Below are 45,690 nucleotides of genomic sequence, written 5' to 3'. Positions count from 1 at the left end.
TGCCTTACCAGCAGGTCGGACAGCCGGATCATCTGGTCGTTGTAGAAGGCGGGACTGCAATTGATCAAACGCCTGGCCTGCCACGCCAATGCGTCGCTGATCTGCCGCGGCGAATGGCGCGAGGATTTCATCGGCGCGTGCCGGGAGCTCGGCATGCTGGTTGCCGCGGGTCTGGACGCTGGGGTCTTTTAAGCATTCCGGTTTTGCTCGCGTGAATCCGCGTCTCGACCGCACGGAGAATTCCCGAGAAAATGCTCGATTCGTCTCGTTTCTTCGGCCACCCGCGCGGGCTTGCCTATCTTTTCGCGTCGGAAATGTGGGAGCGCTTTTCTTATTACGGGATGCGCGCGCTTCTCGTTCTCTACATGGTGGGTTATCTTCTCGAGCCCGCGCGCATGGAAAAAGCGCTGGGGCTGGTCGAGTTGAAGCGCGGCCTGGAGTTTTTTGCCGGCCCGCTCGCCCCGCAGCCTTTCGCCTCGCAAATCTACGGGCTTTATACGGGGCTCGTCTATCTGACGCCGATCCTCGGCGGGTTTATCGCCGATCGGCTGCTCGGGCGCGCGAGAACGATCGCGCTCGGCGCGGGGCTGATGGCGACAGGCCATTTCATGATGGCGTCGGAGCCGCTTTTTCTCGTCGCGCTGGCGCTCATCGCTTTGGGCTGCGGCGCCTTCAAGCCCAATATTTCCACGCAGGTCGGTGAGCTTTATGCGGAAGGCGACGCGCGCCGCGACCGCGCCTATTCAATTTTCTACGTCGGCATCAACGTCGGCGCTTTCTTCGCGCCGCTCGTTTGCGGGACGATCGGAGAGAAAATCGGCTGGCATTACGGCTTCGCATGCGCGGGGGTCGGGATGGCTATCGGACTAGCCACTTATCTCCTCGGCCGCCCCCATCTCCCGCCCGATCCGCCGACGCTGAGCGCGCGCGACGCTGCGAGCGACGAAGAGGGACCGCCGCTTAGCCGGGCGCTTCTACCTATCCTGCTGCTCTTCCTTCCCTCCGCCTTGTTCTGGGCGGCCTTCGAGCAGCAGGGAAATACGATCGCGCTTTGGGCGGACCATTTCACCGATCGCGGCGTTGGCTTCCTGAGCTGGCGCGCGGAAATTCCCGTCACCTGGTTTCAGGCCTTCAATCCGCTGATGATCTTTCTCTTCACCCCGCCACTCGTCGCTTTCTGGGGGCAGCTGGCGCGGCGCGGCCGAGAGCCTTCGACCATGCGCAAGCTGTCTATTGGCTGTCTGGGCGCCGCTGCGAGCTATGTAATCATGGCCCTCGCCGCCTGGAGCGGCGAGGGCGAAAAGACAAGCTGGCTTTGGCTTTTGGCTTATTTCGTCGTCATCACTCTTGCGGAGCTGCATTTCTCGCCGATCACACTGTCGCTCGTTTCCCGCCTGGCTCCGAAAGGCGCGCGCTCGGCGCTGATGGGCCTTTGGTTCACGTCGATGTTTCTCGGCAATTTCCTGGCGGGATGGCTCGGCGGGCTCTGGTCGAGCCTCGCGAGCGTGGATTTCTTCCTGCTGATCGCTTCTCTCGGCGTCGCCGGCGCAATCATCGTGGAGGCGGCAGGGCGGTCGCTCCTCAATCATTTAGACTGAAAAGCGTCCCCGTTCGCCGCTATTTCTTCGGCAACAGGATGACATGCTCCTGTTCGTCGCCGTCGTTGCGGGCGACGATGCCAATGGCCGGCTCAGTCTTGCTAAGATTGGTCGGCTGATGCGGCACGTCGGCGGGGATGTAGATGAAATCGCCGGCGACATTGACGACGCTCTTTTCCAAATGCTCGCCGTAGCGCGTCTCGACCGTGCCCTGAAGCAGATAGATCGCCGACTCATGGCCCTTGTGGACGTGGGCCTGCGCGGAAGCGCCAGGCGGGATGACGACCTTCAAGAGCGACAGCCCCTTGGCGCCGGCGTTCTTGTTGGAGACGCCCGGAAAGAAGGGCAGCGCCTGTTTCGAGGTCGAGGCCTCCGGCGCGCGGATCGTGACGACGTCCTTACCGTCCTTGGCGCCGATGATATGGGGTTCGGCGGCGAGAGTCGGAGAGGTGAGGAGGATGGCGGCGGCGAAAAGCGGTGCGCGCATGAGCGATAATCTCCGCGAAGCTACTCTCGATTTTGGGTCAGCATATGTCGAAGCAAATAGCCAACGGAACAGGAAAACGCTGCGCCGACGTTCCCGAGAACGATCGAGTTGACGTGTTTCGCCTCGAGGCCCTCGCGACAAAAAAAGCCGGGCGCATGGCCCGGCTCGATGTCGAATCCAGAAGAGCGCGCCCGTATCAGCGCTTCGAGAACTGGAAGCTGCGGCGGGCTTTCCGCTTGCCGTATTTCTTGCGCTCGACCACGCGCGAATCGCGGGTGAGGAAGCCTTCCTTCTTCAAGGGCGAGCGCAACTCCGGCTCGTAATTGGTCAGCGCCTTGGCGAGGCCGTGGCGCACCGCGCCCGCCTGGCCCGAGAGGCCGCCGCCGGCCACCGACACCATGATGTCATACTGGCCCGTGCGCTTGGCGACAGCGAGCGGCTGTTGCAGGATCATGCGCAGGACGGGGCGTGCGAAGTAAACGTCGAGATCACGGCCGTTGACGGTGATCTTGCCGGAACCCGGCTTCACCCAAACGCGGGCGACGGCGTTCTTGCGCTTGCCCGTGGCGTAGGCGCGGCCGTATTTGTCGAGCTTCTGCTCGTATTTGGGCGCTTCGGCCGCGGCGGCGACAGCCGCCTGATTGAGGTCGGCGAGCGAGGAGAGGGTGGTCTCGGCCATGATCAGGCGCTCCGGCTATTCTTGGCGTTCAGGGCGGCGACGTCGAGCGTCTGCGGGTTCTGCGCCTCGTGCGGATGCGTGGCGCCCTTGTAGACGCGCAGATTGCCGAGCTGCTGACGGCCGAGCGGGCCACGCGGCAGCATGCGCTGAACGGCCTTCTCGAGCACGCGCTCGGGGAAGCGGCCTTCCAGAATGAACTTGGCCGAGCGCTCCTTGATGCCGCCCGGGAAGCCGGTGTGGTGGTGATAGACCTTCTGGTCGCGCTTGCGGCCGGTCAGGACGACCTTGTCGGCGTTGACGACGATGATGTTGTCGCCGTCGTCCATATGGGGAGTGAAGGTGGCCTTGTGCTTGCCGCGCAGACGCAGCGCGATCAGCGAGGCGAGGCGGCCGACGACGAGCCCGGAGGCGTCGATCAGCACCCATTTCTTTTCGATGTCGGCGGGTTTCGCCGAATAGGTCTTGCCGTACATGGGATCTCGAATTCCGTCTGAACGAACTGTTCGGATGGACGGTAAATAGGGGGTGCGCGAGCGCGGGTCAAGCGGTTTTCCGCGCTGTGAGCGCCCGGAGCGCCGCAGATTTTCTGGTAAAGACAGTATAGGGTAATTTAATACCGCATTGGGCAGGGCGGATTCGCCGACGCCCTCCACTTGCCCAGAGGGGCGCAGCGTGGGCTTCGTGACGTTCGACCGGCGGCTGGCGAAGGCGGCGGGCGGCGCCGATACAACGGACGTCGTCTGCCCTTAAAAGCAGAAAACCCTCCCTCCGGTCGCCCCTTTACTGATGCAGCGCTTCACCGTGCAGCGCGATGTCCAGACCCTCGCGCTCGTCGTCGCTGGTGACGCGCAGCTTGGTGAACAGCGACACGATCCTCAGCGTGATCAGCGTGCCGATGACGCACCAGACGACGGTCACCGCAACGCCGACGGCCTGCACGACGAGTTGATGCGGGTCGCCCTCCAGCAGGCCCGCCACGCCGGGGCTCGACTCGGAGGCCGTCACCGCGCGGGTCGCGAAGACGCCCGCCAGCAGCGTGCCCATGATTCCGCCGACGCCATGGACGCCGAAGACGTCCAGCGTGTCGTCGTAATGGAACCTGTGCTTGGCGACCGTGCAGAACCAGTAGCAGACGCCGCCCGCGATCAGGCCGATCACCACGCCGTGCCACGGCAGGACGTAGCCCGAGGCGGGTGTGATCGTGCCGAGCCCGGCCACCGCGCCGGAGACGACGCCGAGCACCGAAGGCTTGCCGCGCTCCAGCCACTCCAGCCCGCTCCACACCAGCGCGCCCGAACAGGCGGCGAGATGTGTCGCGACAATCGCGAAGACGGCCCGTGAATTGGCGCCGAGCGCGGAGCCGCCGTTGAATCCGAACCAGCCGACCCACAGCAGTCCGGTGCCGATCACCGCCAGCGAGAGATCGAAGGGCGAGAGGTTTTCACGGCCGAAGCCGACGCGATTGCCCATGACCAGCGCGCAGACGAGACCCGCGACGCCGGCGTTGATATGCACGACCGTGCCGCCCGCGAAATCGAGAACGCCAATCTTCTGAAGAAAGCCGCCGCCCCACACCCAGTGCGCCGAGGGCACATAGACGATGAAGAGCCAGACGACGCAGAAGAGGATGAAGGCCGAGAATTTCATGCGCTCGGCCACGGATCCGCCGACCAGCGCGCAGGTGATGACCGCGAAGGTCATCTGATAGGCCATGAACAGAATTTCGGGGATGGTGTTGGCGAGCGGGCTCACCGTCTCCAGGCCGACGCCCCTGAGCATCACGCGCGCCATATCGCCGAGATAGGCGCCGTCGCCCGAGAAGGTCAGGCTGTAGGCGACGCCGATCCACAGCAGCGAGACAACCGCCGTGGCGATGAGGCTCTGCGCCATGGTGGCGAGGACGTTCTTCTTGCGCACCATGCCGCTGTAGAACAGCGCGAGACCCGGCAGGGTCATCATGAGCACGAGCGCGGTCGCGACGATCATGAAGGCGGTGTCGGCCCCGTCGATCTTCGGCGCGTCCTGCGCGAAGGCGGGGGTCGCCAGCAGGGCCGCGCCGACGGCCGAGGACAGTCCGGCCCGCGCGCGGGACGTCATCCGTCCCGCAAAATGGGAATGGCGCATGGTTCTCTTCTCTCGATTGGCGGTCTTAGAGCGCGTCGTTGTCGGCTTCGCCGGTGCGGATGCGCAGGGCGCGCTCCAGCGGGGTGACGAAGATTTTCCCGTCGCCGATCTGGCCGGTATGGGCGGCCTTGCGGATCGCCTCGACGACGCGATCGGCCAGATCGTCGGTGACCGCCACCTCGATTTTGACCTTCGGCAGGAAGGAAATCATGTATTCCGCGCCGCGGTAGATCTCGGTATGGCCCTTCTGCCGCCCGTAGCCTTTGACCTCCGTCGCCGTCATGCCATGGGCGCCGACGCCCATGAGCGCGTCACGCACTTCGTCCAGCTTGAAGGGTTTGATAATCGCTGTGATGGTTTTCATTCGGGCATGACTGCTGTTGTGGAATGCAGGATGGGCGTTCTGTCAGCAATCTCCGTGCCAGACTGCGCAACGAATGAACGAAGCGGCGTGAGAACGGGCGCCTTGCCGGGCATGGGCGCCGCGCGGGCGCCCATCGCTCAAAAAATCCACAAAATGTTCAAAGAATTGGCGTGAAGTCTCCGCTGGGCCGCCGTTCGCGGGCTCCCATAGTTCAGCATCCGTTCAGCCACGAAGCTGCTGAATGGACAGTGAATGCGAGGCTGACGCGCCCGGGGAGGCCAGTGATGCAGTTGTTTCGGACAGTGGCGGTAGCGATCGTCGCGCTGCTCGCCCTCGCGGCGGGACGGGGCGCGGATGCGGCGGAGCGCCGCCTCGCGCTGGTCATCGGCGAGGCGGCCTATCCCGCCAGGCCCATCGCCACGGCGGCCAATGACGCGGGCCTCGTCGCGCAGACGCTCCAGGCCGCGGGTTTCGACGTCACCGGCGCGCGCGACCTCGAAGAGGCGGCGCTGAAACAGGCGTTCCGGGACTTTCTCGACAAGGTCAACGAGGCGGGGCGGGACGCCGTCGCTTTCGTCTATGTCTCTGGTTACGGCCTCCAGCTCGAAGGCGAAAACTACATTCTGTCCGTCGACGCGAAGATTGCTCGCGACGCCGACATACCGCTGCGGGGCCTGCGCGTGTCGGATTATCTGAAGCCGCTGGCGACCTCGGCCGCGAAGCTGAGCGTCGTGACGCTGGATGCGGCGCGCGCCTCTCCCTTCAAGCTGGCGGGGCAGCCCCTCGCCGGCGGCCTTGCGCTGTACGAGCCCGGCGGTCAGACGCTTCTGGCCTTCAACGCCGCGCCGGGGACGATCGCGCCGGAAGCGAGCGGCGATTACGGCCCCTACGCCCATGCGCTCGCGGAAATGATGCGCGACGGCGGGCGGCCGCTGATGGAGGTCTTCGAGAACGCGCGTCTGCGCGTTTCGGAGAAGACCAAGGGCGCCCAAATTCCGTGGAATTCTCAGCGCGTCGAGACCGATTTCGTGTTCTTCCAGCGCGAGGCCGGCGCCCCGCCGCGCAAGGAGGATCTGGCCCGGATGTCGCAGCCGATCAGCGCGCTCGGACCGGACGACGGCTTTTCCGCCGCGCTGCGCCGAGACACGCTGCAAGGCTATCAGGATTATGTCGCGACCTATCCGGCGTCGCCCTATGTGAAGCGCGCGCGGGCCATGGCCGCCGCGCGCCGCGAGGCGCTGACCTGGCGGCGCTCCCGCGTCATGGATACGCCAGAAGCCTATTGGTCCTATCTGCGCCGTTATCCGAAAGGCCCGCACGCCTGGGACGCGCGCCGCCGTCTCGCGGAGCTTCGCTACGAGTTCGAGCCGCCGCCGGATTTCGCGATGGTCGATTACGGCTATCCGCCGCCGCCGCCGGATGAACTCGTCTTCATCGACCAGCCGGTGATGTATTTCGCCGACCCGATCTGGGACTTTCCGCCGCCCCCGCCGCCGCCGGTCTATTTTCTGCCGCCGCCGCCGCCGGACTTCATCATCCTGCCGCCGCCGATCGTGGTGACGGAGGCCTATGTGCTGCCGGCGCCGCCTTATGTCCCGATCCCCGTCTGGGAGCGCCCGCCGCCCTATATCGCGCCGCCGCCCGCCAATTTCATCTTCAACAATGTGCACAACGCCGTCGTGGTGAATCCGGAGGAAAACCGGGTCGTGGTGCGCAACCCGACCGGCGCCGTGATCTCCACGGAGGCGCTGACGGCGGCCGGCGCGGGCGCCGCTGCCGTCGCCGTCGGCGCGACGCTGCCCAATTTTATCGCCCGGCGAAACCCGGCGGCGGCGCCCGCCGGCATGGGGCAGGGGGCCGTTCCGCCCCCCGGCGGGCCGGTTCCCGCCATGGCGCCCGACGCCCGGCCGCAACCCGGCGGGCCTGCGGGTCCCGGTGGCGAGCATCCGCCCGCGCCACTTCCGCCGGGCGCGCCCGCGAAGGATCAGGCGCTTCCCGCGCCGGGCGCCGGCGTGGCGACGCAGCGTCCGATGGGACCGCATCCGGGCGCCCGCGACGGCGCGCCCGGCGGGATCGGCGCGGGGGAGCCGCCAGCCGGCGTCTCCGGCGCGCGGCTTCCCGCCGGATTGTCGAAAGAGCACGTGCTGCCGCAAGGTCCGGCGGACGGGCAGGCCATGCCGAGCCAGCGATCCGCGCCGCCGCCCGGCGCGCCGGGCCGCGAGGCGGTTGGCCATGACAAACGGGGGCTCCCGGCGGGTCTCCCGGCCGGCGATCCTGCACTGACCGCGCCGGCGACGGGCGCGGCGCGACCGGGTCGGCCCGAGCGCGTGTCGCCGGGCGCCGCGAGTCATCCACAGACCCACGAGAAGATTCAGGGCGTCGATCCCCTCGGCGGGGGAATGCCCCCGCCGCGCGACGGGGGCGAGCCCGGCCGTCTTGAGCGGATGCAGCCGCCGTCCCCGGCGCGCGCAGACAGGCCCGCGCGCCTGCCGCCGGCCGGCATGGAGCCGGGCCGGGGTCCGTCCAACCCCTTCGCCGGGGAGGGCCGGGCGCCGGGGGCGAGAGCTGTTCATCCCCCGCGCCAGCCGCAGGACATCGACGGCGGCTTCGGCGGGCCTCCTGGCCGGCCGCGCGGCGACATGTTCGGCGAGCCGATGGGCGGCGAGACGCGCGCGCCGGCGCGCATGCGTCCCCCGCCGATGGACATGCCCGACATGCGCGAGAGCGCGCCAATGCGCGAAATGGGCGCGCCAATGCGCGGCATGCGGCGCGACGCCGCGCCGCCACGCCCCGAGCCCGTGCCGGGTCCGGACGCCCAGCCATTCCCGCGCCATCAGGGCGCCGGCTACCCCGGCGGCGTCCCGCCGCAGATGCGCGAGGCCCCTCCGCCCGCCATGCGCGAGCCAGTCATGCGCGAACCAGCCATGCGCGAACCCGCGATGGACCGCCCGCCGCCGCCCTCCGGCATGGCGCCGATGCGGCCGTCCGGCTGGCCGCAGCCGGGGGCGCAACCGCGTCCGCGTGAAGAGCCCCGTCGCCATGACGGCGACGGCGGCGGGCCGCCCGGTTTCGGGGGCATGCGCTGACGTCTCCGTTCACGCGACCGTTACCCGCCCGTCGTCAAAGCGTTCACGAGGGCGGGTAAACAGAAGGCGCTTCACGCAAGCAACTGGAGGCCCTTATGAACGGCTTTATCATTCCCGCGGTCATGCTCGCCATGGTGGTGGGAGCGGCGATCTACATCGCCCGCACGAGTCGCAATGTGAACTCCTGAGTCCGCTTTACGCCTTCCTCTGTCACTTGCCCTCCGACGCCGACTCGGAGGGCATTTTCATCGGGCGGCGCTTCGCTTCCTGGTCGCGCCCGCCTGAATCTCCCGCCACGTGTCCGACTGGGAGATCATCTGGCGGATGGCGGCGACGTTCTGCGCGGCGTCCTCGGGCGAGAGGTCGCGGCGGGACAAATCCTCTGCTTCCTGAAATTTGCCCTGCAAGGCGAGCACCAGCGCCAGATTCTGCCGCACGCGCCGGTCGGCCGTCGGCTGGGCGGCGGCGAGGCGCAGCGTTTCTTCGGCGCGCGGAAGGTTTTTCGCCAGCGCATAGGACAGGCCGACATTCGAGAGAACCGTCGGCTCATTGGGGCGGATTTTCAGCGCGGCCTCGTAATAGCCGCGGGCGCCTTCGTGGTCGCCGAGCTGATCGGCGATGGACCCCTGCGTGGACAGCACCGACCAGTCGGGGCGCTCCGGCGTATGGGCCTTTTCGAGAATTTCCGCAGCCTGCTGAAGCTTGCCTGCGTCAGCGAGCGCCTTGCCATAAGCGGCGAGCACCTTCATATCCTCGGGATAGGTGATCGCCAGCCCTTGCATCACGGCGACGGCCTGCGCGTTCTGGTCCAGCGCATGCAGGGCCTTCGCATAGGTCATCGCGGTGGCCTTGTCCTTCGGGTTGCGGTCATAGCGCTGGCTCCAGTCTTCGGCGTAGCGGCGCAACGCCGCTTCGTCGGTGGGCAGGGCCGTTGCGGAGCCGCCGATGGACCCCGTAACGTCGCCAAGCGACTCCCTGTTGCAGGCGGGAAGGCTCAGGAGCGCAAGGAGCGTCAGCAACGCGCAAAGCCGGGACGGGGGATGGGGCGACTTTGTCACGGCGGAGATGGTTCCGTATGTCTTGATGCAACACCTCGCCTGGCAATAAACCGTTAACCCTAACGGAAGCTTAACAGGAAGAAGCCATGAAGCTCGAAGACTGGTCCGCCGAGGCGACGGCCGTCGATTTTGTTGACAGGACGGGCTGGCCGCAGATGAGGGAGACCCTGCCGGCGGCCGTCTCCGCGCTGGCCGCCGCGACGGGTTTCGAGGCGAAGCCCGGAAGCCTGCTGGTTTCGCCGGCGCTCGAAGGCGCCGCGCCGCGCGTCTTCTTCGGCGTCGAGGAGCCGGGGGCGAAGAAGCGCGACCCGTTCCTCGCCGGCAAGCTCGCCGCCGCCTTGCCGCCGGGGCTGTATCGGCTCGGCGCGAACGTCTCCGATCCGCAGCAGGCGGCGCTCGCCTTTCTGTTGTCCAGCTATTCCTTCACCCGTTACGTCGCGTCGAAAGGCGAGAAGCCTCGCCTGTGCGCGCCCGAGGGCGTCGACCGCGCCCGCGTCGAGCGCATCGCCGCCGCCGTGGCGCTCGGCCGCGATCTCGTGAACACGCCCGCAAATGACATGGGACCGGAGGCGCTGGCCGAAGCCGCTCTGGCGCTCGCGGCCAGACATGGCGCGAGCGCGCGGGTGATCGTCGGCGAGGCTCTGCTTGCCGAGAACTTCCCGCTCATCCACGCCGTTGGCCGGGCGGCGGCGCAGGCCCCGCGCCTCGTGGACTTCACCCATGGACCCGAGGACGGGCTGAAAGTCACGCTCGTCGGCAAGGGCGTGTGCTTCGACAGCGGCGGTCTCGACATCAAGCCGTCGTCCGCCATGGCGCTGATGAAAAAGGACATGGGCGGCGCGGCCGTGACTCTCGCGCTCGCCGCCATGCTCATGGACGGCGCGGTTCCCGTGCGGCTGCGCGTGCTGTTGCCCATCGTGGAGAATTCCATTTCGGCGAACGCCTTCCGCACCAGCGACATTTATCGCAGCCGCAAGGGGCTGACCGTCGAGATCGGCAACACCGACGCCGAGGGGCGGCTCATTCTCGCCGATGCGCTCGCCTGCGCCAGCGAAGACAACCCCGATCTTCTCTTCAATTTCGCGACGCTGACGGGCGCCGCGCGCGTGGCGCTCGGGCCGGAGCTGCCGCCCTTCTACACGGGCGACGACGCGCTCGCCGAGGAGATCGCCGCCTGCGGCCGCGCGGCCAATGATCCTGTCTGGCGTCTGCCGCTGTGGGACAATTACGACAGCGGGCTCGACGGCAAGATTTCCGACGTGGTGAGCGTGACGAGCGGCGGCTTCTCGGGCTCCATTGTCGCGGGGCTGTTCCTGCGGCGTTTCGTGAGCGAGCCGGCGCGCTGGGCGCATTTCGACGTCTATTGCTGGAATCCGTCAACCAGGCCCGGCCGCCCGGAAGGCGGCGAAGTGCAGGGCGCGCGGCTGCTCTACGATCTCATCGAAAAGCGCGCGGCGAAGGGGGCCACGAAGTGAGCGCGACACCGGACCGGCGGCTGACGCCCGCCCGCCCCGACCTTGCGGCGGCCTATCTGAGAGGCCGTGTCACCGCCGAACGCTATGTGGAAGGCGCGGTGATGGAGGTGAAGGAAGGCGTCGTGGACATGCGTCGCGAACCGCGCCCCGACGCCGCCGTCGATACGCAGGCTCTCTATGGCGAGCGCGTGACCGTCTATGACGAGGAGGAAGGCTGGGCATGGGCGCAGCTCGCGCGCGACGGCTATGTCGGCTGGATCGGCGCCAACACCCTATGGAGCGAATTGAGCGCGCCCACGCACCGCGTCTGTGTGCCGCGCACCTTCGTCTATCCTGCCGCGAGCATCAAGCAGCCGCCGCTGCTCGCCCTGCCGCTCAGCGCGGATGTCTGCATCGTCGAGGAACGCGACAATTTTCTCGTGACGCGCGACAGGGGCTTCGTCTGGCGCACGCATCTCGCGCCGCTGGACGCGCCCGCGCAGGATTTCGTCGCGGTGGCCGAAACGCTGATCGGCGCGCCCTATCTATGGGGCGGCAAGTCGGTCAGCGGCGTCGACTGCTCCGGCCTCGTGCAGATTGCGCTCGCCGCCTCCGGGCGCAAGGCGCCGCGCGACAGCGACATGCAGGAGGCGGAGCTCGGCGCGCCTGTCGAGCCGGGCGCGCCGCTGGCGCGCGGGGACCTCGTTTTCTGGAAAGGCCATGTCGGACTGATGCGCGACCCGGAAACGCTCCTGCACGCAAACGGGACGCATATGCTGGTGTCGAGCGAGCCGCTGGCGCTGGTGCGCGCCCGCAATCTCGAAGCGGGCGCGGGGGAGGTCACCGGCGTGAGGCGCCTGAGCTGGTAGTGCAATGACGAAGAGTCTCTACTTCGAGGATCTCCATGTCGGACAGCGCTTCGTCTCCGAGCCCGAGGAGGTGACGGAGGAGGCGATCATCCGCTTCGCCCGCGACAATGATCCGCAGTATTTCCACGTCGATCCCTTCACGGCGCGGGAGAGCATGTTCGGCGGGCTGGTCGCCAGCGGCTGGCAGACTGCGGCCGCGACGGTGCGCCATCTGCTCGAACGCTCCGGCGCGACCTTCCCCGGCGGCGTCGTGGGCGTGGAGACGACGATCGCTTGGAAACGTCCCGTGCGCCCCGGCGACCGCCTGCATATCGAGGGCGAGATCACCGGCCTGCGTCTCTCGCGATCGAGCCCCGAGCGCGGCTTCGCGACCTTCGACAGCAAGACGCTCGATCGCGCGGGCAGGGTGGTGCAGACGCTGCGCGCGACCATGCTGATCAACCGCGATCCGCGCCGGCGGGAGACCAGCGGCGCGGACGACGTTCGCATGAAGACAGTCTAGCGCGCCTTCGAGAAGCCGCGGATCAGCCGCTTCGCCGCGACGACGCCGGCGGCCGCCGGACCGCGTGTGAAATCCGGATTCGGATTGCCTGACGAGAATCCGGCAGCGAAATCAGTCACGACAGCAAGGCCCGCGAAAGGCAATCCGTAACGACGCGCCAGGATGCACTCCGGCACGATCGTCCAGCCGAGAATCTCGGCGCCGAGCAGGCGCGCCATCTTCGCCTCCGCGGGCGTCTCGAAACTCGGGCCGGAGAACCAGATCATGACGCCCTCGTGCATGGACACGCCGCTTGCCGCGGCGGCGGTCTTCATGCGCCGGATGAGGCGTCTCTCGTAGGCCTCGTTCATGTTGACGATCGACTTGCCGCCCGAGGGCGCGCCGATCAGCGGGTTCAGCCCGGTGAAATTGATATGGTCCGTGACCGCGACGAGGTTGCCCGGCAACAGATCAGCCTGCACGGAAAGCGCCAGCCCCGTACACAGGAGACTGCGGGCGCCGAGGAGGGTCAGCGTCTCGATCGGCCCCGCCATCAGGCTCGGATCGCCAGTGTCGTAAAACGTCGAGCGGCCTTTGAGGACCGCCGTCAGCGCACCCTCGATGCTGGTGACGATCAACTCTCCGTCCTCCAGGCCTGCGCCAGTCGGAAAGCCGGGAAGCTCGGCGTAGGGGATGGCCGCCACCCGTTCGCCGAGATCCGCGGCGCCGTAGAAGATCGGCCCGAGGATGATGGCGCTTTCAACGGAGTCTATCTGGCAACGGGCCCGAATAATCGCAGCGGCGTCCCCGGCGGGCGTTGTCATATCTTGCCTCTCAATCACAATGCTAAAAATGAATGTCGCAGGCAAAGCCTGCGCGAACTTGAATAAATTACGTCGACTTTAACAATTCGCTTAAGCGTCGCTGTTAATTGGCGCGGCCTGATTGCGGAAGGCCGCCGCGAAGAGGGCGCGCGTGTAGTCATTCGTGGGATTGTCGAAAACGGCGGCGGCGGGTCCGGATTCGACGACTTTCCCGTGTCGCATGACGATAAGATGGCCAGCCAGCGCCTTCACGACACGCAAATCATGGCTAATGAACAGATAAGCCAGAGAGCGGCGGCGCTGAAGATCGCGCAGCAGGTCGATGATCTGCGCCTGCACGGACATGTCCAGAGCCGATGTCGGCTCGTCGAGCACGATGAATTTCGGCTCCAGCACAATGGCGCGGGCGATGGCGATGCGCTGACGCTGGCCGCCGGAGAATTCGTGCGGATAGCGGTCCATGGTCGCCGGATCGAGGCCGGTCTCCATCAACGCGCGCGCGACAATCTCCCGGCGTTCGTCGAGAGTCAGTTCCGGCCGTTGCACCGTGAGGCCCTCCGCCACGATCTCGGCGACGGACATGCGCGGCGACAGCGAGCCGTACGGATCCTGGAAAACAATCTGCATGTCCCGCCGCAGCGGACGCATCTGAGCCACGCTGTCGCCGTCAATGCGCGATCCGAGGAAGACGATCGGCCCCTCCGAGCGGATCAAACGCAACATGGCGAGCGCCAGCGTCGTTTTCCCCGAGCCGGATTCGCCGACGACGCCCACTGTTCCGCCCGCGCGCACATTCAGCGTCACGCCATCGACGGCCTTGATGTAATCGACGGTGCGGCGCATGAAGCCGTGCTTGATGGGGAACCAGACGCGCAGATCGTCGGCGGAGATGACGACGGGCGCCGTCTCGTCTTCGACGATCGGGTCGCCCTTGGGCTCGGCGGTCAGCAGCGCCTTTGTGTACGGATGGCGTGGGGAGGCGAAGACGCTGGCGACATCGCCGCTCTCGACGATGCGTCCCTTCTGCATCACGCAGACGGAGTCGGCAAAACGGCGGACCAGATTGAGGTCGTGGGTGATGAACAGGATCGCCATGCCATAGGTCTTTTGCAGGCGTTCCAGGAGGGCGATGATCTGCGCCTGCACGGTGACGTCGAGCGCGGTGGTCGGCTCGTCGGCAATGAGCAGGTCCGGCTTGTTGGCGAGCGCCATCGCGATCATGACGCGCTGCCGCTGCCCCCCCGAAAGCTGGTGCGGATAGGCGCCCAGTCGCGCTTCCGGGTTCGGGATGCCGACCTCCGTGAGCAGTTCGATCACCCGCGAACGCATGGCCTCGCGACCTTGCATGCCGTGAAGCTCGAGAATCTCGGCGATCTGCTGCTCGATGGTCTGAAGTGGATTGAGCGAGGTCATGGGCTCCTGAAAGACCATGGTAATGCGCGCGCCGCGAATGGACCGCAACTCCCTCTCGCTGACCGTCAGCATGTCGCGCCCGCCGAAGAGCGCCTCGCCCGTCGCCATGGCGCCGGGCGGCAGCAGGCGGACGATGGACAGCGCGCTGATCGATTTGCCGGAACCGGACTCGCCCACGAGCGCGAGCGTCTTGCCGCGCTCCAGCGAAAACGAGACGCCGTCAACGGCCTTCGTCTCGCGTCCGCCCTGAAGGAAGGAGACGGAGAGGTTGCGAATGTCGAGGAGGGGGGCGGAGGTCACCGGAAATTCTTTCTCGGGTCGAAGGCGTCGCGCACGGCTTCTCCGATGAAGACGAGCAGCGACAGCATCAGAGCGATGATGGCGAAGCCGGTCAGGCCGAGCCATGGCGCCTGGAGGTTGGATTTGCCTTGCAGCAGCAGCTCGCCGAGCGAGGGCGAGCCGGGCGGCAGGCCGAAGCCCAGAAAATCCAGCGCCGTCAGCGTGGTGATCGACGAGTTGAGGATGAAGGGCAGGAAGGTCAGCGTCGCCACGGTGGCGTTGGGCAGAAGATGGCGCCAGATGATTGTGAAATTGGTCAGCCCCAGCGCCCGTGCGGCGTTCACATATTCGAAATTGCGGGCGCGCAGAAATTCGGCGCGCACGACATGCACCAGCGACACCCATGAAAACAGTAGCAGAATGGCGAGCAGGACGAAGAAGCCCGGCGTCAGGAACGATGAGATGATGATCAGCAGGTAAAGCTGCGGCAGCGAGGACCAGACTTCGATGAAGCGCTGAAACACGAGGTCGACCCGACCGCCAAAAAAGCCCTGCACCGCTCCGGCCGCGACGCCGACGATCGAGGAGATCGTCGCGAGGATGAGGCCGAACAGCACCGAGATACGGAAGCCGTACAGCAAGCGCGCGACGACGTCGCGGCCCTGATCGTCGGTGCCGAGCCAGTTCCATTCGATGGCGGAGCAGCCCCGGTTCGGCTCGCCGGGCTTCAGCAGCTTGGCGGCGGCGGCCTCGCATTGCGCCTTGCTCAGCATCCAGGTCGGCGGCGACGGCGCGGGGGTGGGCAGGTCGAGATTATGCGTGTCGTAGGAGTAGCGGACCGGCGGCCAGAGCATCCAGCCATGCGCCTTGATCTCGCTTTCGATCGTCGGATCGCGATAATCGGTCCGCGCGAGAAAGCCGCCGAATTTCTCTTCCGGATAGGTCACGAAAACCGGAAAGAGCAGCTCCCCCTTGTACCAGGCCAGGATCGGCCGGTCATTGGCGAGGATATTGGAGAGCAGCGACATGACGAAGAGCGCCATGAAGAGCCAGAAGGACCAATAGCCGCGCTTGTTCGCCCTGAAATTGGCCAGCCGCCGCTGGTCCAGCGGCGAGAGCCGAAGCAGACCTTCGCGGGCGATGGGCGGCGCGAGGCGGACGCCAGTCTCGGTTGCTACGCTCATGATCAGACCTCGCGCGTCTCGAAATCGATCCGCGGATCGATCCAGGTATAGGTGAGGTCGGAGAGAAGATTCACGACGAGGCCGACCAGCGCGAAGATGTAGAGATTGGCGAAAACCACCGGATAATCACGGTTCACGATGCTCTCGAAGGAGAGATAGCCGAGGCCGTCGAGGGAGAAGATCGTCTCGATCAGCACCGAGCCGGTGAGAAAGGCGTGCACGAAGGCGCCCGGAAAACCGGCGATGACGATGAGCATGGCGTTGCGGAACACGTGGCCGTACAGCACGCGGTTCTCCGTCAGCCCCTTCATGCGCGCCGTCTGCACATATTGCTTGCGGATCTCGTCCAGGAACGAGTTCTTGGTCAGGAACGTCTGGGTGGCGAAGGCGCCGAGCGTCATGGCGCTCACCGGCAGCACGATGTGCCAGAGATAATCCTTCACCTTGCCGAGCAGCGTGAGCTGGTCGAAATCATCCGACGTCAGTCCGCGCAGCGGGAATATCTGCCAGAAGGAGCCGCCCGCGAAGAGCACGATGAGCAGCATGGCGAAGAGAAAGCTCGGGATCGCATATCCGACGATGACGAGATTGGAGGTCCACATGTCGAATCTGCTGCCATCCCGCACGGCCTTTGCGATGCCGAGGGGAATGGAGATCGAATAGGACAGGAGCGTCATCCAGATCCCGAGCGACATGGAGACGGGCAGCTTCTGGCCGATCAACTTGATGACGCTCTCGTCGCGGAAGTAGCTCCGCCCGAAATCGAACATCGCGTAATTCTTGACCATCAGCAGGAAACGCTCCCAGGCCGGCTTGTCGAAGCCGAACTGCTTTTCCAGTTCCGCGATGAATTTCGGGTCCAACCCCTGCGCGCCGCGATATTTGGAGGCGCTTTCAGCGGCCATCGGCCCGGCCTGCGTCGCCGCGCCCTGGCCCACGTCGCCGCCGCCGCCCGAGAAGCGGCCGGTCGCGCCGACGTCGAAGCCCTGAAGCTGGGCGATGATGCGCTCGACAGGTCCGCCCGGCGCGAACTGCACGATCACGAAGGAAATGAGCATGATGCCGAGGATCGTCGGGATCATCAGCAGCACCCGGCGGGCGATATAGGCTCCCATGTGCGTCAGCGTCCCGTGAAGTTGATCTTTTTCGCCTTGTCGTCGTCGTACCACCAGGTCCAGAGGACGCCGGTGTCGAATTTCGGCTGACGCTCGGGCTGGCCGAAGAGATCCCAATAGGCGTAGCGGTGCACGGGATTGTACCAGTGCGGAATCCAGTACCGCTGCGAGCGCAGCGCCCGGTCGAGAGCGCGGCAGCAGGTGACGAGCTCCTCGCGCGTGGCGGCCTGCTGCGCCTTGTCAACTAAAGCGTCGATCGCCGGATTGGAAATCCCAGCAAGATTGCGCGCGCCGTTCACATTCGCGGTCTTGGAGCTGAAATAGGCGCGCAACTCCTCGCCGGGGTTCCACGCCATCATCATCACGTCGTGAACGACGTCGAAATCGAAGTCCTCCAGCCGCTTCTTGTACTGGGCGGCGTCGACGATGCGGATGCGCGCCGTCACGCCGAGAAGCTTCAAATTCTTGATGAAGGGCTGGGTGTGGCGTTCGAAGACGTTCGAATTGTCGAGAAATTCGAATTCGAGCGGCGTCCCGTCGGGCAGGCGCAGAACGCCGTCCTTGCGGGTGCAGCCGGCGGCGACGAAGAGATCGTTCGCCTTCTTGAGCAGGGCGCGATCCTGGCCCGAGCCGTCGGAGACGGGGGACATGAAGGGCTCGCCGAAGACCTCGGCCGGAAGCTCTGCGCGCCAGGGCTCCAGCAGCGCTTTCTCCGCGTCGCTGGGCAGGCCGCGCGCCGCCAGCTCCGAGTTTTCGAAATAGGAGGAGATGCGCTTATAGGCGTCATACATGAGGTTGCGGCTGGTCCATTCGTAATCGAAGGCGTAGCCGATGGCCTCGCGCACGCGCGGGTCCTTGAAGATCTTGCGCCGCGTGTTGAACATCCATCCCTGAATGTTGGGGATGTTGTTGTTGGGCGACGTCGCGCGCTTCACCCGGCCGTCCTTGAAGGCGGGGAAGTCATAGCCCGTGGCCCAGACGCGGGCGATATTCTCCTCGCGCTCGGTAAAGGCGCCCGCCTTGAACGCCTCGAAGGCCACCTGCGAGTCGCCGAAATATTCGAAGCGGACGACGTCGAAATTGCCCTGGCCGCGCGCGATCGGCAGGTCCTTGGCCCAGTAATCCGGCACGCGGTGAAAGGCGATATACCGGCCCTGCTCGAACTGCCCCACCTTGTAGGGGCCCGAGCCGAGCGGCGGCTCCATCGTCGTGGCCTCGAAGTCGCGGTCCTTGTAATAGGCCTTCGAAAAAATCGGCTGGCTGGCGACATTCAGCGGAAGGTCGCGCGTGCGGCCGGGCGCGAGTTTGACGACGAGGACGTCATCGGCCTCGGGCGTGGCGCTTTCGAGATCGCGCAGCATCTGGCTGATGACCGGATGGCCCTTTTCCTTGAGAATATTCAGGGAGAAGGCCGCGTCATGGGCCGTGAGCGGCGTCCCGTCGTGGAAGCGCGCCTCCTTGCGCAGCAGAAACGTATAAGTGAGCTTGTCGGGCGAGATGCGCACCTTTTTGGCGACGAGGCCGTAATAGGCGTCGCGCTCGTCGAGGCTCTGGTTCATCAGGCTGTCGAAGACGAGCGACATGCCGGTGGCGGGGTTGCCGCGCAGCACATAGGCGTTGAACGTGTCGTAGGTGGGGCTCGGCGGCGACAGCGCCAGCACGCCGCCTTTCGGCGCATCGGGGTTCACATAGCCGAAATGTTTGAAATCCGCCGGTTCGGCGAGGTCCCCGAAGGTGGAGAGGCCATGGCTCTCGATCTCGCCCGCGACGGGGGCGGCGGGCTGCGCCTTCGCCGCGTCCTTTGCGAAAACCCGCGGCGTCAGCAGGCTTGTCGCGCCAAGGGCGCCGGCGCGGATCAGGCCACGGCGGGAGAGCGGATAGCGGAAGGGAAGATCAGCCAAAAAACCACCTCGGGCAGGGAAGGGGCGCGCGTCGTCGCGCGGCCGATGATTCCCCTAAGATTATGTCGGTTTTGGGCGGCTTGCCAGTGGGCGCTTGACGCGGCCGGGCGGCGACGGCGGCGCAAACCCCAAAGCGGCGTCGTGATGCAGGGAGGCCCGCGCCAGCTTGCCTGCCGGTTGCGCGCGGGCGAAGCGGCGGGCGACGATCTCGCGGTCGACAGAGCCGAGGACGAGTCCGACGAAGGACATCAGAAGACCAAGCGAGAGCGGCGAGAAATAGGCTTCCTCCTGAAACAGCCCGTTGACGAGCAGGGTGAGAGTCGCCCCGCCCGCGAAGGCGAGCGCCGGCGCGTGGGTGGCGTCGAACAGACGCCAGGCGATGCGCGCGATCCAGACATAGAAGGCGAGGACCGCCGCCGCCGCCACGCCAAGCTGGAAGAACAGCACGCCGACGGCGCTCTCCACGGCGAGAGACGCCGCGCCGTCCTGCTGGAATTTGCTCCAGTCGATGGCGTTGAAATCCGGCACGGACAGATTGCCGCCGTCGCCGAGCGTGTGGCCAACGGGAAATTTGAGAAAGCCGTTGAGCCCGCCCAGAAGGCCGAGCACATGATAGTCGCCACTGGACCTGCCGGAGACGACGCCGATAACCGCATAGGCGCAGAGCACGAGAGCCAGCGCCGCGACCGCGCGACGTGCGCCGACACGCCGCGCGAGCCAATAGACGCCCAGCGACGCAAGAAGAAGCGCGAGGGGTCCCTTGGCGCTCGTCGCCAGCAGCAGCGGCACGGCCAGGAATCCGATGGGCGCATAGCCGTCGATGATCGAGAAGGCGATGAGCGTCGCGAGCAGATAGCCGAAGCTGATCGGATGGAAATTCGGCCCCTGCAGGCGCGCCACCATGAAATCGAAGGCGCCCGGAAGGCCCAGATTGAGGAATTTCGACTGCGAATATTCGATTGCGTTGGTGATGACTCTGCCTTCCTTCGCGTTGGCCTGTATCTCCTGCATGTCCACGAGGCGCTTGGCGGCGTTCAGCGTATTGTAAGTCCAGCCATTGGTGAGCGTCAGCCACGTATCCGTAAAGGCGAGCTCCATGTAGCCGCACAGCAAGGTCAGGCCCAGCACGGCCGCGACGATCGACGGCAGATCGACCCGGCGCTCGGCCCCGACGACGAGAAAGAGCTGGAACATCAGCACCGGAAGGCCGATGTTGCGCATGTAGATGATCGCGTTGCGGCTGTTGATCGCGAGTCCCGCCGCGAAATACAGGCCGACGAGGCCGAGCACGACGATCGAGACGAGGATCATGCGCCGCACGAGGGGCGAATAGGACTCCCGGCGCCAGACGAACTGGAGCGCGACCCCGGCCCAGACGCAGATCGTCGTGATGAAATTATAGCTCTTGAGCGGCTCGATGTCCGAGAAGTCCGTGAAGTTCGGGGACACGAGAGAGACGAAGACGTTCTGGAAAATGTTCGCCGTCAGCACGACCGTGAGAATGTGCTCCTGAAAGACCCGAACGACCAATGCGGCGGCGGCGATGCAGAAGAGGATTGCGACGGGCTGGCTGATCACATGCAGCAGGACCGGCGCGGCCGTGACGATGAACGCCAGCGCAAGGCCGGCGCCGAGCTGTGTGATCGCCTGTGTCTGCGTCTCCGCCTTTGGATGGTCTGTGCGCGGAAGGGGCCGGGCGTTGCTCATGGAGGCAATCAGGCCGCGAGCCTGACGCTTTCGAGCTGGCGCGACTGTTCCGGGTCGTAGAGCTTCAGCCGCGCGGCGTCGGTCTTGTTGAACAGAAGCCCTGCCTGCGTCGCCTCCAGACGTTCGAGCGCGAGAGCGGCGTCGACGTCGCTGGTCTTGTCCCACTCGACGACGAAGAGGATCTCATCCGCGAGACTCGCGAGAAAGCGCGCATGCGGGGAGTCGAGAGCCGGGGGACCGTCGATGACGATGACGTCGAACCACCGCCGCGCAAGCGAGAGCGCCGCCCGCAACGTGACGCTGTTCATCAGGGCGCCGATGGCGTCCGGAGTTTTGACCCTGCGGCCGCCATAGGGCAGCAGCGTGTAGCCATCCGCGCGCTGCTCGACGAAGGCCGCTCTCAGCCCTTCGCCGGCGCTCAGAACATCGAGCAGCCCATAGGGCGGCTTTTTGACATGGGCTGCGCGATCCGCCTCGATCAGCAGCGTGCGTTGCCCGCCCTTGGCCAGAGAGGCGGCAAGATTCACGGCGACGGTCGAGCGTCCTTCCCCCCGCTTCGCCGAGGCGACCAGGATGAGCCGCCCTTTGTCGCCGCCGCGTCGCGGAACGAGATCGCGGCAAAGTTCCCTGAGCCAGGGCGTCAGATCGGGGACTTTGACGGCCTCGGACGTCTTTCCGACTTTCGGCGCCAGCAGAGGCAGGAAGGCGAGGGGCTCGACATCGCCGAGACGCGCCGCCTGCGCCGTGGTCCTGATCGTGCGCCGCCTCCATTCACGCGCGAACACGTAGCAGAAGCCGACGAGCAGTCCGACGAAGAGGGCGCCGACGGCGAGGATGGCGCGGCCGGGCGACGGGCGCGCCGGCGGGGTCGCGCGCGAGGCGAAGCGGATGTCGCTCGGTTCGAGGTCCTTCACCTGCAGCAATTCGCGCTCACGGTTGAGTAGTTCTTCGTAGACGGCGCGTTCGGCCTTCGCCTCGCGTTCGAGCTCGTCGAGCTTCACCATCTGCGGACCGAGTTCGCCGCTTTCCGTCTGCGCGGTCTTCAGTTGCCGCGAGAGGTCCGCCTCGCGCTGTTCCGCCTCCAGAAATTCCGTGCGGGCGGCGCTCATCATGCGGCCGATCTCCGCCGCGATCTGCCGTTTGACGTCGGCGAGCTGGGCGTTGAGGCTGGTGACGGCGGGGTGGCGCGGGCCGAGCACCGTCGCCTGATCCGCCGACTGCCTCGACAGGCGCGCATATTCAGCGCGCAGGGCGCCCAGCACCGACGACTGGACCGATTGGGGAAGACTGTCGCCCGCCGTCGCGCCCGCCTTGCGGAGAAGCTCGAAATGCGCGCGCGCCTCGGCCGTGCGGGCGCTGGCGAGCACGAGTTGCTGGTTCATTTCGAAGATGCGGCGCTCCAGCAGCGTGCTGCCCTGGCCGGCGTCCGTGACCTTGAGACGCGCCTTAAGTTCGGCGGCCGCCTCTTCGGCGCGGCTGACGCGGCCGCGAAGCTCGCTCAGCCGGCTTTCAATCTCGCGCGCGGTCGCGGCGCTGACTCCGCTGCGCAGCGCGGTCTGATCCTTGAGAATCTTGTTGGCCGCCGCGTTCGCAATCCGGGCGCTCGCCTCCGCTGTCGGCGCGCTGGCGGTGATGTCGATCACATAGGTCGTGCCTCGCCGCGAGATCGACAGTTTGGCGGCAAGCCTGTCGATCGCCGACAGACGCGCTTTCTCCGGATCGTCGCCATAGCCGCCGAAACCCACGTCCTTCGTCAGGTCGAGCTCATCGACGAGTTCGCCGAGAAACCCCTCGGAACGGGCAATCTGAACCAGACTCTCGATGGCGACGGCGTCGCCGCCGATGTTGGAGATCACGCCGCCGGCGCGCGTCACCTTCGCCGCACGTGGATCGACGATCAGCACCGCTGTGGCGGAATATTTTGTGAGGAACGCCAGCGCGAAGCCAAAAGCCAGAACCGCCGACACAGCGCTCACGGCGCAGAGGCGCAAAAGATTGCGGCGCAGGAAGAGCCATACGGCGGCAGTGTCGATGAGAGCCTGCCCCTGGCGTGCAGGCGCGCGCCACAGGTCCAGCACATCATCGGCCGTGTCCCCGACGCGCCCGCGCCCCGTCGCATGCTCGGAACTTCTCGTCATGGGCGCCAGAGATTGTTTCCGGTTCACAGCGTGATCGTGGCTGTATAGAATATGAAAAGAATTAACCATGAGTTACGCGATGCATCGCCATCTCTCCCGACGCCGCGCGCTGTTGACGGTCGGCGCCGGCCTCCTGGGCGCGGCGTCGCAATCGCCCTCCGTCGCGGCGGGCGCCGCTCTGCCCGAGGCGTTGCGGCGTGGGTTCAATCTGCCGGACCAGGCGCCGCTGCGTGCGGGACGCGACGCGCATCGCGAGACGCTGCGGGCCTTGCGCGCGCTCGGCATGACTCACGTGCGCCTTCCGGTGGTCGCGGAAAATGTGCTGGCCGCCATTCCGGTCCCGCCACGATCGCCAGCACGATGGACGACATGAGCCGCGCCGTCGATGTGCTTCTCGCGCTCGGCTTTGCGGTCACAATTGATCTGCATCCGGGCAGGGACGTCAATGCGCTTCTCGCGCGCAACCCGGCGTCGGCGCAACTGGTGTTGATCAATGGATGGGCGCGCCTCGCCCGCCATCTCGCGCGATGGCCGGCCGAGCGGATTTTCGTCGAGCTGCTGAACGAGCCCGCGACCAGCGAGTCTGTCTGGCGCCCGATGTCCGAAGCGCTGATCGGGGAGGTGCGCGGCCAACTGCCCGAAACCTACGTCATCGTCGGCCCCGCGCCCTATCAGAGATGGGACTCGCTTGCGGAGTCGCAGCCCTTGTCCGGCGAAAGGATTGTCTACGCCTGCCATTACTATGATCCGATGGTCTTCACCCATCAGGGCGCCGATTGGGAAGCAGACAGTCCGTGGGGCCGGGCGGCGGGCGTGCCTTTTCCAAGCAGCGCGGCCGATCCGGCGCTCCTCGCGCTCGCGCGGCAGGCGAGCGCCGCGGGAGACGAACCCCTCGCAGTAGAGTTGCGCCAGATGGCCGCGCAGGCGTGGGACGCGGAGTCCATCAATCGCGACTTCGCGAAGCTCGCGCAATGGAGCACGCGCCACGCCGCGCCCGTGATGATCAACGAGTTTGGCGTTCTCAAGGGAAAAGTGAAACGGCTGCACCGCCTTGCATGGTTATCTGCGACCCGGCGCGCGGCGGAGACGCATGGATTTGGATGGGCGCATTGGGATTATGCGACCGACTTCGGTCTTCTCGACGGCGCCGGCGCAATCGATGAAGGCGTGATGCGCGCGCTCCTCTCTCCCTAGCTGACGAAGTCTTTACGTCGACGCGCTAGAGTCGTTCGTTATCAGGATTCGAGCCGTTTACATTGCGGCTAACCACGATCGTGAAATGCCGCTGCGCCAGACTCGCCGGCGTGTAAGATCATGCGAGCTTTGGAGTGCAACCCATGCGTGAGCGCCTTGCGGCTCTGCTGTGCAAATTGAGATCGCGCCAGGCGGCGATGGGGGCCATTGTCGCAATGGCGATCAAGGCGTGCGGCGCCTTGCTCACGCTCGCTGTCTTCACGCTTGCCGCGCGCGCCATGACCGCGGATCAATTCGGCCATCTGGCCGTCTGGTTCAACGCCATCAGCTTCCTCGCCGTCGCGGCGGTGTTCGGGCAAGACACGCTGATTGCGCGCTCTTACGGAGAATATTCGGGCAGCGGCGATTACCGGCAGGCCTGGGGCGCCTATCGCTTCGGGTGGGTGATGACGCTTGCCTTCGGCGGGGCCTTCGCTCTGGGCCTGTGGCTTTTTGCGCCCCTCTTCTTTTCATGCGTGACCCGCACGACGCTGCTCGCGGCCGCCTTCTTCCTCCTGACGCAGACCATCCTGCATTATTCGTCGCATTCGACGCGGGTCATCGCGAGCTTCGTGGTGTCGGAGGTGACGCGGGAGCTGATCTGGCGCGTTCTGCTGCTCGGGGTCGTGATCTGGGCGGTGCTGCATCAGGGATTGACGACGGCGGAATTCTTTCTCGCGGCCGGCGTGGGACAAATCCTCTCGTTTGGCGCGGCCCTCTTTCACGTGCGCCGGGTTTACCGGTCGCATGATGTGGAGGAGGTCGATTGCGGCAATTGGCGCGCGTGGCTCACTCGGTCGGGGCCAATGTGGCAATCCGCCGTTCTCGAAGCCGCGAGCATGTATTTCGACGTGATGCTGATCGGCTATGTCGCCTCTCCGGCGGCGGCGGGGGATTACTTCGCTGCCGCGCGTCTGGCCAATGTCTTCCTGATGGTGCTGACAGGGCTCAACACCTACACGGTGTCGCGCAGCGCGACTCTCTATTTTTCGGGGCAGGTCGAGAAGCTTCAGGAGATCCTGCGGTCGCTGGTGCTCGTGTCTACGACGATGCTCGCGCCGCTGCTGCTGCTGATCTACATTTTCGGCGCGAAGCTTCTGACCATCTTTGGGGCGCGCTTTGCAAGCGACTATCCGACGCTCGTCATTCTGTCGACGGGCTGCTTCATCATGTCCACCTGCGGCTCGGCGTCGGTGATTCTGCTGACGACGGGGCAGGAAAGACTCTATTCGCGCATCATCGCCATCGCCACCGTGCTGCGCGTCGCGCTCACATCGGTTCTTGCATGGCGTTTCGGCGCGCCGGGCGCGGCCTTCGGCTGGGCGCTGGTGAATGCGCCGCTGTTCATGCTGCTTTCAGCGATCTGCCGCCGCGAGATTGGCGTCGATCCCTCCATCCTCAGCCTGCTCGGCCCGCTGCGGGCGAAGCTTGCCGCGCGCGCGGGCCATCCGACGCTGGCCTGATGTCGTCGCGCTGAACGTCAGCGGCGGGAGGAGAAGGGCCGCAGGGCGCTCGCTAATTTGCGAGAAAGCCGCACGGGCGCGCGGCATCGTCGCTCGGCTGCCTGCGCCGGTCAATATAGTCCTGGGTGAGGCGGCGCAGCGGGAGATATTTCGGCGCGAAGATGGCGCCGTCGATACATTCGAGCTGCCCGCAGCGGTTGATGGTGTGCAGACGCGCCCCCGGCCAAGCCGGGCCGGGGGAAATCCGGCTGACGCATGACTGCGCGAAGGTCTCGGGATCGAGCCTGTCGATGCGCATGATCGTCATCGCCATGCCATAGCCTTCCGAGCAATCCTGCGCGGGCCTGTAGACACCTGTTGGCGTGGCGACCACGGCGCCGGCCGGTCGTGCGAAGCGCGAGTCGATGATGACGGGATTGCGCGCATGCGCCTCCCATGGGCCGAAGAGGCTCTTCGCGTGATGAAGGGCGAGCGTGTCGGAGTAGCCGCCCACGCCTTGCCGCACGACAGACGTCATCCAGTAACGGCCGTCATGGCGGAAGATGGTGGCGTCCGCCGCTTCGACGCCGTCGAGAAGGCGCGCGACCGGCTCCCATTTGTCCGGGAAGGAGACGCAGCGATAGAGCGTGACGGCTCCCGAGGCGGAGGCCTCCGGGAGCATGTAGAGAACGCCGTCTTCCTCGATCAGAAAGGGATAGGACAGATGCCACGGCTCCGTGATCGCCGGGACGGGGCGTCCGGCCGGGCCTGTCTCATCGAACGGCTGATACCAGATCTCGCCGAGATTCGTTCGGTAATCCAGTCGCTCATAGAAGACGCCCTGTCGCCCGCGCCATTCGATCGGGAACGGATCGGCCGCGAAATCCATGTCGCGATCGTCCATGATCCGCCATGGACCGCCGCCAATCGCGCCGGTTTCGAGAACGCCAGGTCCTTGCGTGAAGCGCCAGCCGACTCTCCAATGCGGCGAGTGGCAGCACAGATGATAGAGCGCACGCCCGCACTGGAAGGCGACGTTGCGCAGGAGGTATGCGAGCGGCGCAGCCGGAGACTGGGCGACGGGCGCGACCGGAGACAGGCGCTGCCTCGGATTCGCGACGGCCTTTTCGAGCAGCGCGGCGACGCGCGAGTAAACCGCTTCGAGCCCGCTGACGAGGCAATCCGCGCCTTCGAGAGAGGGCAGGCCCTCGGCGACAATGGCGCCGGTTCCGGCGTCTTCCACCGCAAGGCCTGGAGCACGATGCGAGAGCAGCGCCGCAACGGCCGCCTGATCGGTCGGATGGCCATCGCAAAGCGGCCTGAGGACGATCTCACCGGCGCCCGTCTGATCGCCAGCAAGATCGATGACGATATCGGCGGCGGCGTCGGGCGATTGGTTGGATGGCGGTTCGAGGCGATCACAGAGCGTTGGCGCGCCACGGCGGATGAGGCGTCGCTCCATGGCGATGAGCCGCATGACCGAAGGCGCCTGCGGAACGTCGACGCGCGAGAAGCGGAAGGTGATCTCGGCCGCCGGCCAGCGCGCCGCGAGGCTGTCGCGCAGGCGCTCATGCCAGCGCAGGAAATGCGAGGTCGGGACGGCGATGGCGATGCGCGGTCGTATCACGTCGACGGAGTCTCCATCAGCCGCATGAACTGATCAATCATGGCTTCGAGCGGATAGCGTTCGACGAGGCGGCGGCCGGTCGCGGTCAGCGCCTCTCGCGTCGCGGAGTCGCCAAGCACGCGCCCGACGGCGCCGGCGAAAGCAGCGGTGTCCCTCGCGTCGACGAAGAGCGCGCAAGGCGCGCCGTCGACCGCGAGCACCTCGCGCAGAACGTCGAGATCATTGGCGACGACAGGCACGCCCGCCTGCGCCGCTTCGACGGGCGCGAGGCCGAAGGTTTCCGCCGCGCTTGGAAAGACGAAACAATCCAGCGCGGCGAGAAAGGCGCCGAGCGCGGTCTTGTCGAGTTCGCCCAGGAAATGCACGCGCTCCCGCACGCCCAGCGCCTGCGCGTGATGTTCGAGGCGCGCGCGGTCGGGTCCCTGTCCGGCGAGCGCGAGATGCTGGCGCTCATTCCGTGGCAACAGCGCGATCGCGAGATCGAGTTGCTTGAGCGGACACAGACGCGCGGCGCAGCCGAGCAATGTCACATCCGGCGGCAGCCCGAGCCGTTCGCGCGCGTCGGAGCGGGACAGAGCGGCGGATTTGTCGATGAATCCGTGATCGATGCGGGTCACGCGCCTCGCATAGGGCGCGGGATAGGCAGAGTAGGCGGCGGCGGTCTGCGCCGAATTGACGACGATATGATCATAGGCGCCGATCGTTCCCAGCGCCTTGTCGACGAGGGCGACGCCGCGCGGGATAACCTCCGGAGCGGAGAGCTGGTTGGCGATGATCAACCGCGCTCCTGCGAGTCTCGCCACCGGCGCGGCGATGACATTCCCATAATGCTGAAGCGTCACGACCGCGTCGGGCCTTTGTCGCCGCAGTTCGCCATGAAGCGCGCGGATCGTTTGCAGCACGCCGGGGATGGAGCGGGGCCGCTCGGCCGCGCAGAAAAAGACATTGTCATCGCGATCGAAGCTGGCGGTGCGCCGAAAGAAGAAGATCTGCCGCGTGCGCCAGCCGCGCGCTTCGAAGCCGCTGGCGAGCTGACGCGCGATTTCCTGCGCGCCGGCGTTTTCGGCCTGCGTCTGGATGATGGCGACTGTCTTTTGAGACTTCTTTGTCAATGATGACGTCTTATGCGCGGCGACCAGCGAGGGTGAGCTTGGCAGTAAGCCTGCAAAACATAAACTTTCCTTGAAGCGCCTGTCCTGTATCTGACGCAGGGCGCGGACCGCCGCGCGACCGGCAGGGAAACGGAACCATGACCGCGAAGCAGCTTTCCTTCATTGAACGCGCCTTTATCGGCGGCGCATGGGTTTCCGCCGATAATGGGGCCACCTTTCCCGTGCATGATCCCGCGACCGGCGCAACGCTTGGGCGCGTCCCGGACATGGGCGTCGCCGAAACCCGGCGCGCGATCGAGGCCGCGGGGACCACGCTGCCGCTCTGGCGCGACCGCCCGGCGAAGGAGCGCGCGCAGATCATGCGGCGCTGGTACGAGCTGGTGATGGCGGATCAGGAGCGTCTGGCGCGGATCATCACGGCCGAGCAGGGCAAGCCGCTCGCGGAAGCGCGTGGCGAGATCGCCTATGGCGCCGCCTTTATCGACTGGTTCGCGGAGGAGGGGCGCCGGGTTTACGGCGACATCATCCCCGGCCCGCTCGACCGGCGCCTGCTGGTGATGAAGCAGGCGGTGGGCGTGACGGCGGCGATCACGCCGTGGAATTTTCCATCCGCGATGCTCGCGCGCAAGGTTGCGGCGGCGCTGGGCGCCGGCTGCACGATGGTGGTGAAGCCGGCGGAGCTCACCCCCTTCTCGGCGCTGGCGCTCGCGGAGCTGGCCGAACGCGCCGGCGTTCCGGCGGGCGTCCTCAGCGTCGTGACCGCGCTCGATCCGGCTCCGGTCGGGCAGGAGCTCACGCGCAACCCACTCGTGCGCAAGATCAGCTTCACAGGCTCGACCGAGGTCGGGCGCATCCTGTTGCGGCTGGCGGCCGAGAATATTCAGAAATGCTCGATGGAGCTGGGCGGCAATGCGCCGCTCATCGTCTTCGACGACGCCGATCTCGACCGCGCCGTGAAAGGCGCGATTGCGACGAAATATCGGAATGGCGGACAGACATGCATTTCGGCGAACCGCTTCCTCGTGCAGCGCGGCGTCGCAGGGGCCTTCGCGCAGAAGCTGGCGGAAGCGGCGAGCGCCCTGAAGGTCGGGGCTGGCGCGGAGGAGGGCGTTGCTGTTGGTCCTCTGATCGAGGCGGCGGCTGTCGAGAAGGTGGAGCGCCATATCGCCGACGCCCTCGCCCATGGCGCGAAACTGCTGGCGGGCGGGGCGCGTCATGCGCGTGGCGGGCTGTTCTTCGAGCCGACCGTGCTCGCCGATGTCCCGGCCGAGGCGCTCATCTTTCGGGAGGAGACCTTCGGCCCCGTGGCCCCCGTGATCCCCTTCGACACGGAGGAGGAGGCGGTCCGCCTCGCCAATGCGACCCCCTTTGGCCTTGCCGCCTATTTCTACAGCGGCGACGTCGGGCGCATCTTCCGGGTGGCGGAGCGGCTGGAGTTCGGCATGGTGGGCGTGAACGAAAGTCTCATTTCCACCGAGGTCGCTCCCTTCGGCGGCGTGAAGCAGTCCGGCCTTGGCCGGGAAGGCTCACGCTACGGTCTCGACGATTATCTGGAGATCAAATACGTCTGCCTCGGCGGCATGTGAGGCGTCACAGCACCTTGCGGCAGACCGTGCGCGTGACCGTGCCGCGCACGCCATAGCCGTCGTCGGTCTCGACCACGACCTCGTGACAGTTCATCCTGGCGGCGGCTTCGTCGTCGATCGCCAGAATGAACGGCTTCACGCTGGAGACGCTTTCAACCGCAGGCGCGTCGGCGCTCTTCGCGAAAACGGCCTTGGCGGCGGCGACGGCGACATCGGCGCCGAGGCCGACAATCGCCACAGCGAGCGCGATGCGGATGCAGGACGTCTTGCGGATCATGGTCATTCCCCTCTTCTTGGCAGGTTCGTCTTGCGAACGGGAAGAGGTTTAATCGCGCCGCGCCCGGAAGTTTGTGCGCCGGCGCACAGGCCGCGAACAGCAAAAAGCCCGCCGGTCTCCCGGCGGGCTTCCTCTATTCCTTGAGGCGATCAGACGTCGAAGCCGCCGTCGCCGCCGTCGTCGAAGCCGCCTCCGTCATCGAAGCCGGGATCGGTGCTGTAGTCGGCGTCGCTCACGCCGCCGCCGTCGTCGCCGCCAAATCCCTGGTCGTCGCTGGCGTCATAGCCGCCGGCTCCCGGCTCGTCGCCATAGTAATTGTTGATGACGGTCGTCTCGCTGCTGGGCGTGAAGCCCGACCCAATTCCGAGATTGCCCATCCCGGAGCCGCTTCCGTGCGAGAAGAGGCTGCGAATGCTGTCGGCGAGCAGCACGCCGCCCGCGACGCCGGCGGCCGTGCCGAGCGCGCCCTTCAGGAAGCCGCCGCTCTCGGGCTGCTGCTGACCCCAGCCCTGCGGCGCATAGCCGCCCGCGACCGGATTGTTGCCCTGCGGCGCGCCCCAGGGCCCGCCCTGCGGGGCGCCATAGCCGGGAGGCGGCGCGGGACGGCGCGGCGGAGGCGCCTGGCGTTGGCCGCCTCCGAACAGACCACCGAGAAAACCGCCGCCCGCGGGCTTGGACTGCAAGTCCTTCACCTTCGCTTCGAGTTCCTCGATCCGGGCGTTGGCGCCCTGCAAGGCCTGATCCTGCACGATCACCGTCTGCGCCAGAAGGTAGGGCGCGGCCGGCTGCTGCTTGATCTGCTCGGTGATGAAAGTTTCCGCCTCCTGGTCGCGTGGACCGCTGGCGGCGCTCTTCGTGCGCTCAAACAGCCCGACGAGCAGTTGACGTTCTTCCGGTGACATCAGTCTCTCCCAGTAGGAACCGGCCCAAAAGGCGCGGCGTCTGGAAATATGGGGGAAGCCCGGAAAGGCGCCAAGAGCGGACGGCCGCTCAGCAGGGTTAAAGTTTCGACATCCGCCGGCAAGCTTCCGCCCGGCGGTTCGCTCAGTAGGTCACGGTGACAATGACCGTGTCGGAATAGAGGCCGGGGGTGGGGGTGATCTGGACGGGGACGCGGCCGTAGATCAAGTACGATTGCTGGGACCCGTTGCCGAAGCCGTAGACCGTGTCCGAGCCGACCGTCGTTCCCCAAACGGCGCCGCGCGTGGACTCCCGATAGAGAGAATAGGTCAAGGTCGCGCCGCCCGGGCCGGTCATCTTGCGCGCGGCGACGGTGGCGCCTGCGCCGTTCCCCGCCGAAAGACCGACGTTATAGGGGGTCGTGCTGGTGCAGGAGACATACATCGACCCGGTGGCGTCGATGGCGTTCTTGATGATGCCGCTTGTGGGAAAGGTCAGGTTTGCTGTCTGGACGGTACAGGAGGCAAGGAGCGTGACCGAGACGTTGAACGTCAAGGCGACGCCAATATACGCAGTATTCGTGCAGACGTCCGATTCCGCCAGGGCCCCGAATCTCGCTAGGGAGCCCGAGGAGACGGAATAGGTGTCGCTATAGGTTCCCGGCGGCACCCCCATCGGGAGGGACTGTATTTTTGCGTAGACCGTCACATTCGTCGACCCGCCGCTCGCCTGCGAATAGTGGATCGCGGTGATGAGGCCGGGGGAGTAGGTGAAAACCGTCGAAAAGGCCGGGTCGGCGTAGAGTTGATAGCCGATGACGCCGCTTGTCCCCGACGAGCGCAAGTAGCGGTTGGTGACGCTCGTGCTGCTGGATCCGTAGTTGATCCTGTTGCAGATGTTGAGCGTGCCGCGCGTGGGGAAACCCGCCGTGCAACCCTCGGTGATGGTTGCGGTTGTCGTGGAGCCATACACGTTGGAGACCGTCTTCGCTCCAAAGCTGACGTTGCTCATGGTCGCCGCGCAGTTCTGGGCGGCGGCGGGGCCGGACATCAGGAAAAGCAGACAGACGACGACACAGCGCCAAAGCGACACCCGTGCGGGCCGTGTCCTGACGTGAGTGATTCCCTCCATGGCTTGATCTTAGCATTTTGCCCGGCGCGGGCAACGCGACCTTCCCCCGGTTACTCCCCGGCGAGCGCCATGTCGTCGCGGTGGATGACCTCGTCCGGCCCCTTGAAGCCGAGCAGCGCCTCGATGTCCTTCGTTGAGCGTCCCACGATTCGGGCCGCGTCGACCGCGTCATAGGTGACGAGGCCGCGTCCGATCTCGCCGCCCTGATGGTTGCGGATGACGATGCAGTCGCCGCGCGCGAAGGCGCCTTCGACGCGCGTCACGCCCGCCGGCAACAGGCTCGCGCCGGAGGCGAGCGCGCGCGCCGCGCCCTCGTCGATATGCACGGCGCCCTTCGGCTCCAGCGAGCCAGCGATCCATTTCTTGCGCGCCGTCACGGGGTTCGACGGGGTGAGGAACCAGGTGCACCGCTCGCCCTTCGCGATGCGCTCGATCGGCGCCTCGTCGCGGCCGTCGGCGATCACCATATGGGCGCCGCCGGTCGTGGCGATCTTGGCCGCCTCGATCTTCGTGCGCATGCCGCCCCGCGAATATTGCGAGGCCGCGCCGCCCGCCATGGCCTCGATCTCGGCGGTGATGCGCGGCACCACGGGGATATGTCTGGCGGAGGGATCGCTGGCGGGCGGGGCGGTGTAGAGCCCGTCCACATCCGAGAGCAGCACCAGAAGATCCGCGCTCGCCATCGTCGCGACGCGGGCGGCGAGGCGGTCATTGTCCCCGTAACGGATCTCGGCCGTGGCGACCGTGTCATTCTCGTTGATGACGGGAACGGCGCGCAGCGCCATCAGCCGCGTGAGGCATTCGCGCGCGTAAAGATAGCGGCGGCGCTCCTCCGTGTCGCCGAAGGTCACGAGCACCTGGCCGGCGATGAGTCCGCGCGCGTGCAGCGCCTCGGCCCAGAGCCGCGCCAGCGCGATCTGTCCGACGGCGGCGGCGGCCTGGCTGTCTTCCAGCTTCAGCGCGCCGTGCGGGAAGCCGAGCACGCTGCGCCCGAGCGCCACGGCGCCGGACGACACCACGAGCACATCCGCGCCGCCGCGATGCAGCGTGGCGATGTCGTCGGCAAGGCGGGTGAGCCAGCCACGCTTCGCCGACGCCTCGCTGGGGTCGACCAGAAGCGAGGAGCCGACCTTGACGACGATGCGGCGGAAAGAGGCGATATCAGGGGCGCGATGGGTCATCCGGGGGCGATCGAAACCAGAGAATGGGTGGGCGTGGGACAGTTAGCCCAGGGGCAGGGGGACTGCAAATGAGGCGCCCCGCCGCGCCGGTTTCTGGTCGCGCTTGCCATGAGGTCCGGGCGCGTCAGCTATCCGGTTTCCAAGCCCAGTGAGGATAGAGCAATGCACCCGCAAGGAGAGATTTTGCTCAAGGCCATGGCCGTGGCGTGCATGACATTCTTCATCGTGAAGATCGGCGCCGCGGGCTTTCCCGCCCTGATGGCCGCGCTCGCCGCGAATTGAACAGAAACGCGCGGGACATTCGGCGGGACGCCGACCCTGCTATCCTGCGACCGGCCGCTGTCGACTTGCCCCCGTGGCGGCTCGGCTGGGGTCTGGCGAGGCGGGAACCTCCTCACCTCCCCGGCCGTTCGGCTTTTCCCGATTCTGCGAAGAAACCCACGTGAAAGGCGGCCCGCTCGCCTGTCACAGCGAGGGACCGCCAATCTGCGCCCTGGCGTCTCGCGACGCAGGCACGCGCGAGGGTTGGGCAACCACTTCGCGCGCCAGCGCTTTCCCCACAGGGAACGGAACCTCTCCGGGCGTTCCCGCCCTGACCCCGCTGGGGGACGGTTCCTAACGCTGCATGAAGAGAACGCGCCGCATTTGGACTTGTTCCGGGCGCCGCGCGGCGTTCACCGTCTCGACACAGCCTCGAACCACGTGCGGGATATTCCCCCGACGCGTGTGATTGCGCGCCGGCAGCCCGCGCGGAGGCCCGTCTGGGCTGAGGGGACTTGGGCGGGCCGTCTCCGGCGGGCGAACACAGCCGCGCGGCGGCTAGCTTTGGCCGGCTACAGGGAGGAGACACCCGACGACAAAGGCAATGATGGGCCATGCGCCGACGATCACTTCGCCGACTTGATCCGCAGTGGCCATATCGCCGACGCCGAGGATCATGGCTCCCTTGCTGATTTCGGAAATGGCGAAAACCGCCTCCCGGCGCACGAGCGCAATAAAGGTCTGGATCGTGAAACGCATAACCCGACATCGCTCCGCCCCTCTGTATCCAAGGCCGGAAATGGTTCGGGAATGTGGCGTAGCCGCCCTCTCATTTGGCAAGCACGTGGGAACGTCCGCCAGACAGGGCCCGTGAGGGCGACACTTTTTTTGTCACAAAAATCGATGGGCCACTCGCGATCGGTTTCCCGCCGTGCTGCGATCCGACAGTTTTTTTTTAAGAGTGGCAGGAGTGGAGGGGCTCGAACCCCCAACCCCCGGTTTTGGAGACCGGTGCTCTACCAGTTGAGCTACACTCCTGCAGCGCCAGTCGGCGCGCGCCTCTCTTGCCGCAACAGCGTCGCAGACGCAAGGGGCCTTTTCTTCTTTTCGTCAGGAATTTCCGCCGGGGAGCAGGGTCACGGCGCGGCGGTTCTGCGACCAGCAGGAAATATCGTCGCAAACCGCGACCGGCCGCTCCTTGCCATAGCTGACCGTGCGGATGCGCGAGGAGGCGACGCCGCGCGAGATCAGGTAGTTTTTCGCCGTTTCAGCGCGGCGCGCGCCCAGGGCGAAGTTGTATTCGCGCGTGCCGCGCTCGTCGGCGTGGCCCTCGATGGTGAAGCTGTAGCGGCCGTAACGGTTCAGCCACTCCGCCTGACGGTCGAGCGTCGCCTGGGCCTGCGAGGTGAGATCGGTCGAATCCGTCTCGAAAAAGATTCGGTCGCCGACATTGTTGGCGAAGTCCTGCGGGCTGCCGGGCGCGCCGACGCCGCTGCGCGCGATTCCGCCCCGGCCGCCGCCGCCGGCCCCGGCGCCGCCGGCGAGATCGGCGGCCGCCTCGTCCGCCGTGTTCTTCGCGCAGCCCGCCATGGCCAGCGCGGCCGTCAGGGCGAGGGCGAACTGGGCGCGGCGGGCGCTCGCGGAAAGCTGCATCGGGTCAACTCCTGTGGGGACTTCAAGACTGCGACAGTCCTAGCCGCCGGATGGTTAAACGAAGGTTCCGTCAACCTTGACGGAAGGTGTGCGGAACCGGCCACACCCCGGCGGATTTCTGATTTGCTTAATAAAAGGTTAAAGGGTTAACGAAAGATGAACGGCCGCGCCCGCGCCGCTTCGTCCGGGCGGAGACGTCTTGCGGCGTGCGAATGTGTCACTATCATGGTAAAGTGCGGCACGAGTCTGGAGGACATGATGAACGAGGGCATCGCGCCGTTTCTCTCGCCGATAACGCTCTTTCTCGGCGGGGGACTTCTCGCCATCGGCCTGCTTTCGCTTCTCGATCTCCATTTCTTCAAGACCAAGACCCAGGGCAAGGTGGCCCTTGCGCTCGGACTCGTGTTCATCCTCGCGACGGAAGCCATGTTCGTCACCAGCGGCGCCAGCGGCCGCTATTTCGAAGGGATGAAGATGGACGTGACCGACTGCGAATATCAGGTCGAGCGCGACTTTCCGTTGGAGCGGCGCGCACAGCCGGTCCTGATCGAGCAGAAGATCAAGGCGTGCATGGATACGCTCGGCTACGACTGGACCGAAAGCCACAAGCATTGCCTGGAGGCGCGGCTCTCCACCAATGTCTTCTGTTACCTTCCCCGCGCCACAATGCAGCGCAGCATTGTGGCGTTTCAGATGCGGTTCGAGTAGGCATTCGCGCGGCTTGTCCGCGGCGATCTGTCCGAAGGGCCGGTCTCTTGAGAAGAAAGTGATGCAATGGAAGATTCGCATGACGAAGACCTCGTCGAAGACGCCGATGAGCGGGATCAGATGACGGCGGCGATCGTCGCCGGACTTTTTGGCGAAGCCGATCTGAAAGCCTTCCTGTCGAAGGCGCCCTACGCCGACGGCGATTCGCTTTTCACCGAACTGCTGAACAAGGCGGTGGGAAAGGTGTTCGAGTTCGACGAGGAAGAGCGGATCGAACTCATCAGCGCGCTCTTCGCCGAGTTCAACTGGAACTACATCATCAACCTGCTTCTGAACGAAGCCTCGGAGGCCGGCCTTTATCGGGACGGAGAAACGCGGCTGCTCGAAGAGGACGGAAATTCCTGACGCCAGCGCGGCTGGCCTCGAATGAGAGAGCCCCGGTCTGTGACTCAGACCGGGGCTCTCGTTTTTTGCCGTGTCGCGCTTTCCCTCGCCTAACCTAGAAAAGCGAGCCCTGACCCCCCTCCGGCGTCCGTTCCGGCGTCTTGTCGCGTGGACGGCGCCTGGGTGGCGCTGCTTCGGGCGCCGGCGTGGAGCCGGCCGCTCCGGCGAACGCCGCCACGCGCCCGTCGGCGAATTCGATGGTGAGCGCCGCGCCCGCCGGCGCCCCTTCGACGCTGCGCACAAGCTCGTCCCGCTCGTTGCGCACCAGCGCGAAGCCGCGCGCGAGCACCGCCTTGTGGCTGAGCGACTCCTGAAGCCGTGCCAGCCGCGCCAGCCGGTCCCTGCGCTGGTCGCGCGCCATATCCCAGGCGCGTTGCAGGCGCGCGGCGGCGTTCGGGAGCCGCTGGCGGTCGCTTGCTCCCTGCTGGCGGGCGAGCGCGATCCGCGCCTTCAGGCCCTGTTCGAGGCGTTGGCCGAGGCCGCGCAGACGCTCCGTCTTGCCGCGCAATTCCGCCTGGGGGGAATGGCCTGCCAGCGCATGCGACAGACGCGACAGGCGCAGGCGGCGCGAGTCCTGCGCGGCGCGCAAGGCGGCGCGCAGCCGTTCGGCGGCGCGGTCTGCGCGCTGGCGCGGCGTCTGCAACACTTGCTCGGGCGTCGGCAGGAGGCGCGCGAAGGTCGCAAGTCGTGTGCGGCGATCATCCAGGGCGCGGGTTTTCGCCAGAGCGAGGCGTCGCGCCCGCGCCGCGAGACGCTCCGCAAGCTCGGCGCGCACCGGCACGGCCTTCTCCGCCGCGCCCGTCGGCGTGGGCGCGCGCAGATCGGCGACAAAATCGAGCAGCGTCGTATCGGTCTCATGGCCGATCGCGGAGATCAGCGGAATCGCGCTCGCCGCCGCCGCGCGCACGACGATTTCCTCGTTGAAGCTCCACAAATCCTCCAGCGAGCCGCCGCCGCGCGCGACGATCAGCACGTCGGGGCGGGGAATCGGGCCGTCCGGGGGCAGGGCGTTGAAGCCCGAGATGGCGTCAGCCACCTCCGCGGCGGAGGTCTCGCCCTGCACGCGCACCGGCCAGACCAGCACCCGGCGCGGGAACCGGTCGGCGAGGCGATGCAGAATGTCGCGAATGACGGCGCCTGTCGGCGAGGTGACGACGCCGACGACCCTCGGGAGAAATGGCAACGGCCGCTTGCGCGCGTCTTCGAACAGGCCCTCGGCGGCGAGCTTCTTGCGCCTTTCGTCGAGCAGCGCCATCAGCGCGCCGACGCCCGCGGGCTCCATCGCCTCGATGACGATCTGATAGGACGACTTGCCGGGGAAGGTGGTGATGCGCCCCGTCGCGACGACTTCGAGCCCCTCCTGCGGGCGGGTGCGCAGGCGCAGGAAGGTTCCCTTCCAGATCACGGCGTCGAGGCGCGCGCCCTGATCCTTGAGGCAGAAATAGGCGTGGCCGGAGGCGTGGGGCCCGCGATAGTTGGAGATTTCGCCGCGCACCCGCACGCGGCCGAAACGGTCCTCGACCGTGCGCTTGAGCGCATTGGCGAGCTCGGTGACGCTGATCTCGGGCGCGTTGCTTCCCGGCGGTGGGCTCAGCTCTTCGTCGGCGGACTCCATCCGCCACTCTATGCCGCATTTCACGCCGCGCCGCGAGGCGAAAAGAAAAGGCGCGGATCGGACCGCGCCTTTTCGTCTCTCAATATTTGCGCATGAGCGGCGGCGGCGGGGGCGGCGCCAGGGTCGGCAGGATATAGCGGAATCCGACCCGCACGTCGTGGGAGGCCAGATAGGCGCTCTGCACTTCGCCGGCGCAGACCGCCACGCCCTGGCAGACGATCGTGCCGGTGTTCATCTTGCCGAGATCCAGATAGCGGTAGCCGACTTCGAGCTTCAGATTGGGCGTGACATTGTAGGCGAGGCCCGCGCCGAGCTGCCAGGCGAAGTTTGTCTGCATGCGATCGCGCGCATAACCGAAGCCCCCGGCCGGCTGGGCCGAGATGTCGTAGAAATTCTGCAGCCAGTTCACGCCGACGCCGACGCCGCCGCCGACATAGGGCGTGATCCCATACCAGGTGCCGAGATCGAAATAGGCGTTGGCGAGGAAGACCGAGGCGCTGTGCTGGCCATGATAGAGGTCGTGGCAGCGCGCATCGAAGCCGCAGGGCGACCTGCCGGGAGCGCTCCAGATGTCGGTGTAGCTCTGGATGGCGCTGTACTGCGCCGCGGTGCGATATTCCCCGGTGACGTCGAAGCGGAACCAGTTGTTGAACTGATAGCCGACGCCCGCGCCCGCGAAGGCCGCGTCGCCAATCGACGCGCCATTGAACAGCGGGGCGGGCACGACCACCGTGGGATCGGTGAAGGTCGAGCGCAGACCCGAGAGCTGATAGGCGCCGACGCCAACGTCGCCGCGCAGATACCAGCCGCCGAAATCCAGCGGGGGCGGCGGCGGCGGCTCCATTGGCGGGGGCGGCGGCAGGAGATCGGCGGCCCGAGCGCTGGCGCTTGCGCCAACGGCGATTGCGGCCGCCAAAAGGAGGGCGAATGAACGGCCCATGGTGACTTCCCTTTGCGAAATATGGGCCGCGAAGCGGTCCCTCGGCGATATGGCCAAGGCTGAGATTGCATGCGAACACTTAAGGTCAAGTTAACCTTACCGGGCGCTCGGGGAGTCTCGTAAATATATGATATGGAAGCTTGTATTGCCCTGAATGGCGACGCCCGGCGGAGAAAAAATCGCCGTCGGGCGTCGCGGGTCGGGAACGGGAAAATCAGGCCGCTTCGGCGGAGTCCCGCAACGCGTTGCACACCTGCGCGACGAGCGACTCGACCAGGTCGCGGTCGTCGCCTTCGGCCATGACGCGGATGACCGGCTCGGTGCCGGAGGGGCGCACGATGAGGCGCCCGGCGGCGCCGAGCCTTTCGCGGGCCGAGTCGATGGCCACCGTCACCGAGTCCTTTTCGAGCATCTTCTTCTGGGCGCGCACGCTCTTGAGGACCTGCGGCAGGGGCTCGAAGCAATGGCACACCTCACTCACCCGCCGGTTGCGCCGCTTGACCTCCGCGAGCACCTGCATGGCGGTGACGAGACCGTCGCCGGTTGTGGAATAGTCGGACAGAATGACATGGCCGGACTGCTCGCCGCCGACGTTGTAGCCCTGCTGACGCATGCGCTCGATGACATAGCGGTCGCCGACGGCGGTGCGCTCGAGCGTGAGGCCCATGCCGTTGAGATGCCGCTCGAGACCGAGATTGGACATGATGGTGGCGACGAGGCCGGGTTTGGACAGCAGGCCCTGGTCGCGCCAGCTCCCGGCCACCACCGCCATCACCTGGTCGCCGTCGATCACGGCGCCGGTTTCGTCGACGAGGATCACGCGATCAGCGTCGCCGTCGAGCGCGATGCCGACGTCGGCGCGCAATTCGCGAACCTTGTTGCGCAGCGTCTGCGGCGAGGTGGAGCCCACGTCCCGATTGATGTTGAAGCCGTCCGGCTCGACGCCGATGGCGATGACCTCCGCGCCCAGCTCCCAGAGCGCCTCGGGCGCGACCTTGTAGGCGGCGCCATTGGCGCAGTCGATGACTACGCGCAGACCTTCGAAGCTCAGATTGCGGGGCAGGGTGTGCTTGGCGAATTCGATGTAGCGGGCGCGCACGTCGTCGATGCGGCGGGCGCGGCCGAGCTGGGTCGCGCCGGCCAGCCGCCGGGTCAGATCGCTGTCCAGCAGGCGCTCGATGTCCGCCTCGATCTCGTCCGAGAGCTTGTGGCCGTCGGGGCCGAACAGCTTGATGCCATTGTCCTCGAAGGAGTTGTGCGACGCCGAGATCATGACGCCGACGTCGGCGCGCATGGAGCGGGTGAGCATGGCGACGGCCGGCGTCGGCATGGGGCCAAGCAGCAGCGTGTCCATGCCGACGGAGGCGAAGCCCGCGACCAGCGCATATTCGATCATGTAGCCGGAAAGACGGGTGTCCTTGCCGATGACGACGCGGTGGCGCCCTTCGCCGCGCTGGAAGATCAGCCCCGCCGCCTGACCGACCTTGAGGGCGAGCTCGGGCGTGATCGTGACATTGGCGAGGCCTCGGATTCCGTCTGTTCCAAAATAGTTGCGGGCCATCACGTATCCTTCTCGTATGCACAACAAAGTGACTGCGACGTCAGGCGTCAATATGACGGGAAAAATGCGCCCCAAACCCGGGGCATGTTTTACAACATTGCGCGATGGAGTCATCCATCGGTCGGAATTCTCGTTAAAGAGGGACGGCGATGCAGACAATCATTTACCACAATCCCAACTGCGGCACGTCCCGCAAGGTGCTTGCGGCCCTCCAGGAGGCGGGTCTCGAACCCCGGATCGTGGACTATCTGAAGACGCCGCCGGATCGCGAAACACTCGAGGCGACGCTGAGGAAGATGGGGAAAAACGTGCGGGACATTCTCCGCAAACGCGGCACGCCCTATGAGGAGCTCGGCCTCGACAATCCCGCCGTGACGGACGACGAGATTTTTGACGCTATTGCGCAGCATCCGATCCTGATCGAGCGCCCGATCGTGGTGATCGGCGACCGGGCGGCTCTGTGCCGGCCGGCGGAGGTGGTGGAGACGTTGATTTCCTGAACGGTCATCCAGCAAGCGGGCAGGGCGCCGCCACCGCCGGCGGTGGCGGGGCGCGCGAGCGGCGGAACGCCAGCGCCGCGCGCCTTTTCCCCGCTAATCTTCGTCTGTCGAATCCGTATCGCTCGAACTTGCTACTCGCGCGGTCCGATGACGCCCTCTTTGTAAAGTCGTTCGCCTACAGCTCGGGAGCACAAACTCCAGATTCGATCAGTCCGATCTTGCCAGGAGCCAGCGTCTCTTATTATTCCGATGATATAGGCGGCAATTTCGTTTCTGTTGTTCGCGTTCGGATTTTTCTCCGCGGACTCTAGGATCTGCAGAGAAAATATAACAGAAGCTAATGACATCTCGGAGACCCCTGCACTCCAGATTTCGCCTGCGGTTCTTGATGCGTTTGACGGAGGATCAGCGTCTGCAAACTTGCGCTCCATCAGGTCCTTCAAGCTTTTCAGATCCGAATGCTCGACCAGAAATAACGCCAAAGGCCCGACCTTTATAAAGAGCTGATCGCTGGTCTTGAAGAAAAAACCTGCGTTGTTCAGCGCATCGAAGAGTTGAGGGCTCTCGGTAAAAACTCTTTTTGCCGCGAGTGTGATCTGTGAGTCGGTGTTCAGTATTATCTCTTTCGACAACCAATTGATCTTTTCCGCACGCCGCTCGGCAACGACGTCCTTATCCGCGCCTATGAGAGCGCTGAGCATGAGATTTAAATGTTCACCCGGTTTAGGGAGCTCTGATACTCTTGTCTTCAGTATAGAAATGTCCGCTTCAGCGGCGAGTTTGGCGACCGCCTTTTCCTCATGTTCTCCCAGGTAACTGAAGATTTCGCTTTGTCCGGGGGCCGAGGATTTCAACTCCCTCAAGAAGCGGTCCCCCACCTTTCTTGGGAATGGTTTTTCGCTCGCGAGCTTCATGATCAGTATTTCGCCAAACGTCGGCCGATCCTTGGCAGGCTTCCGATCCGGATTCGGAAAAATGTTTTCAGGGACGATGTTGAATATAATCTTCAGATGTTCGAGCCCGCCGGGCCTCTTCGCCATATCCTCACAAATAGGCTGGATGACGCGGAGGTCTCCACCATGTTTGATGAAAAGCCCCATCCTGTTGAGGTTGCGTAGGACCTCGTCAGAGAGCCTGGGAAGGAGCTTGTTCAGAACGAAGCGGTATCGATCGTTCTGCTGCAGGCCAGAATGAATAAATCTTGCAAGATACTCGACCTTCTCGTCACGCCTTTGTTTATTCTCGTCATCGTTCGCCATCGTAAGGAGATCAACCACACGATCGTGAGCTTCGCTCCAGTCCGCGCCTTTAAGCGCGGCGAATTCGGGTTCTCCAGCAATAAGCTTCTCGAGGGTCTCACGGTCGGAAGATCGGCTGATTTTGCGAAAAAACCAATCGCGGCTTATTTCCGTCTTTCTTCCGGCTCGTTTCAGCGCTTCGAGCGACTCCTTGCTCGCTTTCAACCCAGAAAGATCGCCCGATATCGTGTAAGGCTTTTCCTTTCGCTTCGGGACTTGAGTGTATTTCTCGAAAGGTCCGGTTTCGGTCGACGTGAGCCCGAGACAAGTCGTCTTGTCGTCAAGGAAGATGAGCGCCGAGCGATCGAGCCTGTCTATCACGGCGTCGGATCCGGCATCGCTCATGGCCTCCATTCCATGGACTCTTCGCGGATGCGCCTCATTCGCGACCACCATGCTCACGCAGTCGACCGCCTCGCTCATCAACAGCGCCCAGAGATGCTCGGTCGTGGGTGGGTTGCCATCACATCTGTTTGCGGAAATGAATTCCTCGCAAACCGTCTTCAACGCGGCGTTGCACGAGGCCGTAAGGGAAACGGCTTTGCTCGACAGCAGGAAACACACGCCGGCCTTGTAGAGATTGTGCAGATCCTGCACGCGATTGACGAAGTCCTGCGAGCCCGAATGGCAGGCAGTAATATAGACAGTCGCGGCACAGGCCTGATTACTGCCATCGAGGGGCTTGCGAATTTCGTGCAGGACTTCGAGGGCTGATCCCTCGTCCTGGGAATCGCTTGCCGATGCGAGCTTCAAATCTACTTTTCCATCTCTGTCCTTGCCAATGCCGCCATGCAGGTCGAGCAAGATCTGGCTTCCGTCTCCAATCGTGCCGTCGCGGCGCATGGCGCTCATCGTCGCCGGCAGACCCGCAGCGTCATTGATCGGCATGTGAGAGGAGGAGACGCTGGCGGCGCGGCATTGCTGGTCGAGCGCCTTGGTGTAATCATTCTTCGCTGTGTCTCCTCCCGCTGCGAAGATTATGATGGTTCTGGCGTGAGAGGGCGCTTTCGCCGTCTTGTCCGTAATTCCCTGGGTCTCTGTGATTGGGCGGTAGATGTTGAAATCGCTATACATGAACAGCACCCCCCTTGGCGTTCTGCTCAGAGGATAGGGTTGACATAGATCAGTGAAAACGATGTCAGGGTTGTGCATTCCTTTTCCGCGCAACCAGCTCCGCTGGCAATTTGATCGTCCGGGTACGCAGCGACCGCGGGGAGAACGCCGTGGCGACGAAGCGCTCGCTCGGCCTCACGCGAGGCGCCGTGTCGGTTTAAATGATGTCTTTCAGAGTCAATATCCCAAACGCGTCGATATGGTTCTCTAGAATATCCGCATATTGCGCTTTAAGAAAAGGCTCGCATTTGCAGGTTCTTATCGTAGCAATGACATAATCTATGATTGCATCTGAATCTTCTTCGTTGGTTGCGGCCGCGTCAATAAGTTGCAGGGACAAGCGAATTGCCTCTGGCTGGCCGCTCGAAAGGTTCTGTCTCCAGATTTCCGCGGCAGCCTTTGTTGATGGATCAGGCCGGAAATCCAATACGTCTCTCAGGTGAGCAAGGTTCGATTTGCGGGCAAGAAACACCGTTATGGATTGCAAGTTTTTCTCGGTCTGTCCGCCGCTCCGTATGAAAAACCCCGCCTTGTTCAGCTTATCGAATAATTCGGGATTATCTTTGAAGAGCTCTTTCATAATGCGTAAATGAGTGTCCTCGGAAGCTCGACTGTAACGCTCAAAAATACTATTCATGAGAAAGCGAAGTTTTTGGTCGGACCTTTCTGCATCTAGATCCTGATCGCGGTACGCCGCGTGGAAGAGTTCGATCAAACCCTCGTGAGCGCCGTTCCAGCCTTGTTCTCTCATTCGAGCGAATCCAGGCGACGTCTCGATATGCGCCGCCAAGGTCTTCCAGTTCGACTGGAGAGCTAATTTTTCCGCTATCCTGAAATACTGTCTGCCTTGTGTCTCTTTTTCCGGTCCGCTCAGCCCGAGCAGCGCCTTCTGATAATCCTCCATAGCCGCAAGATCGCCAGAGATTGTAGCCTTCGGAAGTTGCGCGCCTTCCGCGAAAATTCCGCTGCGGGCCGCCAGGAGGCCGTGACTTGCGCCTTTTTCGCTGAAAATCAACGCCTCGTGATCGAGCCTCCTGATCAGCGCCTCGGCTCCCGCATCGCTCTCGCTCTTTGGCGCGTGGACCCTCCGCGGGCGTGCTTCATTCGCCACGACCATGCTCATGCAATCGCCCGCCTGCGCGGTCAGCACCGCGAAGATATGATCTGGCGTAGGCGACTGGCCGGCGGACCGTTTTGCCGAGACGAACTGGTTGCAAACCGCGTTCATCGCGATGTTGCTTTCCTCTTCCGAAACATCTGCCTTGCTCGACAGCAGGAAACAGACCCCGGCCTTATAGCGATTATGCAGCTCCTGCACGCGGTTGACGAAATCCTCAGCGCCCGCGCCACAGGACGCTATGTAGACCGTGGCCGAACATGTTTCATCGCTGCCTTCGAGGGGCTTGCGAATTGCTTCCAGGATCTCGAGAGCAGAGCCCGCGTTCTCCAATTCGGCGTCTTCGTGTGCAAGGGCGAGGTCGACTTTACTGTCCCCGTCATCGACGATCACGCCGTGCATTGAGATGATGATTTGGGTATCGTTGCCGATCTTACCTTCGGTGCGAAGTTGCGTGATCGTGGACGCCAGTTTCGGACCCGACGCCGCGACATGGTCAGAAGAGACTCCGCCCGCGGCGCATTTTTTTTGCAGTCCCCTGGCTGTCCCGCCAAGGCGCCGATCTCCGCTTGGCGTAAAGATCAGGACCGTCTTTGCCGCGGAGTGTTTGTCCTCCTTTTTGTCTGCGACCGGCGCGAGACCGCTCGTGGCGGCGGTCGTCTCCGGTCTGACGGTTTTGTTATAATCCGAGAAAAGCGACATATGGGACATCCCTGCAGGCGCTTTTAGCGTAAGCGTTACAATATGCCTGTCAAGATCCGCGTTCGCAATCCAGGAAAAACGCTGCCGGCCCTCGAGGCGTGTCGACAGGGCTGCTGTTTCTCGTGGACGGCAGCAGTCCCATGTTCGATAGGGAAGTGAAATCGGCGCATGAAAAAAGCCCGGCGAAATCGCCGGGCTTTTCCATCTCAAACCGGGTTCGGCGATAGCCCGCCGACATCCGGCTCCGGGTTCTGTCCCGTTGTCGGGACGGCGGAGCCTCTCGGCGGCTGCGGGGCGGAGGAGCTGGTGTCCTCGCGCACCGGGCGCTTGCCGACGAGAAGACCCTTCATCTCCTCGCCTGTCAGCGTCTCGAACTCCAGCAGCGCATTGGCGATCACGTCGAGCTGGGAGCGCTTCTCCGTCAGGATCTGGCGGGCCTTGTCATAGGCCTCCTGAACCAGACGGCGCACCTCGGCGTCGATCGTCTGCTGCGTCGCTTCCGACAGCGACTGCTGGCGGCCGAGCGAA

Annotated in this window: 38 protein-coding genes, 1 tRNA gene and 1 pseudogene; 12 read left to right on the top strand and 28 right to left on the bottom strand. The window is 65.2% G+C overall.

Annotation, left to right across the window (positions count from 1 at the left end; all coding sequences use genetic code 11):
• Positions 1-251 precede the first annotated feature (251 nt).
• Entirely contained in the window at positions 252-1,598 is a 1,347-nt protein-coding gene (locus tag ACR652_RS15670) for a peptide MFS transporter (RefSeq protein ID WP_434507410.1), read from the top strand.
• A 19-nt stretch (positions 1,599-1,617) separates the two neighbouring features.
• Here ACR652_RS15670 and ACR652_RS15665 read toward each other — a convergent pair whose 3' ends face one another.
• The 5 genes from ACR652_RS15665 to ACR652_RS15645 form a co-directional block, all read right to left on the bottom strand.
• A complete protein-coding gene (locus ACR652_RS15665) occupies positions 1,618-2,085 on the bottom strand; it encodes a cupin domain-containing protein (protein ID WP_434507409.1) in 468 nt (155 codons plus the stop codon).
• Positions 2,086-2,281: 196 nt separating this feature from the next.
• Positions 2,282-2,764 carry a 30S ribosomal protein S9 gene (gene rpsI, locus ACR652_RS15660; RefSeq protein WP_434507408.1) on the bottom strand — a complete coding sequence of 161 codons (483 nt, stop codon included), beginning with the start codon at positions 2,762-2,764 and terminating at the stop codon, positions 2,282-2,284.
• A gap of 2 nt (positions 2,765-2,766) precedes the next feature.
• The gene (gene rplM, locus ACR652_RS15655) at positions 2,767-3,237 is read right to left on the bottom strand and encodes a 50S ribosomal protein L13 (RefSeq protein WP_434507407.1); all 471 of its coding nucleotides are present in this window, start codon (positions 3,235-3,237) and stop codon (positions 2,767-2,769) included.
• Between the two features lie 307 nt (positions 3,238-3,544).
• The gene (locus ACR652_RS15650) at positions 3,545-4,888 is read right to left on the bottom strand and encodes an ammonium transporter (RefSeq protein ID WP_434507406.1); all 1,344 of its coding nucleotides are present in this window, start codon (positions 4,886-4,888) and stop codon (positions 3,545-3,547) included.
• Positions 4,889-4,913: 25 nt separating this feature from the next.
• Positions 4,914-5,252, bottom strand: a complete 339-nt coding sequence (locus ACR652_RS15645) for a P-II family nitrogen regulator (RefSeq protein WP_434507405.1) — start codon at positions 5,250-5,252, stop codon at positions 4,914-4,916.
• A 284-nt stretch (positions 5,253-5,536) separates the two neighbouring features.
• Here ACR652_RS15645 and ACR652_RS15640 point away from each other — a divergent pair, with 284 nt between their 5' ends.
• Positions 5,537-8,338 (top strand): caspase family protein, encoded by a 2,802-nt coding sequence (locus ACR652_RS15640; RefSeq protein WP_434507404.1) that lies wholly within the window; start codon positions 5,537-5,539, stop codon positions 8,336-8,338.
• A gap of 245 nt (positions 8,339-8,583) precedes the next feature.
• Here the strand turns inward: ACR652_RS15640 and ACR652_RS15635 are convergent, their stop codons facing one another.
• A complete protein-coding gene (locus ACR652_RS15635) occupies positions 8,584-9,396 on the bottom strand; it encodes a tetratricopeptide repeat protein (RefSeq protein ID WP_434507403.1) in 813 nt (270 codons plus the stop codon).
• 86 nt (positions 9,397-9,482) lie between these two features.
• Between ACR652_RS15635 and ACR652_RS15630 the strand changes: the two genes are divergently transcribed.
• The 3 genes from ACR652_RS15630 to ACR652_RS15620 are packed head-to-tail and all read left to right on the top strand — an operon-like array spanning position 9,483 to position 12,221.
• Positions 9,483-10,871: a leucyl aminopeptidase family protein gene (locus ACR652_RS15630; RefSeq protein WP_434507402.1), complete on the top strand. Its 1,389-nt coding sequence runs from the start codon at positions 9,483-9,485 to the stop codon at positions 10,869-10,871.
• Entirely contained in the window at positions 10,868-11,719 is an 852-nt protein-coding gene (locus tag ACR652_RS15625; RefSeq protein ID WP_434507401.1) for an NlpC/P60 family protein, read from the top strand. The genes ACR652_RS15630 and ACR652_RS15625 overlap by 4 nt, the downstream gene beginning before the upstream one ends.
• Before the next feature lie 4 nt (positions 11,720-11,723).
• The gene (locus ACR652_RS15620) at positions 11,724-12,221 is read left to right on the top strand and encodes a MaoC/PaaZ C-terminal domain-containing protein (RefSeq protein ID WP_434507400.1); all 498 of its coding nucleotides are present in this window, start codon (positions 11,724-11,726) and stop codon (positions 12,219-12,221) included.
• On the opposite strand, the gene ACR652_RS15615 is transcribed toward ACR652_RS15620, so the two are convergent.
• The 7 genes from ACR652_RS15615 to ACR652_RS15585 form a co-directional block, all read right to left on the bottom strand.
• Positions 12,218-13,024, bottom strand: a complete 807-nt coding sequence (locus ACR652_RS15615; protein ID WP_434507399.1) for a phosphorylase — start codon at positions 13,022-13,024, stop codon at positions 12,218-12,220. The genes ACR652_RS15620 and ACR652_RS15615 overlap by 4 nt on opposite strands.
• Positions 13,025-13,114: 90 nt before the next feature.
• Positions 13,115-14,737 (bottom strand): ABC transporter ATP-binding protein, encoded by a 1,623-nt coding sequence (locus ACR652_RS15610; RefSeq protein WP_434507398.1) that lies wholly within the window; start codon positions 14,735-14,737, stop codon positions 13,115-13,117.
• Complete coding sequence (locus ACR652_RS15605) at positions 14,734-15,900, bottom strand: ABC transporter permease (RefSeq protein ID WP_434507397.1); 1,167 nt, start codon at positions 15,898-15,900, stop codon at positions 14,734-14,736. The genes ACR652_RS15610 and ACR652_RS15605 overlap by 4 nt, the downstream gene beginning before the upstream one ends.
• Before the next feature lie 2 nt (positions 15,901-15,902).
• Positions 15,903-17,015, bottom strand: a complete 1,113-nt coding sequence (locus tag ACR652_RS15600; protein ID WP_434507396.1) for a microcin C ABC transporter permease YejB — start codon at positions 17,013-17,015, stop codon at positions 15,903-15,905.
• Between the two features lie 5 nt (positions 17,016-17,020).
• A complete protein-coding gene (locus ACR652_RS15595) occupies positions 17,021-18,916 on the bottom strand; it encodes an extracellular solute-binding protein (protein ID WP_434507395.1) in 1,896 nt (631 codons plus the stop codon).
• A 60-nt stretch (positions 18,917-18,976) separates the two neighbouring features.
• Positions 18,977-20,623 (bottom strand): hypothetical protein, encoded by a 1,647-nt coding sequence (locus ACR652_RS15590; protein WP_434507394.1) that lies wholly within the window; start codon positions 20,621-20,623, stop codon positions 18,977-18,979.
• An 8-nt stretch (positions 20,624-20,631) separates the two neighbouring features.
• Positions 20,632-22,761, bottom strand: a complete 2,130-nt coding sequence (locus tag ACR652_RS15585) for a GumC family protein (protein ID WP_434507393.1) — start codon at positions 22,759-22,761, stop codon at positions 20,632-20,634.
• Positions 22,762-22,828: 67 nt separating this feature from the next.
• Here ACR652_RS15585 and ACR652_RS15580 point away from each other — a divergent pair, with 67 nt between their 5' ends.
• The 3 genes from ACR652_RS15580 (at position 22,829) to ACR652_RS15570 (ending at position 25,457) form a co-directional block, all read left to right on the top strand.
• Entirely contained in the window at positions 22,829-23,134 is a 306-nt protein-coding gene (locus ACR652_RS15580) for a hypothetical protein (RefSeq protein WP_434507392.1), read from the top strand.
• Positions 23,131-23,955: a glycoside hydrolase family 5 protein gene (locus ACR652_RS15575; protein ID WP_434507391.1), complete on the top strand. Its 825-nt coding sequence runs from the start codon at positions 23,131-23,133 to the stop codon at positions 23,953-23,955. Before ACR652_RS15580 ends, ACR652_RS15575 begins: the two co-directional genes overlap by 4 nt.
• A gap of 143 nt (positions 23,956-24,098) precedes the next feature.
• A complete protein-coding gene (locus ACR652_RS15570) occupies positions 24,099-25,457 on the top strand; it encodes a lipopolysaccharide biosynthesis protein (protein WP_434507390.1) in 1,359 nt (452 codons plus the stop codon).
• Positions 25,458-25,509: 52 nt separating this feature from the next.
• Here ACR652_RS15570 and ACR652_RS15565 read toward each other — a convergent pair whose 3' ends face one another.
• Together ACR652_RS15565 and ACR652_RS15560 are read right to left on the bottom strand one after the other, a co-directional pair.
• Positions 25,510-27,063, bottom strand: a complete 1,554-nt coding sequence (locus ACR652_RS15565; protein ID WP_434507389.1) for a glucosamine inositolphosphorylceramide transferase family protein — start codon at positions 27,061-27,063, stop codon at positions 25,510-25,512.
• Positions 27,060-28,175 (bottom strand): glycosyltransferase family 4 protein, encoded by a 1,116-nt coding sequence (locus tag ACR652_RS15560; RefSeq protein ID WP_434507388.1) that lies wholly within the window; start codon positions 28,173-28,175, stop codon positions 27,060-27,062. Before ACR652_RS15560 ends, ACR652_RS15565 begins: the two co-directional genes overlap by 4 nt.
• Positions 28,176-28,312: 137 nt before the next feature.
• On the opposite strand from ACR652_RS15560, the gene ACR652_RS15555 reads away from it, so the two are divergent.
• Positions 28,313-29,761: an NAD-dependent succinate-semialdehyde dehydrogenase gene (locus ACR652_RS15555; protein ID WP_434507387.1), complete on the top strand. Its 1,449-nt coding sequence runs from the start codon at positions 28,313-28,315 to the stop codon at positions 29,759-29,761.
• Positions 29,762-29,765: 4 nt separating this feature from the next.
• Here the strand turns inward: ACR652_RS15555 and ACR652_RS15550 are convergent, their stop codons facing one another.
• From ACR652_RS15550 to pal, 7 genes are all read right to left on the bottom strand, one after another.
• Positions 29,766-30,044 carry a hypothetical protein gene (locus ACR652_RS15550; RefSeq protein WP_434507386.1) on the bottom strand — a complete coding sequence of 93 codons (279 nt, stop codon included), beginning with the start codon at positions 30,042-30,044 and terminating at the stop codon, positions 29,766-29,768.
• A gap of 143 nt (positions 30,045-30,187) precedes the next feature.
• Complete coding sequence (locus tag ACR652_RS15545; protein WP_434507385.1) at positions 30,188-30,940, bottom strand: DUF2076 domain-containing protein; 753 nt, start codon at positions 30,938-30,940, stop codon at positions 30,188-30,190.
• A gap of 142 nt (positions 30,941-31,082) precedes the next feature.
• Positions 31,083-32,069, bottom strand: coding sequence for a Csu type fimbrial protein (locus ACR652_RS15540; protein ID WP_434507384.1), 987 nt, complete (start codon positions 32,067-32,069; stop codon positions 31,083-31,085).
• Between the two features lie 50 nt (positions 32,070-32,119).
• Entirely contained in the window at positions 32,120-33,250 is a 1,131-nt protein-coding gene (gene proB / locus ACR652_RS15535) for a glutamate 5-kinase (protein ID WP_434507383.1), read from the bottom strand.
• Positions 33,251-34,069: 819 nt separating this feature from the next.
• On the bottom strand, positions 34,070-34,270 hold the full coding sequence (locus ACR652_RS15530) for a hypothetical protein (RefSeq protein ID WP_434507382.1): 201 nt from the start codon (positions 34,268-34,270) through the stop codon (positions 34,070-34,072).
• Positions 34,271-34,473: 203 nt separating this feature from the next.
• Positions 34,474-34,549: transfer RNA gene (locus tag ACR652_RS15525), tRNA-Trp, on the bottom strand.
• 72 nt (positions 34,550-34,621) lie between these two features.
• Positions 34,622-35,164, bottom strand: a complete 543-nt coding sequence (gene pal, locus ACR652_RS15520; RefSeq protein WP_434507381.1) for a peptidoglycan-associated lipoprotein Pal — start codon at positions 35,162-35,164, stop codon at positions 34,622-34,624.
• Between the two features lie 225 nt (positions 35,165-35,389).
• Between pal and ACR652_RS15515 the strand changes: the two genes are divergently transcribed.
• Complete coding sequence (locus ACR652_RS15515; protein WP_434507380.1) at positions 35,390-35,872, top strand: hypothetical protein; 483 nt, start codon at positions 35,390-35,392, stop codon at positions 35,870-35,872.
• Positions 35,873-35,938: 66 nt separating this feature from the next.
• Entirely contained in the window at positions 35,939-36,277 is a 339-nt protein-coding gene (locus ACR652_RS15510; protein WP_434507379.1) for a hypothetical protein, read from the top strand.
• 94 nt (positions 36,278-36,371) lie between these two features.
• Here ACR652_RS15510 and xseA read toward each other — a convergent pair whose 3' ends face one another.
• From xseA to glmM, 3 genes are all read right to left on the bottom strand, one after another.
• Entirely contained in the window at positions 36,372-37,931 is a 1,560-nt protein-coding gene (gene xseA / locus ACR652_RS15505; RefSeq protein WP_434507378.1) for an exodeoxyribonuclease VII large subunit, read from the bottom strand.
• Between the two features lie 79 nt (positions 37,932-38,010).
• Positions 38,011-38,871, bottom strand: coding sequence for an outer membrane protein (locus ACR652_RS15500; protein ID WP_434507377.1), 861 nt, complete (start codon positions 38,869-38,871; stop codon positions 38,011-38,013).
• A gap of 214 nt (positions 38,872-39,085) precedes the next feature.
• Positions 39,086-40,432, bottom strand: a complete 1,347-nt coding sequence (gene glmM, locus ACR652_RS15495) for a phosphoglucosamine mutase (protein WP_434507376.1) — start codon at positions 40,430-40,432, stop codon at positions 39,086-39,088.
• A 149-nt stretch (positions 40,433-40,581) separates the two neighbouring features.
• On the opposite strand from glmM, the gene arsC reads away from it, so the two are divergent.
• Positions 40,582-40,932: an arsenate reductase (glutaredoxin) gene (gene arsC / locus ACR652_RS15490; protein WP_434507375.1), complete on the top strand. Its 351-nt coding sequence runs from the start codon at positions 40,582-40,584 to the stop codon at positions 40,930-40,932.
• A 131-nt stretch (positions 40,933-41,063) separates the two neighbouring features.
• Here arsC and ACR652_RS15485 read toward each other — a convergent pair whose 3' ends face one another.
• From ACR652_RS15485 to ACR652_RS15475, 3 genes and pseudogenes are all read right to left on the bottom strand, one after another.
• Entirely contained in the window at positions 41,064-43,304 is a 2,241-nt protein-coding gene (locus ACR652_RS15485; protein ID WP_434507374.1) for a hypothetical protein, read from the bottom strand.
• A gap of 196 nt (positions 43,305-43,500) precedes the next feature.
• A complete protein-coding gene (locus ACR652_RS15480; protein ID WP_434507373.1) occupies positions 43,501-45,162 on the bottom strand; it encodes a hypothetical protein in 1,662 nt (553 codons plus the stop codon).
• Between the two features lie 206 nt (positions 45,163-45,368).
• Positions 45,369-45,690 (bottom strand): annotated as a pseudogene (locus tag ACR652_RS15475) (ATP-dependent zinc metalloprotease FtsH); the annotation flags it as partial.

The sequence above is a fragment of the Methylocystis sp. genome, assembly GCF_051061225.1.
Classification (GTDB): domain Bacteria; phylum Pseudomonadota; class Alphaproteobacteria; order Rhizobiales; family Beijerinckiaceae; genus Methylocystis.
This window is presented reverse-complemented; position numbering and strand designations above follow the sequence as displayed.

What these genes read in the sequence shown, in the direction of transcription:
- ACR652_RS15670 (WP_434507410.1), top strand. Translation starts at nt 252, where the DNA reads ATGCTCGATTCGTCTCGTTTCTTCGGCCACCCGCGCGGGCTTGCCTAT.
- ACR652_RS15665 (WP_434507409.1), bottom strand. Translation starts at nt 2,085, where the DNA reads ATGCGCGCACCGCTTTTCGCCGCCGCCATCCTCCTCACCTCTCCGACT.
- rpsI (WP_434507408.1), bottom strand. Translation starts at nt 2,764, where the DNA reads ATGGCCGAGACCACCCTCTCCTCGCTCGCCGACCTCAATCAGGCGGCT.
- rplM (WP_434507407.1), bottom strand. Translation starts at nt 3,237, where the DNA reads ATGTACGGCAAGACCTATTCGGCGAAACCCGCCGACATCGAAAAGAAA.
- ACR652_RS15650 (WP_434507406.1), bottom strand. Translation starts at nt 4,888, where the DNA reads ATGCGCCATTCCCATTTTGCGGGACGGATGACGTCCCGCGCGCGGGCC.
- ACR652_RS15645 (WP_434507405.1), bottom strand. Translation starts at nt 5,252, where the DNA reads ATGAAAACCATCACAGCGATTATCAAACCCTTCAAGCTGGACGAAGTG.
- ACR652_RS15640 (WP_434507404.1), top strand. Translation starts at nt 5,537, where the DNA reads ATGCAGTTGTTTCGGACAGTGGCGGTAGCGATCGTCGCGCTGCTCGCC.
- ACR652_RS15630 (WP_434507402.1), top strand. Translation starts at nt 9,483, where the DNA reads ATGAAGCTCGAAGACTGGTCCGCCGAGGCGACGGCCGTCGATTTTGTT.
- ACR652_RS15620 (WP_434507400.1), top strand. Translation starts at nt 11,724, where the DNA reads ATGACGAAGAGTCTCTACTTCGAGGATCTCCATGTCGGACAGCGCTTC.
- ACR652_RS15615 (WP_434507399.1), bottom strand. Translation starts at nt 13,024, where the DNA reads ATGACAACGCCCGCCGGGGACGCCGCTGCGATTATTCGGGCCCGTTGC.
- ACR652_RS15605 (WP_434507397.1), bottom strand. Translation starts at nt 15,900, where the DNA reads ATGAGCGTAGCAACCGAGACTGGCGTCCGCCTCGCGCCGCCCATCGCC.
- ACR652_RS15600 (WP_434507396.1), bottom strand. Translation starts at nt 17,015, where the DNA reads ATGGGAGCCTATATCGCCCGCCGGGTGCTGCTGATGATCCCGACGATC.
- ACR652_RS15590 (WP_434507394.1), bottom strand. Translation starts at nt 20,623, where the DNA reads ATGAGCAACGCCCGGCCCCTTCCGCGCACAGACCATCCAAAGGCGGAG.
- ACR652_RS15585 (WP_434507393.1), bottom strand. Translation starts at nt 22,761, where the DNA reads ATGACGAGAAGTTCCGAGCATGCGACGGGGCGCGGGCGCGTCGGGGAC.
- ACR652_RS15580 (WP_434507392.1), top strand. Translation starts at nt 22,829, where the DNA reads ATGAGTTACGCGATGCATCGCCATCTCTCCCGACGCCGCGCGCTGTTG.
- ACR652_RS15575 (WP_434507391.1), top strand. Translation starts at nt 23,131, where the DNA reads ATGAGCCGCGCCGTCGATGTGCTTCTCGCGCTCGGCTTTGCGGTCACA.
- ACR652_RS15570 (WP_434507390.1), top strand. Translation starts at nt 24,099, where the DNA reads ATGCGTGAGCGCCTTGCGGCTCTGCTGTGCAAATTGAGATCGCGCCAG.
- ACR652_RS15555 (WP_434507387.1), top strand. Translation starts at nt 28,313, where the DNA reads ATGACCGCGAAGCAGCTTTCCTTCATTGAACGCGCCTTTATCGGCGGC.
- ACR652_RS15550 (WP_434507386.1), bottom strand. Translation starts at nt 30,044, where the DNA reads ATGACCATGATCCGCAAGACGTCCTGCATCCGCATCGCGCTCGCTGTG.
- ACR652_RS15545 (WP_434507385.1), bottom strand. Translation starts at nt 30,940, where the DNA reads ATGTCACCGGAAGAACGTCAACTGCTCGTCGGGCTGTTTGAGCGCACG.
- ACR652_RS15540 (WP_434507384.1), bottom strand. Translation starts at nt 32,069, where the DNA reads ATGGAGGGAATCACTCACGTCAGGACACGGCCCGCACGGGTGTCGCTT.
- proB (WP_434507383.1), bottom strand. Translation starts at nt 33,250, where the DNA reads ATGACCCATCGCGCCCCTGATATCGCCTCTTTCCGCCGCATCGTCGTC.
- ACR652_RS15530 (WP_434507382.1), bottom strand. Translation starts at nt 34,270, where the DNA reads ATGCGTTTCACGATCCAGACCTTTATTGCGCTCGTGCGCCGGGAGGCG.
- pal (WP_434507381.1), bottom strand. Translation starts at nt 35,164, where the DNA reads ATGCAGCTTTCCGCGAGCGCCCGCCGCGCCCAGTTCGCCCTCGCCCTG.
- ACR652_RS15515 (WP_434507380.1), top strand. Translation starts at nt 35,390, where the DNA reads ATGGTAAAGTGCGGCACGAGTCTGGAGGACATGATGAACGAGGGCATC.
- ACR652_RS15510 (WP_434507379.1), top strand. Translation starts at nt 35,939, where the DNA reads ATGGAAGATTCGCATGACGAAGACCTCGTCGAAGACGCCGATGAGCGG.
- xseA (WP_434507378.1), bottom strand. Translation starts at nt 37,931, where the DNA reads ATGGAGTCCGCCGACGAAGAGCTGAGCCCACCGCCGGGAAGCAACGCG.
- ACR652_RS15500 (WP_434507377.1), bottom strand. Translation starts at nt 38,871, where the DNA reads ATGGGCCGTTCATTCGCCCTCCTTTTGGCGGCCGCAATCGCCGTTGGC.
- glmM (WP_434507376.1), bottom strand. Translation starts at nt 40,432, where the DNA reads ATGGCCCGCAACTATTTTGGAACAGACGGAATCCGAGGCCTCGCCAAT.
- arsC (WP_434507375.1), top strand. Translation starts at nt 40,582, where the DNA reads ATGCAGACAATCATTTACCACAATCCCAACTGCGGCACGTCCCGCAAG.
- ACR652_RS15485 (WP_434507374.1), bottom strand. Translation starts at nt 43,304, where the DNA reads ATGTATAGCGATTTCAACATCTACCGCCCAATCACAGAGACCCAGGGA.
- ACR652_RS15480 (WP_434507373.1), bottom strand. Translation starts at nt 45,162, where the DNA reads ATGTCGCTTTTCTCGGATTATAACAAAACCGTCAGACCGGAGACGACC.